The following is a 44110-nucleotide window of genomic DNA, read 5'->3' on the forward strand; positions in this document are numbered from 1 at the left end:
GGGTCAGGGACGGAGCTCCAGACACGGGTGCGCCCGCCCCTCGCGGACGAGGAGCGGGCGCACTGCCGTTCAGCCGACTGACCAGGGGTCAGTGACCGCGGTAGGAGTCGACGTATCCGTTCGCGGGCGAGCCCACGCCGGTGACGTCGTCGTAGCCCTTGACGGCCTTGAGCGAGCTGTCCTTGCCGAGGCTGCGGACGGAGACGCTCAGACCACCGGTGGCGTCAATGCCGTTGACGAAGTCGACGCGCGCCACGGCGAGTTCGGAACCCGTGGGGGTGTCCGTCACGTCGTGGTACAGCTTCGAGCCGTACTTGGCGTAGATCGTCGGGTTGGCGAAGCCGATGGCCTTGCCGCCGCGCGCCTCCTGGGCGAGGGCCTGGACGGCCGAGATCACCGGCGCGGCCAGCGAGGTGCCGCCGATGCGGTACTCGCTGTACTGCTGCGTGCCGTCCGGGAAGGTCTGCGTCTGGCCGACGCTGAAGCCCGTGTTCGGGTCGGCGATCGCCGCGATGTCCGGGACGACGCGGTTGCCCGCGGCGTTGTTGGCCGTGGCGAGCGCCTTCGGGACGACACCCTTCTGGTAGTACGGCTGCGGCACGTTCTTGCTGGTGCCGCCGCCCGCACCCGAGGTGTACGCGCCGGGGAAGTCCTTCCAGCTCTTGCCGTCGGCCGACAGCGCGGCCTTCTCGGTGCCCCAGCCGGTCTCCCACAGGTACTTGTCGCCCTTGCCGACGGCCAGCGAGGTACCGCCGACCGCCGTCACCCACGCCGAGTTGGCCGGGGTGTCGACCTGCTTCGTACCGGTGTGGGCGACCTCGTCGCCGTTGTCGCCGGAGGAGAAGTAGAAGCCGATGCCCTGGACCGCGCCGAACTGGAAGACCTGGTCGTAGGCGGCGGCCAGGTCCGGCGTCTGGTTGGCCTCGATGTCGCCCCAGGAGTTGGAGACGATGTCGGCCAGGTGGTTGTCGACGACCTTGCTGAGCGAGTCGAGCAGGTCGTCGTCGTAGCAGGAGGCGGCGCCCACGTACGTGACGTCGGCGGCCGGCGCGACCGCGTGCACGGCCTCGACGTCGAGGGTCTCCTCGCCGTACCAGCCGGCCGCCCCGCACTCCTGGGTCTTCGTGTAGTTCTTGGGCAGCACCTGGTGCAGCTGACCGGTCGTCCAGCCCGCGTCACCGTGCTTGTTGGCGTAGGTGGCCGCGTCGTAGGCGATGGTCGGCGAGGCGTAGGCGTCGGTGATGGCGACCCGGACGCCCTTGCCGGTGTACTTGCCGGCGCCGTAGGCGGCGCGCAGCTGCTTGCCCGTGTAGCCCTTGACCGCGTACGGGATCTTGCTGCCGTACGCGTCCGGCAGTGTGGTCGCGATGTTCGAGCCGTAGTACGAGGAGAACGGCCCGGAGTTCTTGAACACGGCGTCCGGGGGCGGCAGCTGGTCGTCGTGGTTCGCCTTGTGCGGGGCGTTGTCCAGGCCGGTGACGGTCAGGACGGCGCCCTTCAGGGCCTCCGGCACCGAGGCGGACTGCGCCGGCGCACGGTAGGTCCGGGAGCCCTTGGCGTAGTTGTGCAGCTGGGTGCCGAACGCCTTCTCGGCGGCGGCCACGTCACCCGAGACGGCGACGTAGTGCGGGGTCACGGCGGTGACCTTCAGACCCGCCGACTTCAGCCACCCCTTGACGGCGGCGACCTGCGCCTTGGTCGCGCCGAAGCGCGCCTGCGTCTGCTTGGCGCTCAGGTACTTGCCGTACGCGGCCGAGGACGGGTCGGAGACCGCCTTGGCGTATGCGGCGAGGCCCGCGGCGTCGCGACCGGCCAGGTAGACCCGGGCGTTGACCTGGGCGCTGTTGGAGGTCGCGCCCTTGTCCGCCTTGGCCGTCGCCCACGCGGGCTTGGTGCCCACGAGCGCGTTGCGGCCCGGGCTGTCCGCGGCCTGCGCCGCGGGTATTCCGAACGCCAGGGCGCCGGCGAGCATCGGCAGCGTCGCTGCCATGCTCACTCCGGCGCGCACGGTGGCGCGGTTGGATCTCATAGAACCCCCTGCGATGCGGATTGCATCTATCGCAATGAGTGGTGGTCATCGCTGTGATCCGCACAGAGCCCGCGGCGGTTCGGCCCGTGTATGGATCACACGATGGGGGCCACTCTGTCGATGAACTGTTCATGCCAGGGGCATGGAAAAGCCAAGAGACGCCCAAGGAACAGCCATGTGGGGTGAATTGGGGCTTTCATCCAGGTGGCGTTGTCGCGAACGGGCGTGGCGCCACGCCGCGTTGTCACGAACGGGGCGTGGCGCCACGCTCCCTGAGCATGTCGGCCATGAGCTGGAGCTCCGACCGCTGGGCGTCGACCATGCCCTGGGCGAGCTTCTTCTCCACACCGACCGTGCACTTGGCGACACAGCCCTCGGCCATGTGGATGCCGCCCTTGTGATGGTCCGTCATCAGCTGCAGGTAGAACACCTCGGCCTGCCTGCCGCTGAGTTCGCCCAGCTTCTTCATCTCGGAGTTGGTCGCCATGCCCGGCATCAGCGCGCCGTCCTTGCCGGAGGCCATGTCCCCCATGCCCATCCACGTCATCGGCGGATCGGCCGACACCTTCGGCAGACCCCACAGATCGAGCCAGCCCAGCAGCATGCCGCGCTGGTTGGCCTGCGTCTGCGCGATGTCGTAGGCGAGACGGCGCACGTCGGGGTCGCTCGTGCGGTCGCGCACCGTGTACGACATCTCGACGGCCTGCTGGTGGTGGACCGCCATGTCGCGGGCGAACCCGGCGTCCGCGGAGTCCGCCGTGGGCGTCCTCGGGCCCGAGCCGCTGTCCTCGGCGACCGCGTAGGTGATCGCCCCGGCCGCGACCAGCGAGGCCGCGGCGGCCCCGGCGATCAGCCCGATGTGCCTCACTGGGGCAGTCCACCCGTGCAGGCGGCCCCCGGCTCCGGCGTCTGGGAGCCCTGGACGAACCGGGCGAAGAACTTGTCGACGTTCGGGTCGCTCGCGCCCGTCACCGTGCGCTGGTGCGCCCAGGCACTCAGCATGATCGGGTCCTTCTGGTCCTCGACGGGGCTCATCAGGGTGTACGGCGTCTTCCTCACCTTGGCCGCGAGCGCGGCCACGTCGGCCTTGGAGGCCTTGCTGTTGTACGTCACCCAGACCGCGCCGTGCTCCATCGAGTGCACCGCGTTCACGTTCTTGACCGGCTTGGTGTAGACGTCGCCGTTGCAGTTCTGCCAGACCGGGTTGTGGTTGCCGCCGACCGGGGGCTCCATGGGGTACGACACGGCGCTGGTGGTGTGGATGCGGCCGAGGGTGCCCTGCCAGGTCTTCACGCCGTCCGGGCCGGTGACGAAATGGCCCGGGCCCTTGGCGTCGCTCGCCGTGGCGGTCTTGGCGTCGCTCGCCGTGGCGGTCTTGGTGTCGCTCGCCGCGGCCGACTTGTCGTCACCGGACTGCGAGTGCACGAGCACCATGCCGCCGACGACGAGACCGGCGACGACCACGGCACTGGCGGCGATCACGAGGATCCGGCCGCGGCGCTGCCGCGCGCGCTCGGCGCGGCGCATCTCCTCTATGCGTGCCTTGCGCTGCGCGCTGCCGGTCTGGTTGGCCGAACCCATGGCGGAGTCCTTTTTGGGGGGGAGGGACAGTCGGGCTCGCCGATCGTAGTGGGACCGGACGGGCGCCGGGGAGGCGGCCGATAATTTGAAGCCAGGATGCGCATTATCTAGGCTGGCGGCATGCGTCTGTTGCGCTCCACCGACCTTGCGCTGCGCGTCCTGATGCGGCTCGCCGTGGCGGGCGAGTCCAGTCCCACGACCCGGGAGGTCGCGGCGGACATGGACGTGCCCTACACGCATACCGCGAAGGTCGTCGCCGAGCTCACCCACATGGGCCTGGTCACCGCCCGGCGCGGCCGGGGCGGGGGGCTCGGACTCACCGAGCGGGGCCATACGGGGTCCGTGGGCGCCGTGGTGCGCGCCTTCGAGGGGGAGGGTGACGTCGTCGACTGCGCGGGCAACGGCCAGGGTGCCACTCCCTGCCCGCTGAGCCCGGGATGCCGGCTGCGGGGGGCGCTGCGCCGGGCCCAGGAGGCGTTCTACGCCGCACTCGACCCGGTGACGGTCAAGGACATCGTCGCGGACCCGACCGGACCGCTGCTGCTGGGCATCGGCAGGACTCCGTAACGGACCTCGCCGCCCGGACCTTGCCTTGCCGCCCGGCCGCCTGGGACCTCACCGCCCGGAAACGGCACCGGAAACGGCACCGGAAACGGCACCGGAAACGGCAGGGGCGCCCCGGAAGGGCCGGTCATGACGTCTGCCGGTCTTCGAGGGCGCCCCGGTGGTACTGCCCGCGTGTCAGTCCTTCGCGAGCCACAGGTCGGGGCCGAACACCTCGTAGTGGATGTCGGCCGCGGCCACGCCCTTCTCGATCAGCTGAGCCCGCACCGCCCGCATGAAGGGCAGCGGACCGCACAGGTACGCGCGCGTGCCGGCGGGGACGTCCACGTCGGTGAGGTCGACCAGGCCGGGACGCCCGGAACCCCCGTCGCCCTCGCCGAGCTGCTCGTAGAAGAAGACCGCGCGCGCGTCCGGCAGCTTGGCCGCGTACGCCTCGTGGTCCGAGCGCAGCGCGTGCGCGGCGGGGGAGCGGTCGGCGTGCACCACGGTCACCGGGGCCCGGTGACCGGTGAGGGCCAGCTGCTCCAGCATGGCGATCATCGGGGTCACGCCGATGCCCGCCGAGGCGAGCAGCAGCGGTGCGTCGGTGTCCTTCAGGACGAGGTCGCCGTACGGGGCGGACAGCTGCAGGACGTCGCCCACCTGCACGCGCGCGTGCAGGTGGTTGGAGACCTCGCCGTCGGGCGTCGTGGCGTCGCCGCTCACCCGCTTGACGGCGAACTGGCGCTCCGGCGATCCGGGCGCCGCGGTCAGGCTGTACTGGCGGATCTGGCGGGCGCCGTCCCCGAGCCTGACGCCGACCGAGACGTACTGGCCGGCGCGGTAGTCCGGCACGGGGGCGTCGTCGACGGGGAGCAGCCGGAAGGCGGCCACGTCGGCGGTCTCCTCGATCCGCTCGACGACCCGCCACTCGCGCCAGCCGCGCTGCTCGCTCTGCTCGTACAGCCGCTTCTCGATGGCGATGAGCGCGTTGGCCATCAGCCAGTAGACCTCGGTCCAGGCGGCGGCGACCTCCGGGGTGACCGCGTCGCCGAGGATCTCGGCGATGGCGGCGAACAGGTGCTCGTGGACGATCGGGTACTGCTCCGGCGTGATGCCCAGCGAGGCGTGCTTGTGGGCGATGCGCTCGAGCATCAGGTCGGGCCGCTGGTCGGGGTTGTTCGCGAGGTACGTGGCGAACGCGGCGATGGAGCCGGCCAGGGCCTGCTTCTGGGTACCGGCGGCCTGGTTGCCACGGTTGAACAGGTCGCGCAGCAGCTCGGGGCGGGCGTCGAACAGCCGGGCGTAGAAACGCTCGGTGATCTCGCCGATGGCCGCGCCGACAGCGGGCAGGGTGGCGCGGACGGTGGCTGCTGACTGCTCGGACAGCATCGTGACTCCTCGAAGGCTCGGTCCTCGACTGATCAAAACGCTATTGAAACTTGCATCTGAGATACAAATTAAGCGGGCGCTCGCTCACGTGGGAAACGGTCCGGCCATTACGGATGTCGGTGCGAGCAGGCAAGATGGGCGGCAGGGCAGTACACCTGCCGGACCCGGGGCGTTCAGGCCGACGACGGCCGGGCGATCAAGGTCCGCAACGCGCTTGAAATGGTGTTGTGGTGTGATGCTCAGGTGCCCGACCGCCTCCCGTGATGCGCGGAGAGAGGCGGCCTGACCAGCAAGGATGGGGAAGCGGAAGATGGACAAGCAGCAGGAGTTCGTGCTCCGGACGTTGGAGGAGCGCGACATCCGGTTCGTACGCCTGTGGTTCACCGACGTGCTGGGTTTCCTCAAGTCCGTGGCCGTGGCGCCCGCCGAGCTGGAGCAGGCCTTCGACGAGGGCATCGGCTTCGACGGCTCCGCGATCGAGGGCTTCGCGCGGGTCTACGAGTCCGACATGATCGCCAAGCCCGACCCGTCCACCTTCCAGGTCCTGCCCTGGCGCGCCGAGGCCCCCGGCACGGCCCGCATGTTCTGCGACATCCTCATGCCGGACGGCTCCCCGTCCTTCGCCGACCCGCGGTACGTCCTCAAGCGGGCCCTGGCCCGGACCTCCGACCTCGGCTTCACCTTCTACACCCACCCCGAGATCGAGTTCTTCCTGCTGAAGGACCGCCCCCTGGACGGCTCGCGCCCCACGCCCGCCGACAACTCCGGCTACTTCGACCACACCCCGCAGAACATCGGCATGGACTTCCGCCGCCAGGCGATCACCATGCTGGAGTCGATGGGCATCTCGGTGGAGTTCTCGCACCACGAGGGCGCCCCCGGTCAGCAGGAGATCGACCTGCGCTACGCCGACGCGCTCTCGACCGCGGACAACATCATGACCTTCCGCCTGGTCATGAAGCAGGTGGCGCTGGAGCAGGGCGTGCAGGCGACCTTCATGCCGAAGCCGTTCAGCGAGCACCCCGGCAGCGGCATGCACACCCACCTCTCGCTCTTCGAAGGCGACCGCAACGCCTTCTACGAGTCGGGCGCCGAGTACCAACTCTCCAAGGTCGGCCGCTCCTTCATCGCGGGCCTGCTCAAGCACGCCGGCGAGATCTCGGCGGTCACCAACCAGTGGGTCAACTCCTACAAGCGCATCTGGGGCGGGTCCGAGCGCACCGCGGGCGCGGGCGGCGAGGCACCGTCGTACATCTGCTGGGGCCACAACAACCGCTCGGCCCTGGTCCGGGTGCCGATGTACAAGCCCGGCAAGACCGGCTCGGCGCGCGTGGAGGTCCGCTCCCTGGACTCCGGCGCCAACCCCTACCTCGCCTACGCCCTCCTGCTCGCCTCGGGCCTCAAGGGCATCGAGGAGGGGTACGAACTCCCGCCCGGCGCCGAGGACGACGTCTGGGCGCTCTCCAACGCCGAGCGCCGCGCGATGGGCATCGAGCCCCTCCCGCAGAACCTCGGCGAGGCCCTGACCCTCATGGAGAACAGCGACCTGGTCGCCGAGACCCTCGGCGAGCACGTCTTCGACTTCTTCCTCCGCAACAAGCGCCAGGAGTGGGAGGAGTACCGCTCCGAGGTGACCGCGTTCGAGCTGCGCAAGAACCTGCCGGTGCTGTAGGCGCAGGCCGGAACGGGTTGCTGGTCACCCGGCATCCGGGGCCGACGGTCGCGGACCGGCGGCCCCACGGTGTCGCGTCCTTCCCGGGCCGTCTCTGAGCCGTGGCCACCAGTCATGCGTGCGACTGATGCCCTCGATATGACATATATGGCATATGTGGCAATATGGCATCTGTGACATTCGGTGCTGGCGGCAACTTCTTTGCTGAACCCTCGGCTGGGAGGCCTCAGACAGGCGAGAGGAGTGCATCATGATCGCCAAGCTGCTCGGCAGGCTGTCCTTCACCCGTCACTACGGTGCCTACGGGGACCACGACTGGGACGCGTACGCCGGATGACTGGGTCTGACCGCACTGCCGGCGGGCGCCCCCGGGCGCCCGCCGGCTCCCGGCCCCGCTGCTGACGACATCGGCCTGGACCCGTACGAGAGCCAGGGACGATCTCATGGGCCGCATGAATGAGCCGCCGCGGTTGCCCGAAGGCAGCTTCGCGGCCTGGAGTCGCGACCGGCTGGCACTGGCGCGTCGTGGTGCCGAGGAGTGCGGGGACGTCTGGCAGCTGGAGCCGGGTGTCTACGTAGCCGCTACGGCCGGGCCGTGTGAAGAAGTCCTGCGCCGCGCGCAGGAGTTCACCAAGGGGGCCTCACCTCTCTTCCCGCCGTTGAAGCGGTCGAGCGGAGCACCGACGCGCGAGGAGCGTGCGCGCGCTCATGCCGCCCGCATGCGCGGACTACGCCCGCAGGCGGTTGCAGCCCGGATCGGTGAGATCGCGCCCAGGGTCGCTCGATTTGCCGAGCAGTGGCCCACGGGCCAGGACGTCGAGATCCTGCCCCCGGTCCGGCACGCCCTGGCAGAGATCGGCGTGCGCTACCTCTTCTCCGAAGACGCTCCCACCCTGATGCCCTTCGCCTCACAGCTCTTCCTCGCCCGGGAGGTGCTCGTACGCCCCTCGCGCTGGGTATGGCCGCGCTGGATCCCCACACCGGCACGGCGGTTCCGCACCCGGCAGCAAGTCGCCTTCACCGACGCCTTGCGGCCCATCGTCCGCCGGCGCCGTTCATCGGGCCGGCTCGGTGACGACCTGCTGGGACAGATGCTCCGGCCCTCCTCCCGCTACGGCCTGCTGCCGGAAGAGGCCATCCTCGACACTCTCCCGGGAATCACCGTCGCCACCTTCGAGACACCTTCCCGGGCAGCCGGATGGATCCTGCTCCACCTGGCCCGGCACCCCCAGGCGGCGGACCGCGTCGCGGCCGAAGCCGCCTTGCTGCCCGCGGACCCGGCCGCGACGACCAGCACCCACCTCGACAGCCTGCAATACACCCAGGCACTGGTACGCGAGGTGCTCCGACTGCACCCCCCGAGCTGGCTGCTGACCCGGCGCGCCACGCGACAGACTCAGCTCGCCGACTACACGATCGACGCCGGGTCCACCGTTCTCGTCTGCCCCTACACCGCCCACCGCGACGCACGGGAACACTCCGAGCCGGACGAGTTCCAGCCCGAGCGCTGGCTCGACGATTCGGGCTCGACGGCGAAACCCGGGGTCTTCCTCTCCTTCGGTACCGGGCCGCACGGCTGTGAGGGAACCGCTCTGGCCATGGCGATGCTGACGCTCCTGACTGCGCAGACCGCCCGCCGCTACCACTTGAGCGAGCCGCCCGGACCGGAACCCAGCCACCAGGTCACCACCTTCGAAGGCCTCGCAACTGTCGGCCTGCGCCTGCGTGCCACCTCGCGCAGCTGAAGGGCAGTCGTTCCGCGGACTCTCGACACATGCGGTGATCGACACATGCGGTCATCGACTCGGAGAAGGAGCGCCATGGATCTCCATCTCAACGACAAGGTCGCCGTAGTCACCGGGGCGAGCAAGGGCATCGGCCTCGCCGTTGCCGAGGCGTTCGCCCGTGAGGGCGCACATGTCGTCGCCGGCAGCCGGAGCATCACTCCCGAGCTCGAAGTGCTCCGAGAGAACCGCGGCGTCACCGCGGCCCCGGTCGACCTGTCCACCGCCGAGGGACCGGACACGCTCGTACGGCTCGCGGTGGACCAGTACGGCCGGGTCGACGTCCTGGTCAACAACCTGGGTGCCGCGACGCCCCGTCCGAGCTTCCTGGACATCGACGACGCCGAGTGGCAACGGATCTTCAACATGACCCTGTTCAGCGCGGTCCGCACCAGCCGCGCGGCGCTTCCTCACCTGTTGGAGGCGGGCGGGGGCTCCATCATCAACATCAGCTCCATCAACGCGCGCCTGCCCTTCCCGGCAGTGGTGGACTACTCCGCGGCCAAGGCCGGGCTGACCAGCCTGACCAAGTCCCTGTCCGAGGAGTTCGCCCCGCGAGGCGTCCGGGTCAACGCGATCGCACCGGGACCGGTCCGCACTCCCTTCTGGACCGCCCCGGGCGGCTTCGCCGATGCGACGGCGGCCCAGGCCGGCACCACCGCGCAGGAAGCCATGGACGTGGTCGTGCCGCGGAGCATGGGCATCTCCACCGGCCGGGTCACCGAAGCCCACGAAGTCGCCGATCTGGCCCTCTTCCTCGCCTCGCCCCTCGCCGGCAACATCACGGGAGCCGAGTTCACCATCGACGGTGGCCAGGTCAAGACGGTGTGACCTGCTGCCCCTTGGCTACCTTGAGCAGGGTTGCGGGGCGGTCTCGGCTTGACGTATTCGTGTCCCCCGGCCAGCGGGCTCGGCCCCGTACCGCCGGGAGATCCGTCAACCTGGCGGACAAGTCGAGCATCTTGATCACCCCGCAGGGTCGGCCACCTGCCCCCGTGCCCCGTGCCCCGTGCCCCGTGCCCCGTGCCCGTGCACCGGCGTAGGGCGGTCTGCCCCGGCGTCGTGCCCGGCCGCTTCCCGCGGTCCTCACCTCACGAACGCCGGGGACACCGCCGCCGCGCTGATGCGCCGGGGCTTGCCGGTGCCGTCGGCGGGCATTTCGTAGAGGTCGGCGCCGTAGTCGCCCGGGAGCGCGTACACGAGCGTGTGGTCGTCGCGCCACACCGCCTGGTCGTCCACACTGCGTGTCTCGGCCAGCGGGGTCTCGCGCCGCGTGCGCAGGTCGAGGACGTACAGGCGCCACGGGGCGTCCTTCGGCAGGCCCTTGACCCGCTTCTTGAAGGCGATGCGGGTGCCGTCGGGGGAGAGCGAGGGGCATTCCACGTTCGAGTGGACGGTGGTGACCGTCCGCGTGCGCAGATCGCCCCTGACCAGGTACGTCGTCCCCTTCGTCGCCAGCGTCGCATAGAACGTGCGGTCGTCCGACGCGAAGGTCACGCCCCAGAAGTTCACGTCCGGGGCCCGGTAGGTCCGCCCGTCCTTGACGATCCGGAACGCCTCCAGGGTCGGGATCAGCCGGCCCGTCCGGACGTCCACGATCGCCGCGCGGGTGGAGAAGTCCGTGCCGGCGTAGGAGTCGCCGCCCACGAAGGCGGTCCAGGCCGCGAAGTGGCCGCTCGGGGAGACACGGGCCCGGGACGGGATACCGGGCACGTCGTAGCGCGCCCGTTCCTTCAGACGCGCGCCGAGGATCACCGCGCGGTACGTGTCCGAGACCGCGCCGTGCACCGCCTGCAGACACACCCCCGTGCCCGAAGCCACCATCTCCGACGACACGTCGGTGACCAGGCTGACCGTGCCGAGCGCGAGGACCGTGGGGGCGACCGCGGCGCGGCGCCGCCCGGCGAGGGGCCGGGCGGCGCCGTCCGCGGACACCGGGGCGCCGGGGGTACCGGCCCGGCTGTCCGCTACGTACACGTCAGGGCGCCCAGATTCCGGTGATGTCCTGGGCGGAGGCCGCGTTGCCCGCGTGCGTGGTCAGGCCCTGCGAGTCCTCCAGGGTGCGCAGCAGGTCGTAGTGGTTGTACGTGGTGGAGCTGCTCGACCCCGCCGCGACCGGCTGGCCGTACAGGACCGTCGGGATGCGGTTGCCGCTGAGCCGGTTGTCCTCGTCGAAGGTGACGACGAGCAGGCTGTTGTGGGTCTTGGCCCAGGTGGCGTACGCGCCCAGGTTGTTCTTCAGCCAGGTGTCACCGGTCGACACCGAGCAGTCGTGCATGTCGCTGCACAGGTTGGGGACCACGAAGGACAGCTGGGGCAGCGTCGAGTAGTCCGTCGGGAACTGCGCGAAGGTTTTGGCGGACGACGTCGGTACGTTGCCGAAGCCGAACCAGGGGTTGTGCTTGCGGGCGTACTCGCCGCTGCTGCACGTCGTCGAGCCCTGGCTGGGCAGCGACTCGTTGTAGCTCGCCCAGCTGCGGCCCGCCGCGAGCTGCTCGGAGGCGAGGTTCGGGGCCGAGGAGAAGCCCGGGGTGTAGCAGCTGTCGTCCGTGATGCCCTGGGTGGAGCCGGAGAACAGGGCGAAGTAGTTCGGCTGGCTCGGGTGGGTCTCGGCGTACGACTGGGTGAGGTCGGCGCCGCCGGACTTGAGCGAGTTGATGTACGGGGCGCTCGAGGAGCCGATCACCTGGCTGTACGCGTGGTTCTCGAAGACCACGACGACCACGTGGTCCGGGGTGGGCACGGCGCCCGCGGCCTGCGCGGACCCGCCGCCGAAGCCGGCCCACAGCCCGAACGCGCTCGCGGCGAGGGCCGCCGCGGACGCGACGACGGTGCGGGCACGGCGGAACGCCGCACTGGCAGTACTGCCGGACACATCAACCTCCGGTGGGGAAAGAACGGGGCTGGCGGTGCGGACAGAGCATGCACACGCCAATATTCCCGGGCTCGACGCCGTCCAACCCGGCAGGTGAAAACCATGTGAACTGCTGCACCCTCGGCCGAACCCGCACCTCGTCGCCGCCCGCCCCGGGCTGGGGCCGCTCACTCCGGTTAGGCTCTGGCCAGGACGAGCCTGATCCGACGGGAGGCCGGGATGACGGCGCCGGGGCGCAGAAGCAGTACCTTCACACGGCTGCTGCGGCACGGCTTCACCGATGCCTCGGCCGCCGAGCGGCTGCTGGACAGCCCGGAGCTCGCCCCGGTCAGGAACGACCCGGTGCTGCTGGAGGCCCTCGGTGCCACCGCCGACCCCGACCTCGCGCTGCGCGGCCTGGTCCGGCTCCTTGAGGCCCAGCCCGCCCCACCGGCCCGCAGGGAGCTGCTGGACACGCTCATAGCGGCCAAGCCGCTGCGCGACCGGCTGCTCGGCGTGCTCGGTGCCTCGGCCGCCCTGGGCGACCACCTCGCCCGGCACTGCGGCGACTGGCAGGCGCTGGTCACCTACGAGCCGCGCGATCTGCACCCGGGGGTGGAGGAGTTCGAGCGGGGCCTGGCCCAGGCCACCGACCCGGTCTCGCTCCGCGTCGCCTACCGGCGCTGCCTGCTGTCCATCGCCGCCCGTGACGTGTGCGGCACCACCGATGTCGCCCAGACCGCCGCCGAGCTCGCCGACCTCGCCACCGCCACCCTGCGTGCCGCGCTGCGGCTCGCCGGCGCCGCCGCGCCCGACGACGCAGCGCAGTGCCGGCTCGCCGTCGTCGCGATGGGCAAGTGCGGCGGCCACGAGCTGAACTACGTCTCCGACGTCGACGTCATCTTCGTCGGCGAGCCCGCCGACAGCGCCGACGAGGGCAAGGCGCTCAGGGCCGCGACCCGGCTCGCCTCGCACATGATGCGGATCTGCTCCGAGACGACCGTCGAGGGCTCGATCTGGCCCGTCGACGCCAACCTGCGGCCCGAAGGGCGCAACGGCCCCCTGGTGCGCACCCTCAGCAGCCATGTCGCCTACTACCAGCGCTGGGCCAAGACCTGGGAGTTCCAGGCACTGCTCAAGGCCCGCCCGGTGGCCGGCGACCCCGCCCTCGGCGAGGAGTACGTCGCCGCCCTGAACCCGATGGTCTGGCAGGCCGCCGAGCGCGAGAACTTCGTCGGCGACGTGCAGAAGATGCGCCGCCGCGTCGTCGAGAACATCCCCGTCGCCGAGGTCGAGCGCGAGCTGAAGCTGGGCCCGGGCGGTCTGCGGGACGTCGAGTTCGCCGTCCAGCTGCTGCAGCTGGTGCACGGGCGCGCCGACGCGTCGCTGCGCAGCGGGACCACCCTGGACGCCCTGAAGTCGCTCGCCGAGGGCGGCTACGTCGGCCGCGCGGACGCCACCCAGCTCGACGAGGCGTACCGCTTCCTGCGCTCCATGGAGCACCGCATCCAGCTCCACCGGCTGCGCCGCACCCACCTCGTCCCCGAGAGCGAGGCCGACCTGCGCCGCCTCGGCCGCTCCCTCGGCCTGCGCACCGACCCGGTGGCCGAGCTCACCCGCGAGTGGAAGCGGCACACCTCCGTCGTACGGCGGCTGCACGAGAAGCTGTTCTACCGGCCGCTGCTCGACGCGGTCGCCCAACTGGCACCGGGCGAGGCCCGGCTGAGCCCCGAGGCGGCCCGGGAGCGCCTGGTCGCCCTCGGGTACGCCGACCCGGCCGCCGCGCTGCGTCACCTGGAGGCCCTGGCCTCCGGCGTCACCCGCAAGGCCGCCATCCAGCGCACCCTGCTGCCCGTGCTGCTCGGCTGGTTCGCGGACTCCGCCGACCCGGACGCGGGCCTGCTCAACTTCCGCAAGGTGTCGGACGCGCTCGGCAAGACCCCGTGGTACCTGCGGCTGCTGCGGGACGAGGGGGCGGCGGCGGAGAACCTCGCCCGCGTGCTGTCGGCCGGGCGGCTCGCCCCCGACCTGCTGATGCGGGCGCCCGAGGCCGTGGCCCTGCTCGGCGAGGGCGACGGGGGCGGCCTCGAGCCGCGCGACCGGGCCCAGCTGGAGCAGGAGATCCTCGCCGCGGTGGGCCGCGCCGAGAGCGCCGAGCAGGCGGTCACGGCGGCCCGTGGCGTACGGCGCCGTGAGCTGTTCCGTACCGCCGCCGCCGACATCGTGGGCTCCTACGGCACCGAGGCCCAGCCGGCCGAGGCCGACCAGGGCCCGCTCGTGGACCGGGTGGGCGGCGCCGTGTCGGATCTGACCGCGGCGACCCTGGCGGGCACTCTGCGCGCCGTGGTGCGCGAGGGATGGGGCGAGACCCTGCCGACCCGGTTCGCGGTGATCGGCATGGGCCGGTTCGGCGGGCACGAACTGGGCTACGGCTCCGATGCGGACGTGCTGTTCGTGCACGAGCCGTGGGAGGACGCCGACGAGCGGGAGGCCGCCGAGGCGGCGAACCGTGTCGTCGCCGAGATGCGGCGGCTGCTGCAGATCCCGAGTGCCGATCCGCCGCTGCTGATCGACGCCGGTCTGCGGCCGGAGGGCAAGTCCGGGCCGCTGGTGCGGACGATGAAGTCGTACGAGGCCTACTACCGGCGCTGGTCCCTGGTGTGGGAGTCGCAGGCGCTGCTGCGCGCCGAACCCGTCGCGGGGGACGAGGACCTCGGGCGCCGGTTCGTGGAGCTGATCGATCCGCTGCGGTACCCGCGGGCCGGGCTGGGCGAGGACGGGGTGCGGGAGATCCGGCGTCTGAAGGCGCGCATGGAGGGCGAGCGACTGCCGCGCGGCGCCGACCCCAAACTGCACACCAAGCTCGGACCCGGCGGACTGTCCGACGTGGAGTGGACGGTCCAGCTGCTGCAAATGCGGCACGGCGCGGCCGAGGCGGGACTGCGGACGCCCCGCACCCGCGAGGCGCTGACGGCGGCACGGCAGGCCGGGCTCATCGGTGCGGAGGACGCCTCGGTCCTCGACGAGGCCTGGGTGCTGGCCACCCGGGTGCGCAACGCCGTGATGCTGGTGCGGGGCCGGGCGGGCGACACGTTCCCGTCGGAACCGCGGGAGCTGGCGGCCGTGGGGCGCTACCTGGGCTACGGGCCGGGCCAGGTGGGCGCCATGCTGGACGCGTACCGGCGGACCGCCCGGCGGGCGCGGGGCGTGGTGGAGGAGCTGTTCTACGGGGCGTAGCCGGGCCGGACCGGGACCGCCGGCCGGGAACCCGGAAAACCGGCGCCCGCGTCTGCGGCCCGATCCGTCGGACAGGCCCTACGCCTTCGTCGGCAGCCAGGCCGGCTTCCCCGTCCGCACCGGAGCCAGGCGCGGCAGGGCGTGCGGCAGTGCGCCGTACCACGCGCGCGCCACCGTGAAACCGAAGGACAGACACAGCACACCGCCGACGGCGTCCAGCCAGAAGTGGTTGGCGGTGGAGACGATGACCACCAGGGTGGACACCGGGTAGAGCAGGCCCAGGACGCGCGCCCAGGGGACGGCGGCCAGGGCGAAGACGGTCAGACCGCACCACAGGGACCAGCCGATGTGCATGGAGGGCATCGCGGCGTACTGGTTGGACATGTGCTTCAGGTCGCCGGAGGCCATCGAGCCCCAGGTGTGGTGGATCCGCACCGTGTCGACGAAGACGCCGCCGGTCATCAGCCGTGGCGGCGCCAGTGGAAACAGGTAGTAGCCGAGCAGCGCGACACCCGTCGTCGCGAACAGGGCCATTCGGGTGGCCGCGTAACGGCCGGGGTGGCTGTGGTAGAGCCAGACCAGGACACCCAGCGTGACCACGAAGTGCAGGGTCGCGTAGTAGTAGTTCATGCCGATGATCAGCCAAGTCACCGCGTTCACGGCATGGTTCACCGACTGTTCGACGGCGATGCCGAGTTGGTGCTCCGTACGCCAGATCCAGTCGGCGTTGCGCAGCGCCTCGGCCTTCTGCTCCGGGACCGCGTTGCGGATCAGCGAGTACGTCCAGTAACTCACCCCGATCAGCAGGATCTCGAACCACAGCCGCGGCCGACGGGGTGTGCGCAGCCGGCGCGACAGGCGTTGCCCTGCCTCCTCCGCGACGGGCCCTGGAACGGCCTCTTGGGGCCCTTCCAGTCTCGTCACGGTCCTGTCACCCATGGGCACAGAGTCTGCCAGAAAAGCCATCTTGCCCCGATCATCCCCTGGTCGGGTCCAGGCCGCACGTCGTCCGCCCGTGAGGCCGCGGGATGCTCCTGCCGACGCGGTGACGGATGCGGGGATCCTCCGCCTCACGGGCGATTGCAGTCCTGCGGGCGGTTGGGACTCTCCGCCTTACGGGTGATTGCCGACCTACGGGCGATTCCGGTCCCCGGGGGCAGAAGCCGTCGAACCGCGCACCACCAGCTCCGGCATGAAGACGAACTCGCTGTGCGGCGCGGGCGTCCCGCCGATCTCCTCCAGCAGCGTACGCACCGCCGCCTGGCCCATCGCCGGGACCGGCTTGCGGATCGTCGTCAGGGGCGGATCGGTGAACGCGATCAGCGGGGAGTCGTCGAAGCCCACCACGGAGACGTCCCGGGGCACTTCGAGGCCCCGCTGCCGGGCCGCCCGTATCGCTCCGAGCGCCATCATGTCGCTGGCGCACACCACTGCGGTGCAGTCCCGCTCGATGAGCGCGCCGGCGGCGGCCTGGCCGCCCTCCAGGGTGTAGAGCGAGTGCTGGACGAGTCGCGTCTCGATGTCCTCCGGGTTCAGGCCCAGCTGGTCCTGCATCGCACGGACGAAGCCCTCGATCTTGCGCTGGACCGGCACGAACCGCTTCGGCCCGAGGGCCAGTCCGATCCGCGTGTGGCCGAGGGACGCCAGGTGCGTCACCGCCAGCGTCATCGCCGCCCGGTCGTCCGGGGAGATGAACGGCGCCTGGACCTTCGGCGAGAAGCCGTCCACGAGCACGTACGGCACGCCCTGCGCCCGCAGCCGCTCGTAGCGCTCCATGTCGGCCGTGGTGTCCGCGTGCAGCCCGGAGACGTAGATGATTCCGGCGACCCCGCGGTCCACCAGCATCTCGGTGAGCTCGTCCTCCGTGGACCCGCCCGGGGTCTGGGTGGCGAGCACCGGGGTGTAGCCCTGACGGGTGAGTGCCTGGCCGATGACCTGGGCCAGGGCCGGGAATATCGGGTTCTCCAGCTCCGGGGTGATCAGGCCCACCAGGCCCTCGCTGCGCTGGCGCAGCCGCACGGGGCGCTCGTAGCCCAGGACGTCGAGTGCGGCCAGCACGGACTGGCGGGTGGTGGAGGCGACGCCCGGCTTCCCGTTGAGGACGCGGCTGACGGTCGCTTCGCTCACCCCCGCCTGAGCAGCGATGTCGGCAAGCCGTGTGGTCACAGGATTGGACTGTACCGGTCGGGTGGTCATCGCGTTCCTCGTGTTCTGGTCGGCGTACCGGTCCGCAACGGGATGATTCTCCCGCCCGCCCCCGTATGGCAAGAGCTTGCAGAGTCTTGCACAAGTGAGCGATCCCCGCCGAACCGTGTGGAATCAAGGGGGGAGCTTGTCCCGCCGAGATCACGGCGGGGTAACTCTCATGATCCCTTGCACTTTTTTTCTGCAAGGTCTTTCGTCGGGCTTACAACGCTGTTACGTTCACCGTCGCCCGGCGGTCGCATTGGCGCAGTCGGCAAGTCGGCAGGGGCGGCAGACGGGACCGGCCCCTGTTCACGGGCTTTCACCCTCAAGGAGAACTCATGCGGCGTGGCATAGCGGCCAGCGCGCTGGTGGCGTCCCTCGCCCTCGCGGCGACGGCGTGCGGCGGGAGCGGCAACGGTGGCAAGGCCGACGGCCCGGTGACCATCACCTGGTGGGACACCTCCAACGCCACGAACGAGGCGCCGACGTACCAGGCCCTGGTCAAGCAGTTCGAGGCGGCCAACAAGAACATCAAGGTCAAGTACGTCAACGTCCCCTTCGACCAGGCCCAGAACAAGTTCGACACGGCCGCCGGCTCCAAGGGCGCCCCGGACGTGCTGCGTTCCGAGGTCGGCTGGACCCCCGCCTTCGCCAAGAAGGGCTACTTCCTGCCGCTGGACGGCACCGAGGCCCTCGCGGACCAGGGCAAGTTCCAGCCCAGCCTGCTCAAGCAGGCCCAGTACGACGGCAAGACCTACGGCGTGCCGCTGGTCACCGACACCCTCGCGCTGGTCTACAACAAGGCCCTGTTCAAGAAGGCCGGCATCACCGACGCCCCCAAGACCTGGGACGAGCTGAAGGCCGACGCCGCCAAGATCGACGCCAAGGAGAAGGTGTACGGCTACTGGGGCTCCACTCAGGCCTACTACGCCCAGACCTTCCTCTACGGCGAGGGCACCGACACCGTCGACGCCTCCGCGAAGAAGATCACCGTCCACTCGGCCGCCGCGAAGAAGGCCTACGGCACCTGGCTGAGCCTCTTCTCCGGGCAGGGCCTGCACAAGGCCGACACCACCGCCGACGCCTACGCCCACATCCAGGACGCGTTCGTCAGCGGCAAGGTCGCCGCGATCATCCAGGGCCCCTGGGAGATCACGAACTTCTACAAGGGCTCGGCCTTCAAGGACAAGTCCAACCTCGGCATCGCCACCGTCCCGGCCGGCTCCAGCGGCAAGGGGGGTGCCCCGACCGGCGGGCACAACCTGTCGATCTACGCCGGCTCGGACAAGGCCCACCAGGAAGCGGCCCTGAAGTTCGTGAACTTCATGACCTCGGCGAAGTCCCAGGAGACGATCGCCCTGAAGAACTCCACGCTGCCCACGCGCGGCGACGCCTACACCGCCCAGGTCAAGGCCGACCCCGGCATCGCGGGCTACCAGGCCGTGCTCCCCGCCGCCCAGCCGCGCCCGGCGCTGCCCGAGTACAGCTCCCTGTGGACCCCGCTCGACACCGAGCTGGCCAGTGTGGCAGGCGGCAAGGAGTCCCTGGACAAGGGCCTGAGCAACGCCGAACTGGCGATGGCCAAGCTGGTCCCCGACTTCAGCAAGTGAGCCCGCGTGGCCGCCGGATCCTCCCCCACCGCAAGGGGGAGGGATCCGGCGGCCACCGGCCTGTGCCCGGGCCCGCCCCCTGATCCGCAGACCCCAAGAAGGTTGTCGAACCATGACAGTCGCCATCGACCGCGCGACCGGCAAGCGCCGCGGTGACCGCGCGCCGCGGCCCGGCCTGGGCCGGCGCATCAAGAACGGGTACCAGAAGCACTGGTACGCCTACGCCATGATCGCCCCGGTGGTCGTGGTGCTCGGTGGACTCGTGTTCTACCCCCTGGTGTACGGCTTCTACCTCACCCTCACCGACGCCAACAGCCTGAACACCGCCCGCACGATCGGCGTCAACCACATCGACGCCACGTACAAGTTCATCGGGCTCGACAACTACAAGGACGTCCTGTTCGGCCCGACCTCGTACGACCGCTTCTGGTCGCACTTCGTCTGGACGATCGTGTGGACGGTGGTCTGCGTCACCCTGCACTACTTCATCGGCCTCGGCCTCGCGCTGCTGCTCAACCAGAAGTTCCGCGGACGTACCTTCTACCGTCTGGTCCTGGTGCTGCCCTGGGCCGTGCCCACCTTCGTCACCGTCTTCGGCTGGCGCTTCATGCTCGCCGACGGCGGCATCATCAACGCCGCCCTGCACGCGCTGCACCTGCCGCAGCCGCAGTGGCTGGAGGACACCTTCTGGCAGCGGTTCGCCGCCATCATGGTCAACACCTGGTGCGGTGTGCCGTTCATGATGCTGTCGCTGCTCGGCGGGCTGCAGGCCATCGACAGCTCGCTCTACGAGGCCGCCGAGATGGACGGCGCAAGCGCCTGGCAGCGCTTCCGGCACGTCACCCTCCCGGGCCTGAGGCCCGTCAGCTCCACCGTCGTACTCCTCGGCATCATCTGGACCTTCAACCAGTTCGCCATCATCTTCCTGCTGTTCGGCAACACCGCCCCGGACGCCCAGATCCTCGTCACCTGGGCCTACCAACTCGGCTTCGGGCAGCAGCCGCGTGACTTCGCACAGTCCGCCACCTACGGCATCCTGCTGCTGGCCATCCTGATCGTCTTCACCTCCTTCTACCGCCGCTGGCTGAACCGCAACGACCAGCAGCTCGCGATCTGAGGCAGGAGTTCCCATGAGTACGACCACCGTTGAGACCTCCGCCCCCACGGCCCCGGCGCCCGCCCCCGACACGCCGCGGCGCAGGCAGCGCCGGCGCGGGGAGCGCGGCCCCGCCGCTCGGCTCGCCTCCCACATCCTCCTGATCGTCGCGAGCCTGATCGCCTTCTTCCCGGTCGCCTGGCTGATCTTCCTGTCCCTCGGCCCGGACAAGGACGACTATCTGCACCCCGGCCAGATCTGGCACACCATGTCGCTGGACAACTACGCGTTCGTCCTGCGCCACTCGGGCTTCTTCGACTGGCTCGAGAGCTCGCTCGCGGTCACGCTGGGCACCACCCTCATCGGCCTGCTGATCTCCGCCACCAGTGGCTACGCGGTTTCCCGCATGCGCTTCCCGGGTTACAAGAAGTTCATGTGGGCCCTGCTGATCACCCAGATGTTCCCGATCGCGGTACTGATCGTGCCCATGTACCAGATCCTCTCGGACCTGGGGCTGATCGACACCTACCTGGGCCTGATCCTGGTCTACTGCACCACCGTCGTCCCCTACACGGCCTGGCTGCTGAAGGGGTACTTCGACACCATCCCCTTCGAGATCGACGAGGCGGGACGTGTCGACGGGCTCACGCCCTTCGGCACCTTCGTGCGGCTGATCCTGCCGCTGGCCAAGCCCGGCCTCGCCGTTGCCGCGTTCTACAACTTCCTCACCGCCTTCGGCGAGGTCGCCTTCGCCTCGACGTTCATGCTGAGCGACAACAAGTACACCTTCGCCGTCGGACTGCAGAGCTTCGTCAGCGAGCACGACGCCCAGCGCAACCTGATGGCCGCCACCGCGGTGCTGATCGCGATACCCGTGTCCGTGTTCTTCTACCTCGTGCAGAAGAACCTCGTGACCGGCCTCACCGCGGGCGGCACCAAGGGCTGACCCGCCCCAGGCCGGCCCTCTCCAGGGCCGGCCTTTCGTTCCGCAGGAAACGGCTCCCGCGCGCCTGTCCGCGCGGGTAGGCGGCCGCGGTGCCCTGCCCGCCCCGCTGTCACCGCGGCCGCCTCGTCACCTGCCGCCGTACACCCACGCCACCATGACCCGACCGTTACGCACCAAGGACGCCATGAGCCAGCACTCCGCCGACCCGGCACCGAGCTCCCTTTCCGAGTCAGCTGTCGCCACCGTCGCCCCGCATCGCGACTGGTGGCGGGACGCGGTGATCTACCAGGTCTATCCGCGCAGCTTCGCCGACAGCAACGGCGACGGCATGGGCGACCTGGAGGGCGTACGTTCCAGACTCCCGTACCTGCGCGACCTCGGCGTGGACGCCGTGTGGCTCAGCCCCTTCTACGCCTCGCCGCAGGCCGACGCCGGCTACGACGTCGCCGACTACCGCGCCGTGGACCCCATGTTCGGCAACCTCCTGGACGCCGACGCGCTGATCCGGGACGCCCACGAGCTGGGCCTGCGGATCATCGTCGACCTGGTTCCGAACCACTCCTCCGACCAGCACGAGTGGTTCAAGCGGGCGCTCGCCGAGGGCCCCGGCTCCCCGCTGCGGGAGCGTTACCACTTCCGCCCCGGCAAGGGGAAGAACGGCGAACTCCCGCCCAACGACTGGGAGTCCATCTTCGGCGGCCCGGCCTGGACCCGCGTCACCGAACCGGACGGCGCCCCGGGCGAGTGGTACCTCCACCTCTTCGCACCCGAGCAGCCCGACTTCAACTGGGACCACCCGGCGGTCGGCGACGAGTTCCGCTCCATCCTGCGCTTCTGGCTCGACATGGGAGTCGACGGCTTCCGCATCGACGTGGCCCACGGCCTGGTGAAGGCGGACGGCCTGCCGGACCTGGGAACCCACGACCAGCTGAAGCTGCTGGGCAACGACGTCATGCCGTTCTTCGACCAGGACGGCGTGCACGCCATCTACCGGCAGTGGCGCCACATCCTCGACGAGTACTCCGGCGAGAGGATCTTCGTGGCCGAGGCGTGGACCCCGACCGTCGAGCGAACCGCCCTCTACGTCCGTCCCGACGAACTGCACCAGGCCTTCAACTTCCAGTACCTGGGCACCGACTGGGACGCGAAGGAACTCCGTACGGTCATCGACCGCACCCTGGAGGCCATGCGCCCGGTCGGCGCCCCCGCCACCTGGGTACTCTCCAACCACGACGTGACCCGGCACGCCACCCGCTTCGCCAACCTGCCCGGTCTCGGAACCCAGATCCGCACGGCCGGCGACCGCGAACTCGGTCTGCGCCGTGCCCGCGCGGCCACGCTGCTGATGCTGGCGCTGCCCGGTTCGGCGTACGTCTACCAGGGCGAGGAGCTCGGCCTGCCGGACGTCGTGGACCTGCCGGACGAGGTGCGCCAGGACCCTGCGTACTTCCGGGGCGAGGGCCAGGACGGCTTCCGTGACGGCTGCCGGGTGCCGATCCCGTGGACCCGCACCGGCTCCTCCTACGGCTTCGGCAGTGGTGGCAGCTGGCTCCCGCAGCCCGCGGCGTGGGGCGAGCTGAGCGTGCAGGCCCAGCAGGGCGTGCCCGGCTCCACCCTCGAGCTGTACCGGGCCGCGCTCGCCACCCGCCGTGCTCACCCCGACCTGGGCGCGGGCGACGCGGTGGAGTGGCTGCGGGCGCCCGAGGGCGTCCTCGCGTTCAGGCGCGGCGAGTTCGTGTGCGTGGCGAACACGACCGGGGAGTCGGTGACCACCCCGGCCTACGGCCGTGTCCTGATCGCCAGCGGCGAGCTGACGGAGGCGGACGGCGAGACCAAGGTGCCCGCCGACACGACGGTGTGGTGGGCCACCGCCTGATCCGGGGCGGGTCCGCCGGCCCACCTTCACATCAACTGCACAACGGCCCGCTGCCCTTGGGGTGGCGGGCCTTCTACTATCTGCGGACAGTTGCTTGCTGAACTTTTCAGCAAGAGCCTTCAACGAAGAAGGAAACCCCACATGGCCATCCGCAGACCCCTTGCGGGCGCCCTCGCCCTCGCGGCCGCCGCAACGGCCGCCCTGGCGACGCCCGCCGCCGCCTCCCCGCCCGGCACCAAGGACGTCACCGCCGTCCTCTTCGAGTGGAACTACGCCTCCGTCGCCAAGGAGTGCACGAACGCCCTCGGCCCGGCCGGTTACGGCTACGTCCAGGTCTCCCCGCCCGCCGAGCACATACAGGGCTCGCAGTGGTGGACGTCGTACCAGCCGGTGAGCTACCGGATCGCCGGGCGGCTCGGTGACCGCGCGTCCTTCCAGAACATGGTCGCCACCTGCCACGCGGCCGGTGTGAAGGTCGTCGTCGACACGGTGATCAACCACATGTCGTCGGGCAGCGGCACCGGCACCGGCGGCTCCTCGTACACGAAGTACGACTACCCCGGCCTGTACTCGGTCTACGACTTCGACGACTGCACCGCCCAGGTCACCAACTACCAGGACCGCTGGAACGTCCAGCACTGCGAACTGGTGGGCCTCGCCGACCTCGACACCGGCGAGGAGTACGTCCGCAAGACCATCGCGGGCTACATGAACGACCTGCTCGGCCTCGGCGTCGACGGCTTCCGCATCGACGCGGCCAAGCACATACCGGCGGAGGACCTGGCCAACATCAAGTCCCGGCTGACGAACCCGAACGCCTACTGGAAGCAGGAGGTCATCTACGGCGCGGGCGAGGCGGTCCAGCCGGCCGAGTACACGGGCAACGGCGACGTCCAGGAGTTCCGCTACGCCTACGACCTCAAGCGGGTCTTCACCAACGAAAAGCTCGCCTACCTGAACAACTACGGTGAGGGCTGGGGCTATCTGAGCAGCTCGGTGGCCGGCGTCTTCGTCGACAACCACGACACCGAGCGCAACGGCTCGACCCTCAACTACAAGGACGGCGCCGACTACACCCTGGCCAACGTCTTCATGCTGGCCTGGCCGTACGGCGCCCCCGACATCAACTCCGGGTACGAGTGGTCCGACACGAACGCGGGGCCGCCCGGCAACGGTGCGGTGACGGCCTGCTGGCAGGACGGCTGGAAGTGCCAGCACGCCTGGCCGGAGATCAGGTCCATGGTCGCCTTCCGCAACGCCACCCGCGGCCAGGCGGTGACCAACTGGTGGGACGACGGCAACAACGCCATCGCCTTCGGCCGCGGAAACAAGGGCTTCGTGGCCATCAACCACGAGTCGGGCGCACTGACGCGCACCTACCAGACCTCGCTGCCCGCGGGCACGTACTGCAACGTGCAGAACAACACGGCAGTGACGGTGAACGGTTCGGGCCAGTTGACGGCGACGCTGGGTGCGAACACGGCGCTGGCCGTCTACTCCGGCAAGTCCGGCTGCTGACCTGTTCGGCGAGGCCGCCCGGCAGGCACCGGGCCCGGCGGGCCGGGCGGCTCTGCAAATACTTACCGATGCTTTCAAGACTCTTGCTGTAAACCTTTCGGCGGCGATACCGTCGCGCGGGCGCCCGGTCAACGGCCTTCCCAACGGCCCGGGGGGCGGACCCATTTGAGCCGCAGTCGCAAGGAGTTCACGCCTGTGATACCGAGATGGCCGGCGCCCGGCAGGCGCCGCACCCCGCACCGGAGGAGAGCAGCGGCCGTCGCCGTGGCCGCCCTCACGGCAGCGTTCCTCCAGCCCCTCGCGGCGCGGGCCGAGACCCCGCCGGCGCCCCCCTCGGACGCGAGGCTCGCCGCCGAGCCCGCCCGGCACGACGACACCCGCGAGCAGTTCTACTTCGTCATGCCGGATCGTTTCGCCAATGGCGACACGTCCAACGACCGGGGCGGCCTGACCGGTTCACGCCTGGCCACCGGCTACGACCCCACCGACAAGGGCTTCTACCAGGGCGGTGACCTCAAGGGCCTGACCGGGCGGCTCGACTACATCAAGGGCCTGGGCACCACGGCCATCTGGCTCGCCCCGGTCTTCAAGAACCAGCCCGTGCAGGGCACCGGCAGCAACGCCTCGGCCGGCTACCACGGTTACTGGATCACCGACTTCACCAAGGTCGACCCGCACTTCGGCACCAACAAGGACCTGGAAACCCTCATCGCCAAGGCACACGCCAAGGGCATGAAGGTCTTCTTCGACGTCATCACCAACCACACCGCCGACGTCGTCGACTACGAGGGCCAGTCCCACGACTACCTCTCCAAGGGCGCCTTCCCGTACCTGACCAAGGACGGCCGCCCCTTCGACGACGCCGACTACGCGGACGGCACCAAGAAGTTCCCCGCCGTCGGCACGAGCTCCTTCCCGCGCACGCCGACCGTCCCGGCCGCCGAGAAGGACCTCAAGGTCCCGTCGTGGCTCAACGACCCGACGATGTACCACAACCGCGGCGACTCGACCTACGCCGGTGAGAACGCGACCTACGGCGACTTCTCCGGCCTCGACGACCTGTGGACCGAGCGTCCCGAGGTCGTCAGGGGCATGGAGAAGATCTACCAGCGCTGGGTCAAGGACTTCGGCGTCGACGGCTTCCGGATCGACACGGTCAAGCACGTCGGCATGGAGTTCTGGACCCAGTGGGCGACGGCGCTGGACAGGTACGCCGCCGCGCAGGGCCGCAGGAACTTCTTCATGTTCGGCGAGGTCTACTCCGCCGACACCTCCGTGACCTCCCCGTACGTCACCCAGGGCCGCCTCGACGCCACACTCGACTTCCCCTTCCAGGACGCCGCCCGCTCCTACGCCTCCCAGGGCGGCAGCGCGAGGAAACTGGCGAGCGTCTTCGGCGCCGACTACAAGTACACGACGGACAAGGCCAACGCCTACGAGCAGGTCACCTTCCTCGGCAACCACGACATGGGCCGCATCGGCTACTTCCTGAAGCAGGACAACCCGAAGGCGACCGACGCCGAGCTGCTCGCCAAGGACCGGCTCGCCAACGAGCTGATGTTCCTCAGCCGCGGCAACCCGGTCGTCTACTACGGCGACGAGCAGGGCTTCACCGGCTCCGGCGGCGACAAGGACGCCCGCCAGACGATGTTCGCCTCCCGGGTCGCCGACTACCTCGACGACGACGAGATCGGCACCGACCGCACCCACGCGAGCGACTCCTACGACCCGGACGCACCGCTGTACCGGCAGATCGCCCGGCTGGCGAAGCTGCGCAAGGACAACCCGGCGCTGACCGACGGGGTCCAGACGGAGCGGTACGCGGCGGACGGGCCCGGCATCTACGCCTTCACCCGCACGGACGCCAGGTCCGGCGCCGAGTACGTCGTCGCCCTCAACAACGCCGGCGAGGCCAGGACGGCGACCTTCGCGACGGGCTCGGCCGGCATGACCTACCGGGGCGTCTACGGGACCACCGGCTCCGTGCGGTCCGACGCCGGCAACCAGGTCACCCTCACCGTCCCGGCCGGATCCACCCTCGTCCTCAGGGCGGCGGGCAGGCTCGCCCGGCCCGCCACCGAGCCGGCCATCACCCTCGCGGCACCCCCCGAGGGCGCCACCGGCACCGTGGGCCTCGGCGCCGACGTCACCGGCGGCGGGCTCAACCGGGTCGTCTTCGCCGCCCAGGTCGGCAACGCCCCCTGGAAGGTGCTCGGCTCCGCCGACCACGCCCCCTACAAGGTCACGCAGACCCTCGCCAAGAACGTCCCGGCCGGGACCACGCTGCGCTACAAGGCGGTCGTCGTCGACTCGGCGGGCCGGACGGCGAGCGCCCTGGCCACCTCCACCACCGGTACCCCGCCGGCCCCCGAGGTTCCCACGGCGAGCTCCCGCGACTACGCGATCGTCCACTACAGGCGCACCGACGGCGACTACGCGAACTGGGGCCTGTACGCCTGGGGCGACCTCGCCGACGGCGAGTCGACCACCTGGCCGAACAGCCACCCGTTCATCGGCCGGGACGCCTACGGAGCCTTCGCCTACGTCAAGCTGAAGCCCGGCGCCTCGAACGTCGGCTTCCTCGTCATCGACAAGGACGGCAACAAGGACGTCTCCGCCGACCGGACGATCGACGTCACCAGGGCGGGCGAGGTCTGGATCGAGCAGGGCAAGGAGGCCGTACAGACCCAGCGGCCCGGCTACCCGCCGCAGGACACCACCAAGGCGGTCGTCCACTACCACCGGGCCGACGGGAACTACGACGGCTGGGGCCTGCACGTGTGGACCGGGGCCGCCCACCCCACCGACTGGTCGAACCCCCTCGAGCCGGTGAAGACTGACAGCTATGGCGCGGTCTTCGAGGTACCGCTCAGCGACGGTGCCACCAGCCTCAGCTACATCGTCCACAAGGGCGACGAGAAGGACCTCCCGGCCGACCAGTCGCTGGACCTCAAGGCCGACGGCCATGAGGTGTGGCTGTTGAACGGCCAGGACAAGCACCTGCTGCCGCAGCCCACCGGCAGTGCGGCCGCCGTGGACCCGGCCACTTCCAAGGCGGTCTGGATCGACCGGAACACGGTCGCGTTCAACGGCGTCGACGGCGCCGCCTCCACCCAGCTGGTCTACTCCCACGACGGCTCGATCAGCGCCAAGGACGGGACGCTGACCAGCGACGACGAGCGCTGGCTGCGGCTGACGAAGACCACGCTCAGCGACGCCCAGAAGGCCAGGTTCCCGCACCTGAAGGACTACTCCGCCTGGTCCGTCGACCCCCGCGACCGGGCCCGGGTCCAGGAGGCGCTGCGCGGTCAGGTCGTCGCCTCCCAGCGGGCCGCGAACGGCGCGGTGCTGGCGGCGACCGGCGTTCAGCTCGCCGGCGTACTCGACGACCTCTACTCCGGCGCGACGAAGGCGCAGCTCGGTCCGGTGTTCCACGACGGCCGCCCCACGCTGTCCGTGTGGGCGCCGACGGCGCAGAGCGTCCGGCTCGAGCTCGGCGGCTCCACCGTCGGGATGCACCGTGACGACACCACCGGCGTCTGGTCCGTCACCGGCCCCGCCTCCTGGAAGAACAAGCCCTACCGCTATGTGGTGAAGGTCTGGGCGCCGACCGTCCGCGAGATCGTCACCAACAAGGTCACCGACCCCTACTCGCTGGCCCTGACCGCGAACTCCGAGCGCAGCCTGGTCGTCGACCTCGGCGACCGCTCGCTGGCGCCGAGCGGCTGGGCGAACCTGGCCAAGCCCAGGGCCGTACCGCTGCGGGACGCGCAGATCCAGGAGCTGCACGTCCGGGACTTCTCGGTCGCCGACAAGACCGTCCCGGCCAAGGACCAGGGCACCTACCTGGCCTTCACCGACAAGAACAGCGACGGCTCGAAGCATCTGCGGCAGCTGGCCAAGGCCGGCACGTCGTACGTCCACCTGCTGCCGGCCTTCGACATCGCCACCATCCCGGAGAAGAAGGCCGACCAGGCCACCACCGACTGCGACCTGGCCTCCTACCCGGCGGACTCCGACCAGCAGCAGGCGTGTGTGGCGAAGATCGCCGCCAAGGACGCCTACAACTGGGGCTACGACCCGTACCACTACACGGTCCCGGAGGGCTCCTACGCCACCGACCCGGACGGCACGGCCCGCACGGTCCAGTTCCGGCAGATGGTCAAGGCGCTCAACCAGGACGGCCTGCGGGTGGTCATGGACGTCGTCTACAACCACACGGCGGCCAGCGGGCAGGCGGACACGTCCGTGCTCGACCGGATCGTGCCGGGCTACTACCAGCGGCTTCTCGCGGACGGCTCGGTGGCCAACAGCACCTGCTGCTCCAACACCGCGCCCGAGAACGCCATGATGGGCAAGCTGGTGGTCGACTCGATCGTCACCTGGGCCAGGCAGTACAAGGTCGACGGCTTCCGTTTCGACCTCATGGGCCACCATCCGAAGGCCAACATCCTCGCCGTCCGCAAGGCGCTCGACGCGCTGACCCCGAAGAAGGACGGCGTCGACGGGAAGAAGATCATCCTCTACGGCGAGGGCTGGAACTTCGGCGAGGTCGCGAACGACGCCCGTTTCGTGCAGGCCACGCAGAAGAACATGGCCGGAACCGGCATCGCGACCTTCTCCGACCGGGCCCGTGACGCGGTGCGCGGCGGGGGCCCCTTCGACGCGGACCCGGGTGTCCAGGGCTTCGCGTCCGGGCTGTACACCGACCCCAACTCCTCCACCGCCAACGGCACCGAGGCCGAGCAGAAGGCCCGCCTGCTGCACTACCAGGACCTCATCAAGGTCGGCCTGAGCGGAAACCTCGCGAAGTTCCGCTTCACCGACACCGACGGCAAGGAGGTCACCGGTGCGGAGGTCGACTACGGTGGTGCGCCCGCCGGGTACGCGGACGCCCCCGGCGACGCCCTCGCCTACGTCGACGCGCACGACAACGAGTCCCTCTTCGACGCCCTCGCCTACAAGCTGCCGAAGGACACCCCGGCGGCCGACCGCGCCCGCATGCAGGTCCTGGCGATGGCGACGGCGGCCCTCTCGCAGGGGCCGAGCCTGTCCCAGGCCGGCTCCGACCTGCTGCGTTCGAAGTCGCTGGACCGCAACTCCTTCGACAGCGGCGACTGGTTCAACGCCATCCACTGGAACTGCGCGGACGGCAACGGCTTCGGGCGCGGGCTGCCGATGGCGGCCGGCAACCAGTCCAAGTGGCCCTACGCCAAGCCGCTGCTGAGCTCGGTCGGGGTGGGCTGCCCGCAGATCGACGCCGCCTCGGCCGCCTACCGGGACCTGCTCCGGATCCGTACGAGGGAGAAGGCCTTCTCCCTCGCCACCGCCGAGCAGGTGCAGTCGCAGCTCGCCTTCCCGCTCTCCGGCAAGGACGAGACACCGGGCGTGATCACCATGCGGCTCGGTGACCTGGTCGTGGTGTTCAACGCGACGCCCCAGCGGCAGGAGCAGCGCGTCCCGGCGCTCGCCGGAACGCACTACAGGCTGCACCCGGTGCAGGCGTCCGGTGCCGACCCGGTCGTGAAGAACTCGTCCTACGCGTCGGCCACGGGCACCTTCACGGTCCCGGCCCGCACGGTGGCGGTGTTCTCCCGGGGCGCCTGACGGCGCACCGCGACGGTGGGGCCGGGTCCGCAACAGGGCCCGGCCCCACCCCGTGCGGGCGGGAGACAGCGGGGGAAGACACCCGGGGAGAGGCACTCGGGAAGGGGCGGTACGGCGAACTAGGGTGAGCCCTGTCGTCGTAGAACAGGAGTGCCCATGCCGCAGATCACCGTCGACTACTCCGCCCGGCTCGCGGAGGACTTCGACCGTCCCGGATTCGCCAGGGCGCTCCATGCCGCCACCGCGGAGATCGCGGCAGCCAGGCTCCCGGCCTGCAACACGCAGTTCCGCCGCACCGAGGACACCGTGGTCGGCGCGGACGACGAGGGGCACGCCATCGTGCACGTCTTGATCGGCCTGCTGGCCGGGCGCACGCCGGAAGCGAAGGCACGGCTCGCCGAGACCGCGCTGGAACTGCTGCGCCAGCACCTGAAGCCCACCGGGGGACTGGCGCTGCACGCCTCGGCCGAGGTGCGCGACCTCGACCCGTCGTACCGGAAGTTCGACGCCTGAGTCGTCAGGACGACAGGGCGATCAGCCGGGCGACCAGGTCTCCGAAGGGGCCGTCGGCCGGCTCGTCCTTGAGCATGCGGCGCACCACCGCGGCCATCTCCTCGTCATAGGCGGCGCTGACGGCCGCGAGCGCGCCGAAGTCGTGCACCAACTGGTTCTCCAGCTCGGCGCGTGGGATGCGCCGACCGTCCAGCCAGATCAACGCGGTTGACTCCGCGAGCGAGATCCAGGAGCGGACGATCAGTTCCAGTCGGGCCGGCGGATTCTCGATGTCCAGATGCGAAAGCATTTGGTCATACGCAGCCTGGCGCACCGAGTTGATGAGGGCGTTGGTCGTCGAGGAGCCGACCGCCGGTCCGCCGCGCATCAGGGCCGAGAAACCGGGCCCGTGCTCGTCGACGAAGTCGAAGAACCGGTGCATCACACGCAGCAGCCGTGCCCCCAGGGGGCCGTCGTGCGGCTCGGCGAACCGGGCCGCGAGATCGTCCGAGGCGCGCTTCAACGCGGCCTCGTACAGGCTGAGTTTCCCGGGAAAGTAGTGGTAGACCAGCGGGCGCGAGATGCCCGCGGCCGACGCTATCTCGTCGATGGAGACATCGTCGGGCGAGCGGCGGCTGAACAGTTCGAGGGCAACGCCGATCAACTGCTGCCGCCGCTCGTCGACTCCCAGTCTGCGGCGAACCCCGATAGTCATACGAACACCTTACCGATCGAATCCAGCCTCGAATGGACCGGATCGGTCGCAGTGTTCACATGGCTCCGTCATATGCCGGCACGGACGTTCACTGCGCGGCCCTGGCCCACCGGGGCCGCGCAGTGGTCCGTCCGGATCAGGGGAGCTTGACCGCCAGGAGGTCGACCGGCCGGATGTCCGGTGCCTCGCTGAGCATGGTCGGGGCGGCCTCCATCAGCGCGGCGGCGATCCTGCCCTGCAGGTGCCCCTGGCGTCCCTCCTCGTCGTCGAAGGTGTCGAAGATGCCGAAGGTCGTGGCGCTCTGCCGGAACGCGAACCAGGTCACCGTGTGGTCCTCCTGCCGCGCCAGCTGCAGCGCGTCGCGCAGCAGGGCCTCCACCCTGTCGGCATACTCGGGCTTGGCCTCGATCCGCGCCAGCAGTCCGAGCTTCGTCATGGTGCACTCCCGTGGTGTGGTCTTGGTGAAGGTGCGGTGCCGGTACCGGGCACCGGATCTCGTCCGGACACCCGAGAATCTAGGCCGCTCCCACCACCTCCCCCAGTGTCGGAAACGGCGTGTCCAATATCGTTTCCGTCATGGACGTGGCGCTTGTGGCATACGACGGCGTTTTTGACTCCGGGCTCTCCGCCCTCCTCGACGTGCTGGAGGCGGCGAACGCCATGCGGCACGAGCTGCCCCAGCCCCCGCCGGCCTGGAAGGTCACCACGATCGGCTTTCGCCGGCGCGTCCGGACCGGCGCGGGCCACACGGTCGAGACCGCACCCGTCACCTCGGCCGAGCGCGCCGATCTGCTGCTGGTGCCCGCACTGGCCGAACGGCGGCCGGACGCCTTGATCGCGCATGTCTCGGGCCCCGAATCGGCGCCCGTACGGCGCCTGGTGGCCGCGGCCCGCGAGGCCCGCACACCCGTCGCCTCCGCCTGCACGGGCACCTTCCTGCTGGCCGAGTCGGGCATCCTCGACGGCCGCTGCGCCACGACGAGCTGGTGGCTCGCACCGCACTTCCGCAAGCGCTACCCCGCGGTGACGCTCGACGAGACCCGCATGGTCACCGCATCCGACGGAGTGACCACCGCGGGTGCGGCCTTCGGGCACGTGGACCTCGCCCTGGCGGTCGTCCGGATGCGCAGTCCGGCCCTGGCCGACCTCGTCGCCCGCTATCTGGTCGTCGACGAACGCCCCTCGCAGGCCGCCTACACCATCTCCGCGGCGCTCGCCCAGAGCGACCCGACGCTGGCCGCCTTCGAACGCTGGGCCCGGGTCCACCTGGACCAGCCGGTCTCGATCGCCGACGGGGCGCGGGCCGTCGGCGTCAGCGAACGCACGCTCCAGCGGGCCGTGCGCCGCACACTCGGCACCTCACCCGTGCGCTTCGTCCAGGACCTGCGCGTCGAGCGCGCCTCGCACCTGCTGCGCACCACGGACCTGCCCCTGGAGGTCATCGCCCGCAAAGTCGGCTACGAACACGCCAACACCCTCCGTATCCTCCTGCGCGAACGCACAGGAGAGACGGCGAGCGCCCTGCGCGGGCGCTGACCCGCGCACGGACCGCCGCTCCAGCGGCCCGGCGAGTGTCGGCAACGCTCGTGAACGACACCCCCTAGCGCAGGCCGCCCACCTGCCTGCCGTCGTCCAGCGTCCCGTTCAGACCCGCCCGGGTGCCCTGCCTGGACCGGACGGCGAGCATGTTGCCCTCCGCGGAGGCATGGACACCGCCCGTCGTGGCGATCGACGCGGTGTTCTCGCTGCCCGCCGCGAGCAGATACCAGGAACCGGCCTGCGACCTCCACAGCACACCGGCCAGCACGTGCGGGTCGCGGGCGCCGCAGGCCGGCACGTCCTCGGCCCTGGCCGCGACCGCCCCGTACTTCACGCCCGGTGAGTGGAACTGGGCCAGTACCTGGGTGCCGGTGCCGCGCCAGGTCTCGGCCCGGGTGCACACCCACGCCGCCGAGCCGCTTTCGTCGGGCAGCGGCTGCTCGGCGTACTGCCAGGCGTTCACCGACCGGACCCCCTGGGAGCGCACGGCGGCCAGCGAGCACCCGAACGGGGCCCAGGCGCGCAGCCCCTCCGTGCCGGACGCCTCGTGCGGCGCGGCGGGACGGCCCGTGGTGAGGCGGGCGGGCACCAGATCGCCGAGGTCGGTCAGCAGGTGCGTACCGGAGCCGTCGGTCAGCTGCAGCGCGGTCCACGCGGTGCAGTCGCCGGTCCGTACGACGGGGTTGGCCAGCGGAGCGGCGACGCCGTCGTGCAGAGGCAGGTCCGTCGTCCCCGAGGCGGGCTTCAGCAGGTTCCGCTCGGCCGCCTTCCTCACCCACGGAGCCGTCAGGTAGCGGACGTTGCCGTCGGAGCGGCCGAGGACCACGGCGGCGGCCTCGGGGCCGGTGGCGCCGTCGACCCGGGCGAGGTCGAGCGCCGCTCCCGCCGTGGAACCCTTCGGCTCGGCGTAGCGGGCGATGCGCAGTCCGTCGTAGAGGACCACCACGAGCCCGTTGTCGACCTCGCCCGCGTACAGCAGTTGCGGCGGTCCGGACGGTCCGCCGGTCGCAGTGCCGGGGGTGGCCGAGACCCGCACCTCCTCGCCGGGCCGGGCCCAGACGGCCAGCGCGCGGCGCAGCAGCGCCGTGTCGCCGGTGAGGCCGCCGCGCGCGGGCCACACGGAGAAGTCCAGGCGGGCGGAGGTCTGCCAGGCGGTGGGGGCGATCCTGACGAGCCGGCCCGGATCGAGCGCGGCCTCGGCGGACGCGTTCTGCGCGTAGACGGGGGCGGCCGCGCCGTCCGGGCCCCAGCCGCCGTCGGGCAGCGCGACGAGGGCTCCGCACACGGCGAGCGCCGCGACGGCGGCGAGCGCGCCCCTGGTGTGCTGCCTGCGCCGCACCAGATCGGTGGGGCGGGCCTGCAACGAGCAGGGGTCGAACTCGGGGGAGTCGAGCAGCGTGTACTGGTCGGGGAGCCGGTCGGCCTCGGCCAGCGCGGCGGCCGGATCGTCCACCCCCGCGGCCGTCAGCACCTCGCGCACGGCGCTGTCCGGGAGCTTTTCCAGGCCGCGCAGGACGTAGGCGGCCCGGGCCGGCGCGGACAGGGACGCCAGCCGCTGGTCCAGGGCCAGTTCGTCGGCGCCGCCGGAGCGCGGGAACAGGCGCAGGCCCCAGACCTGGGGGAGCAGCGGCGGCAGTTGGGCACGCTTGGGCCAGGCCCGGCGCCGGAGCGGCAGGGCCGCCTCCAGCGCCGCACGGACCACCTGGAGGCGGACGAAGACGTACCCCGGCTCGGTGTCGGGGCCGCTCGACTGGGCCGGGATCGCGGAGGCCGAGGAGCGCCTCGGGGGCAGGGCGCGCTGGGTGAGGGCGTGCGCGGTCAGGACGCGCCGGTTGCGGCCGAGGCCCGGTGGCAGCACCAGATAGGCGAGCCGGACGAGCCTCGGGTAGTGCTCGACGAGCGCGGCCTCGGCCTGCTCGACGTCGACGACCGGCTCGGAGGCGGACGAGGGGCGCGGGGCGACATCCTGTGACTGCACGTTCAGCAGAACGAGCGAATCGGTCGACGGTCACCGCCCTCCGGCTGACCTCGGTGAATCCCGCGGGTCTCGCCTTCCCGGTCAGGGTTCCGGTGTCACCAGCAGCCGGGCGTAGTTCGCCATGGACCGCTGGTACCGCGGCAGATGGGGGGCGAGAGCGCCGAGGACGAGGGACAGGCCCTCGCGGTCGCGGCCGAGGCTGGACAGGCACAGTGCGAGGCACGCCCGGACAGCGTCGTCCAACTCGTCCGAGGGCGCGTCCAGTTCGGGTTCGAGCAGCCGCACGCCCTCCTCGGGCCGGCCGATGTTCCGCAGCGAGCTGGACAGCTGGATCCTGGCCCGGCGGCCCCGGTAACCGCTCAGCCCACGCGCCAGCGCCTCCCGGTACAGCGGCACCGCACGGTCCGAGTGTCCGGTCGAGTCCCAGGCACAGGCCTGCTCGAACGGACCGAGCGGGCTGTCGTCCGGCAACTCGGCGACCAGCGTGTCGATCAGCGCCCGGAAGTCGGCCCCCTGTGCCTCGGGGTATTCGTCGAAGCGGGCCCAGACGGCGGCCACGCGATCCTCCCAGTCCTGGTTCACCGGCCCACTCTCGCACACGCGTTCCCGCAGGGCAGCGGATTTGAGTGCCGTGCGCGTCACAGCCGTATCGAAGAGCGGGGCCCTCGCCGGGGCTCTCTGCGGCATGCTGCTGCTCCATGCCGCCGGCCCAGGCGCGCCCCCGGAGGCGAACCGAGCCGCCAGAAGAAAGCGACCGGAGGAACAGATGAGGTTGACCCGACCGATGCTCGCGCTGGCCGGCGCCGCGGTGATGCTGGCCCTGGCGGGCTGCGGCTCCGGCGGTGACGCGGCCGCGAAGGTGCCGCCCACGGCGACCGGCAGCCTGGAGAGCCTGGCCGCCGAGGTGAAGTGCAAGCCGAACATCCAGACCGACGCGGACACCATCCGCCAGGCGATCTGCACCAACTCCGACGGCAAGTTCGTCCTCGCCACGTTCTCCACCGACCGCGGCCAGCGGGAGTGGATCAACGAGGCCAAGGACTACGGCGGGTTCTACCTCGTCGGCCGCAAGTGGGTCGCCGTCGGCGACAACGGCGTGGTCAAGGCGCTGCGCGGCACGCTCGGCGGAGACGTGGAGATCGGTGTCGACCACCACGCCCACGCCGGTCACGGCAGCTGAGCTCCGGCAGCCGGGACCCATTCGCGCTCACGCCGAAGCGCTCACGCCGAGCACACGCCGAAGCGCTCACGCCGAAGGCCGGTGGCGGGAGGTCCCGCCACCGGCCTTCGTCAGTGCGTCACCGGCTCAGTGCGTCATGCGCACCGCTGGCCGTTGTTGATGCAGTTGGCGATCTTGTTCGCCAGGCCGCCGGTCGTGACGCTGATGAAGTCGTCGTGGTCGGTGGCCGGTTTGTGGAGCTGCTCGGGGAAGCCGTCCACCGCGTAGGCGTTCTTCACCTGGCCGTTCTGGATGACCGGCTGCGGAACGTTGTACACCAGGCGCATCGTCAGCTGCGGGATCGCCTTGAAGCCGTTCTGGCAGTTGCCGTTGGCGTCGGCGAAGGCCACGTGCGTACGGTGGTTGGCGCTGTCGATGTTCTGGCCGTCCCAGCAGCTCTGGAAGGCGAACGTGCGGACCACGTTGCTGCCCTGCGGGCAGATCGGGTACTGCGTCGTCAGCTGGACCTTGTTCTCGAAGCCGGTGCAGCTCCAGTGCGCGTTGGCGTTCGCCAGACCGTTGGTGGTGGTCTTGGCGTCACCGGTGATGATGCGCAGGAACTGCGGCATCGCGACGACCTTGCTGGTCGGGCTGCCGACGTACTTGATCTGCGCCTGGACCGGCGTCAGGATCTTGCCGACGTTGCCTTCCTTGCCACCGCCGTCCGCGTTCTGGTCGAAGTCCTGCGTGCCGTCCTGGACCCGGACCACCGGCCAGTAGTACGCCGAGAGGTCGTTCTTGTTCTGGCAGCTGGTCCCGCCCTGCAGGAACGTGTTGTTGCTGGAGAACGCGTTGACCTTCTGGTTGCCGACGTAGTCGTGGAGGTGGTGCGCACCGTTGGTCACGCCGGGCGCCACGATGACGTTGTCGGTGTTGTGGTTCTTGTTCGCGTTCACGCCGCACCTGGTGGTGAACGTACCGGTGGAGGCGTTACCGCTCGTCTGCGGCTTGCCGGCGACGTTCGGCTGCACCTTGGTGATGTCGACGAAGTCCGCCGCCACCGGGCCGTTGCCGGCCTGGCCGCCGATGTTCTGCTGCTGGCCGCCGTTGTTCTGGCCGCCCTGCTGCTGACCGCCGTTGTTCTGCTGGCCGCCCTGCTGCTGGCCACCGTTGTTCTGCTGGCCGCCCTGCTGCTGGCCACCGTTGTTCTGCTGCTGGCCGCCGTTGTTCTGGCCGCCGGCGGTGGTCTGGTTGGCGGGGGTGCCGGTGCAGCCGGCGAGGGTGTCCAGGCTGCTGGGCGTGGTGCCGCCGACCCGGGTGATCTCCAGCTTGATCCGCTGCAGGATATTCTGCCGACGGTCCTTCAGGGGCTGCAGGATGGAGTTCTGGACGAAACTCGCGTCCCTGGTCTGCGCGTCCCGTGTGGTCGCCAGACGCTGGTAGGCGTCGGTGATCTGGCGGTCGAGATTGGCCAGTTCACCGGCGACCTCGGTCCGCGCCTGATTGGGCACGTTGGTCAGCTTCTGACCGACGTCCGGGCACGAGATCGTCGCCACCTGAGCGCCGGCGGACTTCGTCTGGTTGCCCCAGGCGTTGTTGTTCGACTCGTGCGCCGATGCGTAGTAGTTCGCCCAGATCAGCCCGCCCCCACCGAGCGCTAGGGCCGCCGATGCGGCTATGGCCTTGGTGGCCAGCGGCGTACGGCGTTTTCGTGTGTTGCGTCCCATGGAACTCCTCTGACTTCCTTGCGGGGCAGCATCGAGGCGCCCGACAGGAGTGAAGCGGCCCCCTTTGATACGGACGGGGCCCCAGAGGCGTTCAGCCGCCCCAGGAATTCCTCGCAGATTCGGGGAAGTATTCCCGCTCAACTGCCCGGCGAACACCATGAGTTGTGAGGAACTCACGAGAAGTCGCGGCCCACGGGGGATTGCGTGGGGATTCAGCGGTCCTGGTTCAGATGGGCGAGTACTGCCAGCACGCGCCGATTGTCGTCGTCCGAGACCTCCAGTCCCAGTTTGGTGAAGATGTTCGAGGTGTGCTCGGCGGGAGCGGCTGGTACGGGACGGGGATGCGGATGCCCGACCACCGCGCGGCCAGCAGCCGCCGGCGGCTCGCGTAGGCGCGCGCCGTGAGCAGGACCGACGGGGTGGTGAGGATGCCGAGGCCCAGCGGGATGAAGGCGATCGACAGGGCGGCCAGGACCGAGAGCGCGATCGACGCGACCCAGCCCGTCAGCGCCAGCGCCGGCCCCCGCGCGCCCGCGACCAGCGCCCCCCCCGTACCCGTGCCCCGTTCATGGCCCCCACCCCTCTCGGCTCGGGACCAGTCTGCCCGCCGCGCCCGCCCAGGTCAGGGGGAACATCACCCGGGCGCGGGGTGTACCTGGCACCACCCCCGGAGCGCCCCCGCTCAGAGTCCGAGCACCTTCGCCTCCACCGCCGGGTCCAGCCCCACCGCGGGACGGTCCGGGCGCCGCGTGGCCGTGCCCCCGATGCTCCGCAGCCACTGCCAGGTGTCGGCGACCGTCTCGGTGACGGGACGGCAGCACAGGCCCGTCGCGACGGCCCGGGAGACGTCCGCGGCGTGCAGGGCGTCGTGCATGTCGGTGCCCGGGGGCACCCACACCGGCAGCTGGGTCCACGGCTCGATGCCCGCGCCGAGGACGACGTCCGGGCCGGTCCAGCGCAGCTCGGCGTCCGAGCCGGTGGCCCGCACACAGGCGTCGAGCAACTCGCCCATGGTGGCGTGCCCCTGAGGGCTCATCAGGTTGTACGGCCCGCTCAGCTCCCGCTCCACCGCGCCGAGGATCCACTCGGCGAGGTCGCGGACGTCGACGTACTGCAACGGCAGCTCCCGCGGGCCGGGCGCGAGCACGGGTCCGCCCCGGGCGATCCGGCTCAGCCACCACGGCAGCCGGCCGATGTTCTCGTACGGCCCGAGGATCAGCCCGGAGCGCACCAGCAGTGAACGGTCCGGGCCGAACGAGCCGACCGCCGCCATTTCGCCGCCCCGCTTGTCACGGGGGTACTCGGTCCGGTCCGCATCGGCCGCGGCGCCCTGGACCAGGGGCGCCAGCTCGGTGTAGCCGGTCGGCGGGGCCCAGGCGTACACCGAGCAGCTCGACACGTACACGTACCGCCCGGCGCGGCCCCGCAGCAGCCGGGCCGCGTCCCGGACCGCGCGGGGCGCGGCCGACCACGTGTCGACGACCGCGTCCCACGCGCCGTCGGCCAGGGCGGCGAGGCCCTCGGGCGCAGTGCGGTCGCCGCGCAGCGACCGCGCCCCGGGGACCGGCGCGTGCCGCCCCCGGTTCAGGGCCGTCACATCCCAGCCGCGCCCGGTCGCCGCCTCGACGACGGCCCGACCCGCGAACTCCGTACCACCCAGCACCAGAAGTCTCATGCCGGTGACTGTGCCCGCAGGGCCCGCACGAGGGAACCGGAATCTGCCCTGGGCAGAGGGAACGGGGATCTGCCTTCGGCAGAGGGTCAGCGGCCGGTCGGCGGGGCGTACTTGTAGCCCACGCGCCGCACCGTCTGGATCGCCTTGCGGTGCTCGGCGCCCAGCTTGCGGCGCAGCCGGGCGATGTGCACGTCGACGGTGCGGCCGTCTCCCACGTGGCCGTAGCCCCAGACGGTGGTGACCAGCTGGTCGCGGGTGTGCACGCGGTGCGGGTGCGCCACCAGGTGCGCGAGCAGCTCGAACTCCAGGTAGGTGAGATCGAGTTCACGCCCGTCGACCTGGGCGGTGCGCTGCCCGGGATCGATGCGGACCAGCGGCTCGCCGCCGCCGAAGGAGGCGTCGTCCTGCGCGGCCGCCGGCTGGTCCGGCACCGCGACCGGCAGGAACGGCGGCTGCTGGTCGGCCGGGACGAGCACCAGGTAGCCGATCATGGGCGGTTGGCCCGGCAGGGTCGGCAGGGCGTGCTGCGGAGCGGGCAGCCAGGTGGCACCCGGCGGCAGGAAGTCCGCGACGCCGGCCACCTCGTCCCGGTCGACGGCGCGCAGCCGGTGCCGGGCGCCGTTCGCCGGGGTCGGGGCGGTGAGGGTGGCAGTGGAGAGGGAACGGGTGGTCGCCATGAGAGGTCAGCTCTTTCGCGCGAGAGGTTCGTCGGAAGGGTCGACGGCCGCCGAGTTCGTGGTCGGGGCGTCGAGGGACGTACGTCGTGTCGCGCTGGCCGAAGGCCGGGGTGTACGGCTTCAGAGGGCCCGCGCGTTCATCGCGCGGCAACACACCCGGTCGAAGTCGTGGTGCTGACGGGAGGGCCAGAAGGGCTCGAGGTCATGGCGACCCGTCGCGGTGCACTTCTGGTAGCCGGCCATGCGTCCATTGAAGCAGACACGGCCCGCGGCAGGAGCCTGCTCTCACTGCTCGGACGCTTCCCTGGTGCGAAGTTGACGTTGCGCACCTCACCCCACCAGGCGTTTGTGCCAGGTCAGGGACGTGACCTCGATCGCCTTGTCCGGGTTGCCGTCCCACATCGCGGACAGCCCGGCGCCGGTCAGGGCGGCCACGACCTCGTGACCGACGGTCGTCGTGGTCTCGGCCGAGCCGTCGAACCCGCCGTAGTAGAGGCTCAGTCCGTGCCCGTCGGCGGCCTGCTCGGTGACCTGCTGGCGGAAGAAGACGAAGCCGCGCGCGCCCTCCCGTTGGGCGAACGCGTCCGGGATGTCGGGTGTCCGCTGCGCGACCAGGAACCGGTCACCGGCGCTCCCGGTCCGCTCCACCAGCTCCCGCAGGCCGGGCACCGAAATGCGCGTGTGCGTCTGCCCGTTCTCCGTCTCGACCTTGACGGCCAGGACCTCGTCGATCTCCACGCCCCCACCATGACACGCCCCACCGACAGGGCGAGGGGGCGCCCACCACGAACGGTGGGCGCCCCCTCGGAGCGGCTGGGCGGGATCAGACCTGACCGGCCTTCTCCAGTGCGGAGCAGCAGGTGTCGACGAGCAGGCGCGTCACCACGTACGGGTCGACGTTGGCGTTCGGACGGCGGTCCTCGATGTAGCCCTTGCCGTCCTTCTCGACCTGCCACGGGATGCGGACCGAGGCGCCGCGGTCGGAGACGCCGTAGGAGTACTTGTCCCACGGGGCGGTCTCGTGCAGGCCGGTGAGGCGGTCGTCGATGCCGGCGCCGTAGTTCTTGACGTGGTCCAGCGGCTTGGAGCCCTCGCCGAGCGCCTCGCACGCGGTGATGATCGCCTCGTAGGTCTCGCGCATCGCCTTGGTGGAGAAGTTGGTGTGCGCGCCGGCGCCGTTCCAGTCGCCCTTGACCGGCTTGGGGTCGAGGGTGGCGGAGATGCCGAAGTCCTCGGCGGTGCGGTAGAGCAGCCAGCGGGCCACCCACAGCTGGTCGGAGACCTCGAGCGGGGACAGCGGGCCGACCTGGAACTCCCACTGGCCGGGCATGACCTCGGCGTTGATGCCGGAGATGCCCAGGCCCGCCTTCAGGCAGTTGTCCAGGTGGGTCTCGACGATCTCGCGGCCGAAGATCTCGTCGGCGCCGACGCCGCAGTAGTAGCCGCCCTGCGGGGCCGGGAAGCCGCCCTCGGGGAAGCCGAGCGGGCGGGCGCCGTCGAAGAAGGTGTACTCCTGCTCGATACCGAAGATCGGCTCCTGCGCGGCGAAGCGCTCGGCGACCTCGGCCAGCGCGGCGCGCGTGTTGGAGGAGTGCGGGGTGAAGTCGATGTCCAGCACCTCGCACAGGACGAGGATGTCGTCGCCGCCGCGGATCGGGTCCGGGCAGGAGAAGACCGGCTTCAGCACCCGGTCCGAGGAGTGGCCCTCGGCCTGGTTGGTGGAGGACCCGTCGAAGCCCCAGATCGGCAGCTCGGCAGCTTCGGCTGATTTCTGCGAGTCGGCGAGGATCTTCGTCTTCGAACGCAGCTTGGCCGTCGGCTCGGTGCCGTCGATCCAGATGTACTCAGCCTTGAAGCTCACGGGGCCACATCCTTCGGGGTGGGTCAGGCGCACTTGCGGGTGCTGCGGCGCTGCGGCACTGGGGCGCCGCGGTTGTCGCCCGGCAGCTTGTCAACAGGCGATTTCCCGGCCATTGCCCGAGTGTGAACCACGTGTTACCTCGCCCCGCACACGCCTGGCGCGGTTCGCCGCCCGTTCCTCCTGGGCCCGGGTGCTTGAATCCGGGTTCCGGACGGCGTACCTGCCCTGTCGCATGCGCCCCGATGCTGCTGCGGACCTCACCCCGCGCGCCCGGTGGGCGGCCGCCGGCTTCCCCTCCGCGAAGCCGGTGACCGCCCCGCGCCCGGCGCCCCCGAAGGCGCGGCGTCCGGACGTGCCGGTCCTGCTGCCACCGGGTGGCGGCCGGGTCGCGGCGCGGTCCCGCCGCGACCCGGCCGCCGTCTCAGCGGTGTTCCGCCGGGCCCGACGTCACCCCACCTTCTCGATGACCGCGTGGCGGATCAGGAACTTGCCCGGCTCCCGGACCTGTTCGAAGGCGGCGTTGTTGAGCAGCACGCAGCTACCGGAGACCGACGTGACCTTCACCGTCGTGGACTTGTTGTTGTCCAGGTTGGTGACCTTCAGCGTCGTACCCGCCGGGAACTGGCTGCTGGACGCTGCCGGGGCACCACCCTCGCCGGAGAGTGTGACGGTGGAGCCCTTGCACACCTGCTGGCCCGAGGCCGCAGCGCCACCGCCCGCGTTTCCCGCGCCGGCGGCCTGCGAGGGCTGCCCGGTCTGCTGGGCGCCACCGGCCTGCTGACCTGCCTGCTGGCCGTTCTGCTGTCCCGCCTGCTGACCTGCCTGCTGACCTGCCTGCTGTCCCGCCTGCTGGCCGTTCTGCGCTGCCTGGGAGTCCTGAGCCGACTCCCCAACGGTGCAGCCGGCCGCCTTCTGCTGGACCTTGATCTGGGCGATGACCGCTTCACGGTTGGCGATCCGGGCCGCCGACTGCGCGTCCGGCTTCGCCTTCTGACCGTCGATGAACTTCTGGTTGTTGCCCAGGGCCGTGGCCAGCCCCTGGCAGACGGTCGAGTCCGCGGCGGACAGGGTCCGGGCCTTCTGCGGCTGCGCGGCGTTGGACGTGGCCGCCATCGCGAAGGCACCGCCTCCCGCCACCGCCGCGGCGGTGACCAGCAGGGCGACCTTCTTCTTCGTACTGACAGTTCGCCTGCGCGACATGCGCGCCTCCTGAAGAGGTAGGGGAGCGTACGTCGCTAGGTACGAGATACCGAACGAGGTTACTCAGCGGTTACGGGATTCACTGAAGTAACCTGCGTCACAGCCAAGTTGGAGATCACTCAGCTACGGGAGAGGGCGTCCCGTACGGCCTCCTCCGTGCGGCCCACCACCGCCGTTCCGTCGTCTGCCGTGATGATCGGACGCTGGATCAGCTTCGGGCGCTCCGACAGGGCCCTGATCCAGCGGTCGCGCGCGCCGGCGTCCCGCGGCCACTCCTTCAGGCCGAGCTCCTTGGCGTCCGCCTCCTCGGTGCGGGTGATGTCCCACGGTTCGAGCCCGAGACGGGTGAGGACCTCGACGATCTCCTCCTCGGTCGGTACCTCCTCCAGGTAGCGGCGGACGGTGTAGTCGGCGCCCTCGGCGTCGAGCAGGCTGATGGCGCTGCGGCACTTCGAACAGGCCGGATTGATCCAGATCTCCATGCCGCCCACGGTAGTCGAAGGCATGCCCTCCGCCCGTGTCACCCCAGCCCCCTCCTCGTACTGACTCTGTTCGAATTACCGGCGCCTCCCGCGTATCACCCGAACCTGATGTGACGCAGCGCCCAATTCCCTTGTTCACCTGGGCCTTTGCGGGATTCCTCGGACTCCCGGATGTCAGTGCCGGGCAGTAGACTGGAAGCAGTGTTCGAGGGCGTGGCCGGGGCCGACGAAGTCCCCGGTGAGGTGCCCGGACCGCGACAGGAGGATGCCTGTGCCCGCTGCCGCACTGAAGCCGCTGCCGACCCAGTCCACCGCGAAACGACCCGTCCTGCTCGACCTGCCCTACGCACCCGTGGAGAAACGGCCGTTGCCGCCCGGGCGTCCACGTGAGTGGTACGTCACCCACAACCGACGCCTGAAGGCGATGCGCCTGGCCATCGCCCTGCTCGACTCCGGCGTGTACATGCCGGGCCAGGCCCGCAACGAGACGATACGGAGCACCGCCGAGCTCATCGGTGTGCACCCGCCCTCGGAGACGACGTGCCACATGGTGCGGGCGTTCATGCGGTACTCGCGCTGAGCCGCGGCGCCGGGCGCCCCGGCCGTACCCGATGCCGCCAGGACTCCCTTGAGGACCGTTCGCCGCCCGGCCATGTTCCGCCCACACTCTCTT

Annotated in this window: 35 protein-coding genes and 2 pseudogenes; 15 read left to right on the forward strand and 22 right to left on the reverse strand. The window is 70.7% G+C overall.

Annotation, left to right across the window (positions count from 1 at the left end; all coding sequences use genetic code 11):
- Positions 1–88 precede the first annotated feature (88 nt).
- The 3 genes from AB0A61_RS26350 to AB0A61_RS26360 form a co-directional block, all read right to left on the reverse strand.
- A complete protein-coding gene (locus AB0A61_RS26350; protein WP_361296959.1) occupies positions 89–1990 on the reverse strand; it encodes a S53 family peptidase in 1902 nt (633 codons plus the stop codon).
- 283 nt (positions 1991–2273) lie between these two features.
- Complete coding sequence (locus tag AB0A61_RS26355; RefSeq protein ID WP_361296962.1) at positions 2274–2897, reverse strand: DUF305 domain-containing protein; 624 nt, start codon at positions 2895–2897, stop codon at positions 2274–2276.
- On the reverse strand, positions 2894–3610 hold the full coding sequence (locus AB0A61_RS26360) for a DUF3105 domain-containing protein (RefSeq protein ID WP_361296965.1): 717 nt from the start codon (positions 3608–3610) through the stop codon (positions 2894–2896). The genes AB0A61_RS26355 and AB0A61_RS26360 overlap by 4 nt, the downstream gene beginning before the upstream one ends.
- Positions 3611–3730: 120 nt before the next feature.
- Between AB0A61_RS26360 and AB0A61_RS26365 the strand changes: the two genes are divergently transcribed.
- Positions 3731–4177, forward strand: a complete 447-nt coding sequence (locus AB0A61_RS26365; protein ID WP_361296968.1) for an Rrf2 family transcriptional regulator — start codon at positions 3731–3733, stop codon at positions 4175–4177.
- Between the two features lie 174 nt (positions 4178–4351).
- On the opposite strand, the gene AB0A61_RS26370 is transcribed toward AB0A61_RS26365, so the two are convergent.
- Entirely contained in the window at positions 4352–5545 is a 1194-nt protein-coding gene (locus AB0A61_RS26370; protein WP_361296971.1) for a globin domain-containing protein, read from the reverse strand.
- A 310-nt stretch (positions 5546–5855) separates the two neighbouring features.
- Here AB0A61_RS26370 and glnA point away from each other — a divergent pair, with 310 nt between their 5' ends.
- The 3 genes from glnA to AB0A61_RS26385 all read left to right on the forward strand — a co-directional run bounded on the left by glnA (position 5856) and on the right by AB0A61_RS26385 (position 9832).
- Positions 5856–7217, forward strand: coding sequence for a type I glutamate--ammonia ligase (gene glnA, locus AB0A61_RS26375; RefSeq protein WP_361296974.1), 1362 nt, complete (start codon positions 5856–5858; stop codon positions 7215–7217).
- Between the two features lie 452 nt (positions 7218–7669).
- A complete protein-coding gene (locus AB0A61_RS26380; protein ID WP_361296977.1) occupies positions 7670–8962 on the forward strand; it encodes a cytochrome P450 in 1293 nt (430 codons plus the stop codon).
- 75 nt (positions 8963–9037) lie between these two features.
- On the forward strand, positions 9038–9832 hold the full coding sequence (locus tag AB0A61_RS26385) for an oxidoreductase (protein ID WP_361296980.1): 795 nt from the start codon (positions 9038–9040) through the stop codon (positions 9830–9832).
- Between the two features lie 255 nt (positions 9833–10087).
- Here AB0A61_RS26385 and AB0A61_RS26390 read toward each other — a convergent pair whose 3' ends face one another.
- On the reverse strand, positions 10088–10978 hold the full coding sequence (locus tag AB0A61_RS26390) for a TolB-like translocation protein (RefSeq protein WP_361296983.1): 891 nt from the start codon (positions 10976–10978) through the stop codon (positions 10088–10090).
- A 1-nt stretch (position 10979) separates the two neighbouring features.
- Positions 10980–11876, reverse strand: a complete 897-nt coding sequence (locus tag AB0A61_RS26395) for an alkaline phosphatase family protein (RefSeq protein WP_361296986.1) — start codon at positions 11874–11876, stop codon at positions 10980–10982.
- A gap of 219 nt (positions 11877–12095) precedes the next feature.
- Between AB0A61_RS26395 and AB0A61_RS26400 the strand changes: the two genes are divergently transcribed.
- Positions 12096–15092 (forward strand): bifunctional [glutamine synthetase] adenylyltransferase/[glutamine synthetase]-adenylyl-L-tyrosine phosphorylase, encoded by a 2997-nt coding sequence (locus tag AB0A61_RS26400; protein WP_361296989.1) that lies wholly within the window; start codon positions 12096–12098, stop codon positions 15090–15092.
- 78 nt (positions 15093–15170) lie between these two features.
- On the opposite strand, the gene AB0A61_RS26405 is transcribed toward AB0A61_RS26400, so the two are convergent.
- Positions 15171–16031 carry a phosphatase PAP2 family protein gene (locus AB0A61_RS26405; protein ID WP_361296992.1) on the reverse strand — a complete coding sequence of 287 codons (861 nt, stop codon included), beginning with the start codon at positions 16029–16031 and terminating at the stop codon, positions 15171–15173.
- A 192-nt stretch (positions 16032–16223) separates the two neighbouring features.
- Positions 16224–17258, reverse strand: coding sequence for a LacI family DNA-binding transcriptional regulator (locus AB0A61_RS26410; protein ID WP_361296995.1), 1035 nt, complete (start codon positions 17256–17258; stop codon positions 16224–16226).
- A gap of 359 nt (positions 17259–17617) precedes the next feature.
- Here AB0A61_RS26410 and AB0A61_RS26415 point away from each other — a divergent pair, with 359 nt between their 5' ends.
- The 7 genes from AB0A61_RS26415 to AB0A61_RS26445 all read left to right on the forward strand — a co-directional run bounded on the left by AB0A61_RS26415 (position 17618) and on the right by AB0A61_RS26445 (position 30445).
- Positions 17618–18889, forward strand: coding sequence for an extracellular solute-binding protein (locus AB0A61_RS26415; RefSeq protein ID WP_361296998.1), 1272 nt, complete (start codon positions 17618–17620; stop codon positions 18887–18889).
- A 112-nt stretch (positions 18890–19001) separates the two neighbouring features.
- On the forward strand, positions 19002–20006 hold the full coding sequence (locus tag AB0A61_RS26420; protein ID WP_361297001.1) for a sugar ABC transporter permease: 1005 nt from the start codon (positions 19002–19004) through the stop codon (positions 20004–20006).
- Positions 20007–20019: 13 nt separating this feature from the next.
- Positions 20020–20931, forward strand: coding sequence for a carbohydrate ABC transporter permease (locus AB0A61_RS26425; RefSeq protein WP_361297004.1), 912 nt, complete (start codon positions 20020–20022; stop codon positions 20929–20931).
- Between the two features lie 184 nt (positions 20932–21115).
- A complete protein-coding gene (locus AB0A61_RS26430) occupies positions 21116–22807 on the forward strand; it encodes a glycoside hydrolase family 13 protein (RefSeq protein ID WP_361297072.1) in 1692 nt (563 codons plus the stop codon).
- A 141-nt stretch (positions 22808–22948) separates the two neighbouring features.
- Positions 22949–24325: an alpha-amylase family protein gene (locus AB0A61_RS26435; RefSeq protein WP_361297007.1), complete on the forward strand. Its 1377-nt coding sequence runs from the start codon at positions 22949–22951 to the stop codon at positions 24323–24325.
- 195 nt (positions 24326–24520) lie between these two features.
- Positions 24521–29932, forward strand: a complete 5412-nt coding sequence (gene pulA / locus AB0A61_RS26440; RefSeq protein WP_361297010.1) for a pullulanase-type alpha-1,6-glucosidase — start codon at positions 24521–24523, stop codon at positions 29930–29932.
- Between the two features lie 156 nt (positions 29933–30088).
- The gene (locus tag AB0A61_RS26445) at positions 30089–30445 is read left to right on the forward strand and encodes an isomerase (protein WP_361297013.1); all 357 of its coding nucleotides are present in this window, start codon (positions 30089–30091) and stop codon (positions 30443–30445) included.
- A gap of 4 nt (positions 30446–30449) precedes the next feature.
- On the opposite strand, the gene AB0A61_RS26450 is transcribed toward AB0A61_RS26445, so the two are convergent.
- Together AB0A61_RS26450 and AB0A61_RS26455 are read right to left on the reverse strand one after the other, a co-directional pair.
- Positions 30450–31139, reverse strand: a complete 690-nt coding sequence (locus tag AB0A61_RS26450) for a TetR/AcrR family transcriptional regulator (RefSeq protein WP_361297016.1) — start codon at positions 31137–31139, stop codon at positions 30450–30452.
- Positions 31140–31275: 136 nt separating this feature from the next.
- The gene (locus AB0A61_RS26455; protein WP_361297019.1) at positions 31276–31575 is read right to left on the reverse strand and encodes an antibiotic biosynthesis monooxygenase; all 300 of its coding nucleotides are present in this window, start codon (positions 31573–31575) and stop codon (positions 31276–31278) included.
- A 140-nt stretch (positions 31576–31715) separates the two neighbouring features.
- On the opposite strand from AB0A61_RS26455, the gene AB0A61_RS26460 reads away from it, so the two are divergent.
- Positions 31716–32675: a helix-turn-helix domain-containing protein gene (locus AB0A61_RS26460; RefSeq protein WP_361297022.1), complete on the forward strand. Its 960-nt coding sequence runs from the start codon at positions 31716–31718 to the stop codon at positions 32673–32675.
- 64 nt (positions 32676–32739) lie between these two features.
- On the opposite strand, the gene AB0A61_RS26465 is transcribed toward AB0A61_RS26460, so the two are convergent.
- Positions 32740–34656 carry a hypothetical protein gene (locus AB0A61_RS26465; protein ID WP_361297025.1) on the reverse strand — a complete coding sequence of 639 codons (1917 nt, stop codon included), beginning with the start codon at positions 34654–34656 and terminating at the stop codon, positions 32740–32742.
- An 81-nt stretch (positions 34657–34737) separates the two neighbouring features.
- The gene (locus tag AB0A61_RS26470; RefSeq protein WP_361297075.1) at positions 34738–35256 is read right to left on the reverse strand and encodes a tetratricopeptide repeat protein; all 519 of its coding nucleotides are present in this window, start codon (positions 35254–35256) and stop codon (positions 34738–34740) included.
- 166 nt (positions 35257–35422) lie between these two features.
- On the opposite strand from AB0A61_RS26470, the gene AB0A61_RS26475 reads away from it, so the two are divergent.
- Positions 35423–35836 carry a hypothetical protein gene (locus AB0A61_RS26475; protein ID WP_361297028.1) on the forward strand — a complete coding sequence of 138 codons (414 nt, stop codon included), beginning with the start codon at positions 35423–35425 and terminating at the stop codon, positions 35834–35836.
- A gap of 134 nt (positions 35837–35970) precedes the next feature.
- Here the strand turns inward: AB0A61_RS26475 and AB0A61_RS26480 are convergent, their stop codons facing one another.
- The 10 genes and pseudogenes from AB0A61_RS26480 to AB0A61_RS26525 all read right to left on the reverse strand — a co-directional run bounded on the left by AB0A61_RS26480 (position 35971) and on the right by AB0A61_RS26525 (position 43437).
- Positions 35971–37542: a DUF1996 domain-containing protein gene (locus AB0A61_RS26480; RefSeq protein ID WP_361297031.1), complete on the reverse strand. Its 1572-nt coding sequence runs from the start codon at positions 37540–37542 to the stop codon at positions 35971–35973.
- Positions 37543–37754: 212 nt separating this feature from the next.
- Positions 37755–37865, reverse strand: a pseudogene (locus tag AB0A61_RS26485) (DNA-binding response regulator); the annotation flags it as partial.
- Positions 37847–38083 (reverse strand): annotated as a pseudogene (locus AB0A61_RS26490) (sensor domain-containing protein); the annotation flags it as partial. The pseudogenes AB0A61_RS26485 and AB0A61_RS26490, both read right to left, overlap by 19 nt.
- Positions 38084–38224: 141 nt before the next feature.
- Positions 38225–39217: an NAD-dependent epimerase/dehydratase family protein gene (locus AB0A61_RS26495; RefSeq protein ID WP_361297034.1), complete on the reverse strand. Its 993-nt coding sequence runs from the start codon at positions 39215–39217 to the stop codon at positions 38225–38227.
- An 86-nt stretch (positions 39218–39303) separates the two neighbouring features.
- Positions 39304–39894: a winged helix-turn-helix domain-containing protein gene (locus tag AB0A61_RS26500; RefSeq protein ID WP_361297037.1), complete on the reverse strand. Its 591-nt coding sequence runs from the start codon at positions 39892–39894 to the stop codon at positions 39304–39306.
- 120 nt (positions 39895–40014) lie between these two features.
- Entirely contained in the window at positions 40015–40137 is a 123-nt protein-coding gene (locus AB0A61_RS26505) for a hypothetical protein (protein ID WP_361297040.1), read from the reverse strand.
- Positions 40138–40224: 87 nt separating this feature from the next.
- A complete protein-coding gene (locus tag AB0A61_RS26510; protein ID WP_361297043.1) occupies positions 40225–40632 on the reverse strand; it encodes a hypothetical protein in 408 nt (135 codons plus the stop codon).
- Between the two features lie 85 nt (positions 40633–40717).
- Positions 40718–41755, reverse strand: coding sequence for a glutamine synthetase (glnII, locus tag AB0A61_RS26515; RefSeq protein WP_361297046.1), 1038 nt, complete (start codon positions 41753–41755; stop codon positions 40718–40720).
- A gap of 447 nt (positions 41756–42202) precedes the next feature.
- Positions 42203–42955, reverse strand: a complete 753-nt coding sequence (locus AB0A61_RS26520) for a hypothetical protein (RefSeq protein ID WP_361297049.1) — start codon at positions 42953–42955, stop codon at positions 42203–42205.
- Between the two features lie 119 nt (positions 42956–43074).
- Positions 43075–43437 (reverse strand): ArsC/Spx/MgsR family protein, encoded by a 363-nt coding sequence (locus AB0A61_RS26525; protein ID WP_361297051.1) that lies wholly within the window; start codon positions 43435–43437, stop codon positions 43075–43077.
- Positions 43438–43708: 271 nt separating this feature from the next.
- Here AB0A61_RS26525 and AB0A61_RS26530 point away from each other — a divergent pair, with 271 nt between their 5' ends.
- Positions 43709–44017, forward strand: a complete 309-nt coding sequence (locus AB0A61_RS26530; protein WP_361297054.1) for a hypothetical protein — start codon at positions 43709–43711, stop codon at positions 44015–44017.
- The last annotated feature ends 93 nt before the right edge of the window (positions 44018–44110 follow it).

The sequence above is a fragment of the Streptomyces sp. NPDC046197 genome (assembly GCF_040646295.1).
In the GTDB taxonomy this organism is placed as follows: Bacteria; Actinomycetota; Actinomycetes; order Streptomycetales; family Streptomycetaceae; genus Streptomyces.

Excerpts from the sequence above, each read along its gene's own strand:
- AB0A61_RS26350 (WP_361296959.1), bottom strand. The coding sequence starts at position 1,990 with ATGGCAGCGACGCTGCCGATGCTCGCCGGCGCCCTGGCGTTCGGAATA.
- AB0A61_RS26360 (WP_361296965.1), bottom strand. The coding sequence starts at position 3,610 with ATGGGTTCGGCCAACCAGACCGGCAGCGCGCAGCGCAAGGCACGCATA.
- AB0A61_RS26365 (WP_361296968.1), top strand. The coding sequence starts at position 3,731 with ATGCGTCTGTTGCGCTCCACCGACCTTGCGCTGCGCGTCCTGATGCGG.
- AB0A61_RS26370 (WP_361296971.1), bottom strand. The coding sequence starts at position 5,545 with ATGCTGTCCGAGCAGTCAGCAGCCACCGTCCGCGCCACCCTGCCCGCT.
- glnA (WP_361296974.1), top strand. The coding sequence starts at position 5,856 with ATGGACAAGCAGCAGGAGTTCGTGCTCCGGACGTTGGAGGAGCGCGAC.
- AB0A61_RS26380 (WP_361296977.1), top strand. The coding sequence starts at position 7,670 with ATGAATGAGCCGCCGCGGTTGCCCGAAGGCAGCTTCGCGGCCTGGAGT.
- AB0A61_RS26385 (WP_361296980.1), top strand. The coding sequence starts at position 9,038 with ATGGATCTCCATCTCAACGACAAGGTCGCCGTAGTCACCGGGGCGAGC.
- AB0A61_RS26400 (WP_361296989.1), top strand. The coding sequence starts at position 12,096 with ATGACGGCGCCGGGGCGCAGAAGCAGTACCTTCACACGGCTGCTGCGG.
- AB0A61_RS26405 (WP_361296992.1), bottom strand. The coding sequence starts at position 16,031 with ATGGGTGACAGGACCGTGACGAGACTGGAAGGGCCCCAAGAGGCCGTT.
- AB0A61_RS26415 (WP_361296998.1), top strand. The coding sequence starts at position 17,618 with ATGCGGCGTGGCATAGCGGCCAGCGCGCTGGTGGCGTCCCTCGCCCTC.
- AB0A61_RS26420 (WP_361297001.1), top strand. The coding sequence starts at position 19,002 with ATGACAGTCGCCATCGACCGCGCGACCGGCAAGCGCCGCGGTGACCGC.
- AB0A61_RS26425 (WP_361297004.1), top strand. The coding sequence starts at position 20,020 with ATGAGTACGACCACCGTTGAGACCTCCGCCCCCACGGCCCCGGCGCCC.
- AB0A61_RS26430 (WP_361297072.1), top strand. The coding sequence starts at position 21,116 with ATGAGCCAGCACTCCGCCGACCCGGCACCGAGCTCCCTTTCCGAGTCA.
- AB0A61_RS26435 (WP_361297007.1), top strand. The coding sequence starts at position 22,949 with ATGGCCATCCGCAGACCCCTTGCGGGCGCCCTCGCCCTCGCGGCCGCC.
- AB0A61_RS26445 (WP_361297013.1), top strand. The coding sequence starts at position 30,089 with ATGCCGCAGATCACCGTCGACTACTCCGCCCGGCTCGCGGAGGACTTC.
- AB0A61_RS26450 (WP_361297016.1), bottom strand. The coding sequence starts at position 31,139 with ATGACTATCGGGGTTCGCCGCAGACTGGGAGTCGACGAGCGGCGGCAG.
- AB0A61_RS26455 (WP_361297019.1), bottom strand. The coding sequence starts at position 31,575 with ATGACGAAGCTCGGACTGCTGGCGCGGATCGAGGCCAAGCCCGAGTAT.
- AB0A61_RS26460 (WP_361297022.1), top strand. The coding sequence starts at position 31,716 with ATGGACGTGGCGCTTGTGGCATACGACGGCGTTTTTGACTCCGGGCTC.
- AB0A61_RS26475 (WP_361297028.1), top strand. The coding sequence starts at position 35,423 with ATGAGGTTGACCCGACCGATGCTCGCGCTGGCCGGCGCCGCGGTGATG.
- AB0A61_RS26480 (WP_361297031.1), bottom strand. The coding sequence starts at position 37,542 with ATGGGACGCAACACACGAAAACGCCGTACGCCGCTGGCCACCAAGGCC.
- AB0A61_RS26495 (WP_361297034.1), bottom strand. The coding sequence starts at position 39,217 with ATGAGACTTCTGGTGCTGGGTGGTACGGAGTTCGCGGGTCGGGCCGTC.
- AB0A61_RS26500 (WP_361297037.1), bottom strand. The coding sequence starts at position 39,894 with ATGGCGACCACCCGTTCCCTCTCCACTGCCACCCTCACCGCCCCGACC.
- AB0A61_RS26505 (WP_361297040.1), bottom strand. The coding sequence starts at position 40,137 with ATGGCCGGCTACCAGAAGTGCACCGCGACGGGTCGCCATGACCTCGAG.
- AB0A61_RS26520 (WP_361297049.1), bottom strand. The coding sequence starts at position 42,955 with ATGTCGCGCAGGCGAACTGTCAGTACGAAGAAGAAGGTCGCCCTGCTG.
- AB0A61_RS26525 (WP_361297051.1), bottom strand. The coding sequence starts at position 43,437 with ATGGAGATCTGGATCAATCCGGCCTGTTCGAAGTGCCGCAGCGCCATC.